Here is a 57,671-nt window from a genome sequence, read left to right on the forward strand (position 1 = left end):
GCAATGGGTTCTAACGTAACTGCGGCCTGGAGAGCACACAAGAAAGGTGCATTTATGGCGAATCCTTGCTTCACGCAAATTCACCCTACTTGTATCCCCGTATCTGGTGACCATCAGTCCAAACTGACTTTGATGTCTGAGTCATTAAGAAATGATGGCAGGGTTTGGGTTCCAAAAACCAAAGAAGACGCAGAAAAAATCAGAAAAGGCCAATTGAAGCCTACTGAATTAGCTGAAGATAAAAGGGATTATTACTTAGAAAGAAAATACCCATCATTTGGAAACCTGGTGCCTCGTGATGTGGCCTCCAGAAATGCCAAAGAAGTTTGCGATGAAGGCAGAGGTGTTAATGCAACAGGTTTAGCTGTTTACCTTGATTTTGCTGATGCAATCGAGCGTGATGGTGAAGATTTGATTAGTGCTAAATATGGAAACCTTTTTGATATGTATCAGCAGATCACTGGGGAAAATCCTTACAAAACACCAATGAAGATATACCCTGCCGTTCACTACACCATGGGAGGACTTTGGGTTGACTATAATTTGATGACCACTATTCCCGGCTGCTATGCTATTGGAGAAGCCAACTTCTCAGATCACGGGGCCAACAGACTTGGAGCAAGTGCTTTAATGCAAGGCCTGGCTGATGGTTACTTTGTATTGCCTTATACAATTGGTGATTATCTGGCCAATGTTCCTTATGATAAAATCCCGACTGATCACGAGGCGTTCAAGAAAGCAGAGGCAGAAGTGAAAGAGCGTATCGATAAACTTTTATCAATAAATGGGTCTAAGACTGTAGATGAATTCCACAAAGATTTAGGACATATCATGTGGGAGTATTGTGGCATGTCAAGAAATGAGGCTGGTCTGAAGAAGGCCAAGGCTGAAATTAAAAAACTAAAAGAAGATTACTGGAGCAATGTGAAGGTTATTGGATCTAATGAAGAATTGAACATGTCGTTAGAAAAAGCCAATCGTGTTGCAGATTTTATAGAGCTTGGAGAACTTATGATTGATGATGCCCTTAACAGGTCTGAATCTTGTGGCGGACACTTTAGGGAAGAGTCTCAAACTGAAGAAGGCGAGGCAAAACGTAAAGATGATGAATTCTCATATGTTGCCGCATGGGAGTACAATGGTGAAGGCAAAGAGGAGACGCTTAATAAGGAAGATCTGGTATTTGAAAATGTGAAACTTACTCAACGAAGCTATAAATAAGTTATGAAGATTAAGCTAAAAGTTTGGAGACAAAAAAACGCTCAGGATAAAGGTGGATTTAAGACCTATAATCTTGATGATGTATCAGAAGACATGTCTTTCCTTGAAATGTTCGATGTACTGAACGAAGATCTTGTCAAGAAAAATGAAGATCCTGTGCACTTTGACCACGATTGTCGTGAAGGTATTTGTGGTATGTGCAGTATGTATATTAATGGGAGACCTCATGGTCCTAAGCAGACTACCACCTGTCAGCTTCATATGAGAAGCTTCAATGATGGGGATACAATCACCGTAGAGCCATGGAGAGCCAAGGCTTTTCCTGTTGTAAAGGATTTGGTAGTAGATAGAATGTCATTTGACAAGATTATCCAGTCAGGCGGCTACGTATCAGTAAATACCGGTGGTGTACCCGATGCCAATGAGATTCCTATTCCTAAGAAAATAGCTGACGAAGCCTTTGATGCTGCAACTTGTATCGGTTGTGGTGCCTGTGTTGCCGCATGTAAAAATGCATCTGCCATGCTATTTGTAAGCGCCAAAGTATCTCAGCTGGCTATGCTACCACAAGGACAGGTAGAGCGTAAAACAAGAGCTGAAAATATGGTGGCTACCATGGATGCAGAAGGTTTTGGTGCTTGTACCAATACTGGAGCATGCTCTGCAGAATGCCCGAAAGGTATCAGCCTTGAAAATATCGCTCGATTAAACAGGGAATTTTTAAGCGCGAAAGCAAGTTCTGACAACGTTTAAACTATCATGAAAATACTCCTTATGCAGCTGCTGTTGATGTTATCAACAGCAGTTTCTTTTGCACAGTATAATGCTTTTAACTGTATCTCCATGGAAATGGAAACCAAGACAGCTAAAGGTGGATTTGTAAGCGCTACAGAGGCAAACATATTTTATGGAAATGATGGCCGAATGACGTCATTCTATACCGCGCCAAAGAAATACATTGTGCTTAACAATGCTAAAGGGGAAATTAAAATTTACGATCAAGACAAAAACACTGTTATCCAGCAGCAAAATTACCTTTATAGCACTGAAACCTCTCAGTTTTATTTTTTTCTAAATAATAAAAAGTCAGACCTTGGACTTCAGCAAATGGGCTTTATACAATCTAATGTTTCCTTTGCTGAAGGGCTTATGGTAACAGAATGGCTCCCTCCTGCTAACATGGCTTCACAGGTAAGTAAGGTTGAGCTTGTGCTGGAAGATGGCAACCCAATCTACATAGCATATTATGATGCTAACAATATGGTTACCACTAAATCCTACTATTACAACTATATAGAGTTAAACCAGTCACTTAATTTTCCCTCGACTATTACTCAAATAAACTACTCAACTCCAGTGGACTCAACTGTTTCTAAAACGGTTTACTCAAATGTTCAACTGGATAAAAAGGAGGGAATGGAGTCATTAAACTTCCAAATTCCAAAAGATGCCAAAAACATACAATAGTATATTAGTTTGTTTATTGATGCTGATTGGCACTCAGGTTAGCTGGGCTCAATCTATTCATGAAGATTTGGAATTGATAACAAGACATACTCCTAAAAGTGAGTTGCCAGATCATTCTTATGCTAAACATGCCAACAAAAAAATAAAGGTAATCAATGCTATTAACCCTGTTTATTGGGTTTATAAAGGAGGGTTAGCTTTTTATCAACGACACATCTCGGCCCAGCTGTCAACATCCTGTATTTATGAAATAAGTTGTTCGCGTTTTGGCAAACAGTTGTTTGATGAATTTGGGCCATTCAAAGGGTTGTTTCTTTCTGTAGACAGGGTTAGTAGATGCAATAGATTAACGCATTCTCAGGTGAGCCCACTGAGGTTAAACAGCCAGGGAAGAATAATTGAAAGTACATCTGACTACTCTAACAATTGATGCGTTTCCTTTTTGTGTTTTTTATGCTTGTGGCTTGTCATGCCAGCTCCTTTTCTCAGCATCTGTATCAAAACCTTCCTTTTTTCAATTACCTTATCAACACACGTAATTATGAAGAAGCTGGCCTGCTGCTCAATACCTTAGAAGATGCAGATCATTTAAGTATTGACAGCATAAATTACTATAAAGGGAAGGTATTTTACCTGAGTCAAAACTTATCTGAAGCCACTGTTTCTTTCAACAAGTTAAGCAACCCAAATCACCCTTTATTTATTCAAGGATCATTTTATAATGCTTTTTGCAAATCACATCTCGGTGAGTACCAAAGTGCTATGCACGACCTCCAACAGCTAACACTTAGTGATAGCCTTATTGTTAATCTAAGGGCTCTGCAGTTGGCTGGGATCTATCTTTTAGATAGAAACCTACATGCTTTTGATGATATCTCGTCAACATTTAATCACAAATACTACCAAACCTCTTCTCAGGAAAAGTCTTTTTTAGGCATCCGTAATGACTTGGGCAATTATAAAAGAAAATCTCCATTTCTGGCTGGAGTCTTATCAGCAGCCATACCAGGTATGGGAAGGATTTATGCCGGTAAGACAGGCTTGGGTATTGGCACACTACTAACATCTGCAGTCTTTGCCTTGCAGACATGGGAGAGTTACAGAAAGGATGGGGTTAAAAGTGCCCGATTTATCATTTTCGGATCTATATTTTCCATATTTTATGTCGGTAATATTTGGGGAAGTGTTTTTACAGTAAAAATTTCTAATGCAGAATTCAATGACGCAGTTAATCACAAAATATTGGTTGATATGCATATTCCTCTTCGCAGCATATTCAACTAACGCTCAGTTTGAAAAAGCTGATAGCCTGAGAGATGCTGGAGAATTGGCGCTTGCAAAACTTGAATATGAGCGGATCATATTTCAAAATACTGATCCTGAAATCGCCAATAAAGCGATTTTTAAAAAGGCACTGATTCAAAAATCTGTTGGTGATTATGAATCAGCATCTCAAACGCTCCTGCGGAGTAATCTTTTTGTTAATCAAAACGAACTCAACTTCAGTATTAGAAGAGAAACAATATTAACCTCCTACCTATCTGGGGACTACAATACAGCTTTGGCCCAACTAAAACAAGCCGAATATTTCTTTAAAGATACTGGCTATAAAGAGTTGTTGTATTTACATGTATTAACACTAAACGAGATGCGTCAATGGGGGGAAGCAAAAATTAAATATGAAGAATATATATCAATGAATGGAAATACCGGACTTACCGCTGAAGAGGCATATTACTTTATAGATAAAACGAGGCTAAAAGACCCCAAAAAAGCTGAAACCCTGTCCTACCTCCTTCCTGGTGTTGGGCAAATGTATGCCGGATATTTTGGTAAAGGATTGCTTTCCTCAGCAATTCAAGGCTCGTTAATGGCTTTTGGTGCCTACAGCCTTTATGAAGGTTATTTTTTCACAGGGGCACTCACAGGTATAGGGCTATTTTATTCCTTTTATTCGGGAGGTGTAAGACATTCACGGTATTTGGCGCTTAAAAAAAATGAAGAGCTGACAAGAAAATACAACGATCCGATTAAAGATGCGCTGATTGAGGCAGAGTTAAACAAAGAAAAAGCCTCTGATTGAAATAACCAGAGGCTTTTATAATCTTAAAGATTATTGTCAATGATGATTACCACATTATAAATGCATCATTATCAACATACTTGCTGATATCACCGTTATTGATCAATAGTGCGATAAAGTCACCAAGCGGAAGTAGACCAAAGATACCACCACAAGTGAATAAATAACCTACGATCAATATAGGACGACCACCTAAGTACACCCTGTGAATCGCAATACCTCCCAGAAGCCAATCTAAAATTAGTGCGATCCACACATTTTTGTCAGCACTGGCAGATTTCACAGAAGTAATGTCCATGATATTGACTTCACTTTCTGTAGAAACTACATTGATAGAGTTTTCAAAAACTTGATCGATTGCAGCATCATCCACCTTGTACTTGTTTGCAGAAGCAAATGAATTTGCTGATGCGATAAACGCCATCAATAAAGTAAGTAAAAGTACTTTTTTCATAATTGAGTTTTTAAGTTTTAAAAGTTTACTCAAATAACTGAATAAGTATGTTATATCCAATATTAACCTTTAATTTGTTTAAAAAAATCTAGTGAGGAATTGCTTAATAATTTTTACGCTTATATTAAATTATAACGTTTGTGCTCAGGACGGCTTCTCTTCTGATTTATCCAAAACATTAGAATTGATCTATAAAGCAGATCATGAGGTTTCTAAAAAGGCGGTTAAGAATTTTTACAATGATTACCCCAATCATACCGCGCGTTTACTGGTAAGAGCCTATCAAATGAGGTGGGAGCATTATCCGATTTTCGAGCGGGATGAAGCAACTTATAAATTGTTTATTCAGGTACTTGACTCCGCTGAGACGTCCGCCAGGAAGGTTTTGAATGAAGACAAAAACAATAATGAAAATGCCTACTATTATATGACTGCGCATATTATGAGAGCAGAGCTTTTCGCCCTTAACGACAATATGGTAAAGGCATCTATTGAAGGAAAAAATGCATTTGAATATATAAAGAAAGGGTTTGAGTGGTGTGAGACCAATCCGGAATTCTATACCACTACCGGACTCTATAATTACTACATTGAATTTTATAGAGAAAAAGGGTTTTTCTACCGGTCATTACTTTGGCCATTTTCAAAAGGTGATAAGAAAAAAGGTCTTGAGTATTTAAAGGAGGCTAGTCAGAAAGCTACATTCACCAAAGTGGAGGCGCTATATTATCTGGCCCACCTTAATTATAAAATGGAAGCTAGCCCTGCTAATGCATTACCCTATGCAAATCAGTTAGTCAGGCAATATCCTTCAAACCCGAAGTTTATTGACTTAAAAATAGAAATGCTCATAGCGGATAAGCAATATTCAAAAGCCGGTGAGATGCTTCTAAATTTTAACGTAGCTGATATACCTTATCTTAATGCAAGGAAATGCTTATATCAAGGCATACTCACCTTAACATCGGAAAACAACTATCGAAAAGCAGAAACGCAAATAAAAGTTGCAATAAAAATGTTTGAGGAATTATTGGGAGATCAAGATCATTACTTAAGCTTGGCGTATATGTATTTGGGAACTTTGGAAAATATAGCCAATAACGCAAGTGAGGCCAATGATTTGTTATCCAAAGCAAAGAATTATGCTAAATATCCATACATACATAGGCAATTGGAGAAATTAGGGGCATAATTATCTAATCTTGTGGACTGCGATCACAACTTCAGCCCCAAAATCAGGACATCATCAACTTGCTCCTTCTCCCCTTTCCAGGAGTTAAATTCTTCAGCCAGTTTCATTTCCTGATAAGCACCTTTAAGACCCGACAATGTTACTAACTTTTGAACCATGTTTTTCGAAAGGTATTTTTTGTCATTTAGACCTCCAAACTGATCTTGAAAGCCATCTGAAAACAGGTATAGACAAGTATTGTCATTATAGTCAATAGTGTGCTTATAAAAGCCTTCTTCTAAATTCTGAAAATACCCTCCGATCGATCTTTTGGAGCCTTTTATCAACTCAGGGTCACTTTCGGGCCTTACCACAAGCAATGGCCGCTGGGCACCGCAGAAATGCACCTGCTTTGTTTTGGTGTCAATCATACAAATGGCCGCTTCCATTCCATCTTTTACAATCTTTTCCTTTTGATTGAGCCTAAGATGAAGGTGATTTTCAACATACTGCAGGATTGCACTAGGGTTGTCTAACTTCTCGACATTTATGGCATCATAAAACAAGTTGTATCCGGCCATGCTCATTAATGCTCCGGGCACCCCATGACCTGTGCAGTCTACCACGGCAACAAAAAGCTTATTGTTTATTTTCTCAAAGAAGAAAAAATCTCCTGATACGGTTTCCTTAGGTTGGTTAAAAAGCATTACATCCTTAAATGATTTTATCAGCTTTTCCTTATCAGGAAACATCGACTGCTGAATCTTTAAGGCATAATCAATGCTTGAATTCATCTCCGAACTTCTGCTCATCAGGTCTTCATGCTGATGCTTTACCATCTCAAGTGTTGAGTTAATCAACTCAGTCCTTTGTCTTACCCTTTCTTCCAGAATTTCATTCTGCTGTTCAACCAATCTGATATTTTCCCTTTGTAATTGGGACTTTTCATTTCTTATCTTTTTGTATTTATATGCAAGGGCAAGGGCTAATAAAAACAAATCCAATGCAGTACCAAATTCAGCTCCGTGATCAGTGAGAAAAGTAGCAGGCAATACGCCTCTGTTTCTAAGTGTCATGGCCAATCCACCAACAAGGTATCCAGACCATGCAATTATGTAGAAGTTAGCAATCTTATTGCCCTTGATTCTTACTATTACTCCAATAACTAAAAGCAATGGTGCCTGAAAGGAAATAATCAATGAAGAGAATCCATAAGTCACTCCAAATAATGTGGATATTGAAATAAAGGCTCCAATACAAAGCATTGCCAAAAGGACATTGTAGGCTGCCTTGCTATATCTTTTCAATTCCAAAAAAGATATGGCAAACAAGGAAGTTGGGATCGTCAAAAAGGCAATTAAAAATTCTTTAATATATAGGTTTATCTCTGGGGCTTCAGGGTGAATGTACTTAAAAGCATAGCCGGTTACTGTGGCAAAAACAGCAGTATTTGCCAACACTAAGAGCACGTAATAGAGATAAGTTACATCCCTGATGATTACAAAGAGAAAGAGATTATACAGAAGCATAATCATTAAAGCCCCAAAAAACAGTCCGTAAGCTAAGTTGACGTTCTCGACATTGTTTAAATAACTGGTCTGTGCGCGAAGGTTTAGCCCAACTATAACTGGTGCTTTTGACCTGATATTTATCATTAATTTTACACTATCCCCTTTTTGAGAGGATATTGGCCACGCATAGTCAAGGGGTTTTAGAGAACCTCGGGAGTCAAATGGTAACAATGTACCAGTCTCAATTTTATTCCAGTTGCCACTTTCATTAATATATAAATCAAGGTATTGATGATAAGGATAAGGCAACTCAAGTATCTTAATTACATTGTTATGATCTATATATTCAGTATAAAACCAGAAATCGCTGGAATCATACCCGAAGTTTAGCGGCAGGGACAATGAATTAGAGTTAAACTGCCCATTTTTCAATTTGTTCAATGCCTCATGAAAAGTCAGCCTCTTTCCTTCAGATTTCAAGTACTTGATTGTACTGTTAAGATTGAGGTTAAAGTTAGCCGAATCGCTATTTTGATTAGCCAAAGCCAGCCCGGGAGCCATAATACAAAGGACAAGGACAATGTTTTTGATGTTCATTTTTGGTGAATCAACTCACAATTTAATCTATTTTCAAACATCATGAAAGACATAGTTTAATAGCAATAACAGCCATAAATTGTTATTACATTTGATAAATCAATAAGACTTTTCAATTTTGCCCACTAATAGGCAATTTTAATTAGACCAAATCAATAACCCAGACGCATGGTAAACCCGAACGCAAACAATAACAAAATAGTAATAACGTGCGGGCCACGCATCATTGACATACTTACAGAAGAAGTAAAAAGCCTTGGTTATAAAGTAAGAAACACCGACCATCTGAGCCTCGAAACAGAAGGTAGTTTTGAAGACACTATGAAGCTAAACCTTCATCTCAGAACAGCCAATAAAGTTCTCTTTCATCTAAAATCATTTCGCTGTCCACACCCCGATGTACTCTATAAAGAGCTCTTTGCTCTTGATTGGGACAGGTTTATAAGATCAGATGGTTATATCTGCATTAACGGATATGTGAAGAATGACTTTATAAAAGACACCAGGTTTGCCAACCTAAAAGTGAAAGATGCCATTGTAGATAAAATACAAAAAGCCAAAGGCAGAAGACCAGACTCTGGCCCTGACCAAACCCAAACAATGATTTACCTTCATTGGAAGGGCGATTGGGCAAGCATTTATATTGATACTTCCGGAGAAACAATTTCAAAACATGGTTATCGAAAATTACCGTTCAAGGCACCTATGGCTGAGTCTTTAGCGGCAGCCACCATAATGGCATCCAAGTGGGATAAGAAGAGCAGCTTTGTAAACCCAATGTGTGGTAGCGGAACCTTAGCCATTGAAGCAGCTTTATTAGCCATTAATAAGGTTCCTGGTTTATTGAGAAACAACTTTGGGTTTATGCATGTATCTATGTTCGACCCAATTGCATGGGAAAAGCTAAAAAAAGAAGCGGAAGCACTAGTAAAACCTAACATTAACTTTGAGATTATAGCAAGCGACATAAGTAACCTGGCACTAAATGCCGCTCAAGAAAATGCTAAAACTGCTGGTGTTGATCATCTGATCAAGTTTGAAAAGACCGACTATAAAGACTGTACACTACCAGAAGATGAGGGAGTAATTTTTATGAATCCTGAATATGGGCTAAGGCTCGGTGAAGTAACTGAATTGGAGAAAGTTTACTCAGAAATTGGCGATTTCTTTAAACAGCGGGCCAAGGGATACATGGGCTATATCTTTACTGGAAACCTGGACCTTGCCAAGCGGGTAGGACTAAAAACAAAAAGAAGAATAGAATTCTATAATGCTAAAATAGATGCCCGACTCTTAGAGTACGAACTATATGGTGGGAGCAAAAAAAATGCTAAATTACCTATATGACGCGTCAGCTGAGAAAGATAGGGCAAGGCTTCTACTATTCATTTCCAATTCAACTATTAATTAATCACTTAAGAAGAAACCACATTCTTCTTCTTTGTTGGGTAGTACTCTTTGCTATGATATCGGGGAATCTGGGGCAATACCTGGGCATACCCTATCTCTTTTTAGACCCGGTCTATCTCAATAAAGTTAGTTTTCTGTCATTCTTTATTGTCGGAATAACAATAGCTGGATTTAGTATAGCCTTTCATATAGCAACTTATATTATTGACGGTCATCGTTTTTCCTTTATTGGAACGCTACCCAAGCCTTTCACGGTTTTCAGCATCAATAATAGCATTATACCATTTTTATTTCTGATCGCCTATGTTGGGTACATTATGAACTATCAGGTTAAAAATGAATACCTGATTTTTGAAGAGTTGTCCATTTTAGTAAGTGGACTGCTGGCTGGATATATCAGTATGGTAGCTTTACTTTTTACTTACTTTTGGTTTACCAATAAAGACATATTTAAATATGTGGTGTGCAAGCTGGACGAAAAGCTTAAACAAAACATAAAAGCCACCAGGGCCAATGCGATGAAGAAACTAGACATCGCAAAGAAAAAGCAAATAAGGGTAGATAGCTTCCTAAATCTAAAATTCACCAAGGAAAGCGTAGATGATTACAAAGGTTTTTACGATAAAGAAACTGTTTTGCAGGTTTTTGACCAGAACCATCTCAACCTGGTATTAATTCAAGCCTTCATATTCATCATTATTTTGGCAATGGGAATTTTTAAAGATTATGAAGCTTTTCAACTTCCGGCAGCAGCCAGTGCCACACTTTTTTTTACTGTATTTGTAATGTTTGCCGGAGCCTTTGAATATTGGTTTGGCAAATGGTCTACTACAGCGGGCATTGGACTTCTGATAGTTTTAAATATGATTGTCAAACAGGATTTTTCCCATAAAACTTACAAGGCTTTTGGGTTGGATTACACTGTAGAAGCGACACCTTACAATCTAGATCAGATCATTGCTTCTAACACGCCTGACATCAGGGAAAAAGATAAGCAGCAGACCCTAAAAATCCTTGAAAATTGGCGTGCGAAATTTCCGGCTGGCGAAAAACCAAAAATGGTATTTGTGTGCGTCAGCGGTGGTGGTCAACGGGCAGCACTTTGGACGCTGAATACACTTCAGAATGCTGACAGTGCCACTAATGGTGAATTATTTAAACATACAATGCTTATAACGGGTGCATCAGGTGGGTTGATAGGTGCCAGCTATTTTAGGGAGATGGCACTAAGAAAATATAGAAACCAGATTGACAATTTATACTCTCAGGAATATCTGGACAGAATGGGTAGCGACAACTTAAATGCTATCATTTTCAGTCTGTTAATGAATGATCTTTTTGTTGAGTTTCAACAATTTGACTATGCCGGCCTCCAGTACACAAAAGACAGAGGTTACTCTTTTGAGCGCCAGTTGAGCAAAAACACCAATGGATTCTTAGACAAAAAATTAAAGGACTATCATGACCCGGAATTTAATAGCGAAATACCTATGATGATACTCGCTCCTACCATTATTAACGATGGCAGAAAGTTATACATCTCCCCTCAAAACATGTCTTACATGATGAACGCCCTTGACTCTGGCTATATGAGAGACAAGATCAATGGTGTTGAGTTTTTGAGGTTCTTTAAGGATCATGGAAGTGAGAATCTCCGTTTTTTAAGCGGGCTAAGAATGAGCGCTGCATTCCCCTACATCACTCCAAACATTTCACTTCCCAGTGATCCCCCGTTAGACATTATGGATGCTGGAGTAACAGACAATTTTGGGATTTCAGATGCTGTTCAATTCCTTTTTGCCTTCAAAGACTGGATTGCCCAAAACACATCAGGTGTGGTACTGGTGTCCATTCGGGATTCTGAAAAAGATGGCCCCATTGAGAGGAAGTCCAATTTATCATTGTTAGACAAAACCACCATGCCTATCAGCAGCATCTATCAAAACTTTGAAAGCCTACAGGACATCACCAATGATAATAAAATCGAATTTGCCCACAGTTGGTTTGAAGGTACTATTGACAGGGTGGATATTCAATATGTACCCAGGGAGTATTTAATTGAAAACAGTTCTAAAACCGATAGTTTAAAGCTTGACAATGTAAAAAGAGCCTCTTTAAGCTGGAGGCTGACGAGCAAGGAGAAACAGAGCCTTATTGAAAACATAAGGACTAAAAAGAATCAAGCAGCAATTCAGAAGATTAAAAAACTAATTCAATAATTTTAATGAAAGCTTTTATCCAACTTTTCCTTCTTTCAATCGCCAGCTTCAATTTAACAAAAGCTCAAAATTTTATAAAGTTCAGTAATGGTGACAGTGAGCAGATAAGGGGTTATGATTTTAAAGACGACAGCTTATCATATTATAGTTATGGTGAATTTGTTGGAATGGATAATATTAAAACTTCACAATTAGAGAAAAAAAAAGTACATATTGATGATATCGATTACTTATACAACCCCTCAGAAGAGTGGTTTAGGTATATTGTTAAATTGCCAGGAAATAAGGGCTATGAATCCTTAGAGCCTTTGCTAATAGGTTCAATAAAAGTGTACCATGATCAGCCTACTAATATAACTGGTCCACCTCGACAGCATGGAACACTATATATACAAAACCCAACTGAAAGAGAAGTACATGTTGCAACTAATAATAAATATGGAAAAGGGTTATCACAACTACTTAAAAGTAATAATCGATTAAGTAAGCAAGTACTTGAAGATGAATTAATATTCACTTTCAATAAGTTGATGAAGGTTTTTGAGACGTTCATTAAAGAAGATGATTCAATACCATCAATATCAGATAACCCAGGTAAAATTACATTTTATTCTAGCTCTAGAAATAAAGTGCCTTGTACTATAAATATAGGTTCAAATCAATACATTATTAAACCTTCACAAGTAATTGAAGTCAAAGTCCCAGCGGAGTTTACTAACTATATTACGGTAGAACCTGAAAGCAAGTATAGAGATGGATATTTAGTCAATGCAATACCAGAATTTAATCAATACTATCTTCTAACTCAGAAAAAAGGATCTAAAGGTGCCCCATATTTCTTACTAACAAAAAAAACAAAGGTGCAATTTGAGAAACTTGGTGACTAACTTGAATAATGCTAACTAATGATTGTTAGCAAAATAATGCTTTTCTAGCTACCTTTGCATTCCATTTTTGCACACCTAAAAAAGGGAATACATATGAAGGAAGTTGCTCCTTATAAACCAAAAAATAAAATCAGAATTGTAACTGCTGCCAGCCTTTTTGATGGCCATGATGCTGCCATCAATATTATGCGTAGAATTATTCAGGCTACTGGTTGCGAAGTTATTCATTTGGGCCATGACCGTAGTGTTGAAGAAGTAGTTAATACTGCCATTCAGGAAGATGCTCAGGCTATTGCTATGACCTCTTATCAAGGGGGACATAATGAGTACTTCAAGTACATGAAAGATTTATTGAGGGAAAAAGGAGCTGACCACATCAAAATATTTGGTGGCGGTGGTGGTGTTATTCTGCCAGAAGAGATCAAAGATCTTCATGAATATGGAATAACAAGAATATATTCCCCTGATGATGGCCGTTCCATGGGCCTTCAGGGAATGATCAATGATATGATCGAAAGGTGTGATTTCCCTACCGGAACAAATTTGAACGGTGAAGTAACTCACCTAAAAAATAAAGATGTAAAGTCTATCGCAAGATTGATTTCAGCTGCTGAAAACTTCCCTGAGGATGCCAAAGGTGAATTTGATAAAGTTCATGACATTGCTAGTAAAGTAAAAACTCCGGTTTTAGGCATTACTGGAACAGGTGGTGCCGGTAAATCCTCTTTGGTAGATGAACTGGTACGAAGATTCTTGCTTGATTTTGAAGATAAAAACATCGCCATAGTTTCCGTTGATCCTTCTAAAAGAAAAACAGGTGGCGCATTATTAGGTGATAGAATCAGAATGAACGCCATCAAGAATGATCGCGTTTACATGCGCTCTTTAGCAACTCGTCAATCAAACCTTGCGCTTTCAAAACATGTGAATGAGGCGGTGCAAGTACTTAAGGCAGCCAATTATGATTTGATCATACTCGAAACATCAGGTATTGGCCAGTCAGATACAGAAATAACTGAACATTCTGATGTGAGCCTTTATGTAATGACACCAGAGTATGGTGCAGCCACTCAGTTGGAGAAAATTGATATGTTAGACTTTGCTGATGTAATTGCCATCAACAAGTTTGACAAAAGAGGTGCTCTGGATGCTCTAAGAGATGTTAAAAAGCAATTTAAGCGGAATCATAACCTGTGGGATGCTAAAGATGATGAGATACCTGTTTTTGGCACAATAGCTTCTCAATTCAATGATCCCGGCATGAACAGGCTTTATGTTGAGGTAATCAGAGAAATAGTTGAAAAAACAGGCGCTGAGCTGAAATCAAACTTTGAGATCACTGATGAAATGTCAGAGAAGATTTTTGTGATACCTCCAAGCCGCACAAGATACTTATCAGAGATTGCTGAAAATAACAGGGCCTATGACAAATGGAGTAAAGACCAGTCGGCAGTGGCACAGAAGTTATTTAGTATCAGAACTTCAATTGACACACTCAAAGAATCTACTATTGAAGACAAAGACAGGCTTATAAAAGGACTCGAAGAGACCTATGAGAAAATAGCCTTGGATTTCGATCCAAGAAACCAAAAAGCCTTGGATGAGTGGGTCGAGAAAAAGAAGAAATATACCGATCCGATTTATTCGTTTAAGGTCAGAGATAAAGAAATTAAGATAAAGACCCATACAGAGTCACTATCGCATACTCAAATTCCGAAAATCGCCTTACCAAAATTTGAGGCCTGGGGAGATGTGTTGCAATGGACATTGCAGGAAAATGTACCTGGCGAGTTTCCATATACTGCAGGTATTTACCCTTTCAAGAGAGAAGGCGAAGACCCTACAAGGATGTTTGCTGGTGAAGGCGGGCCAGAGCGGACTAACAGAAGATTTCATTATGTAAGTCTGGATATGGACGCGAAGCGTTTATCAACGGCCTTTGATTCTGTTACGCTTTATGGTAATGACCCTGACTACCGACCAGATATCTATGGTAAAATAGGAAATGCCGGTGTATCCATTTGCTGCCTTGACGATGCCAAGAAGCTTTATTCCGGGTTTAATTTAGCTGACCCTATGACATCGGTATCTATGACCATTAATGGACCAGCACCGATGTTGCTAGGCTTCTTCATGAATGCTGCCATTGACCAGCAATGTGAGATTTATATTAAGGAAAATGGGCTTGAGGCTGAGGTTGAAAATAAAATAAAGGCCATCTATAAAGGTAAAGAAGATAAAAGACCTCAATATCAGGGTAAATTACCTGAGGGCAATGACGGCCTTGGTCTGATGCTGCTGGGTGTAACCGGAGATCAGGTTTTGCCTGCAGAAGTCTACAACAATATTAAAGCTGAGACTCTTTCAGCAGTTAGAGGCACAGTTCAGGCTGATATTTTAAAGGAAGACCAGGCGCAGAACACTTGTATTTTCTCTACCGAATTTGCGTTGCGCTTAATGGGTGATGTTCAGGAATACTTCATTCAAAATAATGTAAGAAACTTCTACTCAGTATCCATTTCAGGATACCACATAGCGGAAGCCGGTGCCAATCCTATCAGTCAGTTGGCCTTTACTTTAGCTAATGGCTTTACTTATGTAGAGTATTATTTGAGCAGGGGAATGGACATTAACAAATTTGCTCCTAACCTCTCATTCTTCTTCTCCAACGGTATCGATCCTGAGTATGCGGTTATAGGCAGGGTGGCAAGAAGAATTTGGGCGAAAGCTATGCGTGATAAGTATGGCGCTGATGCAAGATCTCAAATGCTCAAATATCATATTCAAACTTCTGGTCGTTCACTGCATGCCCAGGAAATTGACTTCAACGATATTAGAACAACATTACAGGCACTTTATGCCATTTATGATAACTGCAACTCTCTTCACACCAACGCTTACGATGAGGCCATTACAACGCCTACAGAGGAGTCTGTTAGAAGAGCCATGGCTATCCAGTTGATTATCAACAAAGAGTTGGGATTGGCTAAAAATGAAAATCCATTGCAGGGTTCATTTATCATAGAAGAATTGACTGACCTGGTTGAAGAAGCAGTCTTGATTGAATTTGATAGAATCACCGAGCGTGGTGGCGTATTGGGAGCTATGGAGACCATGTATCAAAGAAGTAAAATACAAGAAGAAAGCCTTTACTATGAGACTTTGAAGCATACTGGAGAATTCCCAATCATTGGTGTTAACACATTCTTAAGCTCTAAGGGCTCGCCTACCATTTTGCCTAAAGAAGTGATCAGGGCAACGGAAGAAGAAAAGAAATATCAGATTTCTATGCTTGGTAATTTACAAGCGAAGAATGAAGATGTTGCTCAGGAGAAACTTCGAGAAATACAGCAAGTCGCAATCCAGAATAAAAACATTTTTGAGCACCTTATGGAGGCATGTAAGCATTGCTCTTTAGGACAAATCACCGAGTCGCTCTTTCATGTAGGGGGACAATACAGACGAAATATGTAGTTCAGTAACTGTAAAAAAAGTGGTCGGGAATTGCTCCCCGACCACCTAAACACATGAAGAAATTATAATCTAGAATCTGGCCGTAACTCCAAGGTTCAACCAGCCAAAGGTTCCTCGGCCCCCTTCAAGATAAACCCCTACATTCTTACTTAACAGGTACCTAACACCCAAATTAGCCCCGAGTCTGAAGGCGGTATCATTGTCATAATAGTCAAACCCACTATCATCTTTATAAGACCTAAACTCCAGACCCATTAAGAGGCTTACGTACAAATCCACCTTCTCCTCATTAATATCCCCATCTGTCAATTCATTTAAAATTTCTGTATAATGGAATGAGCCTCTTGCTCCTGCCGCCAGAAATGACCATGAATATTTAGTATTTCCTGCACCAACATTATACTCATAAGCCCAGCGGGCATAACCTACATATGGACCAACACTTATCTGCTCAGTTATGCCATATTCAAAGGCCGCATTTAGAGGCAATGTAAATCCTGTTCGGTTGCCAAAATAACCATACCCATAATACCCTAGCGATATTCCTACATTGAGTACCTTTTCACCCTTCTCATATGCTTTATCCTGAGCATGAGCAAATAATGGAGCTATCAAAAATAGAATTAATAATATCTTGAGTTTTCTCATTAGTCTATCACTATATCAGTTCCCAAATTTCCACTAAAAGTAAGTCCCGACTGGGTCAGGTTACCCCCTGATTGCACCCTTACGCCATTTCCTCCACTCTTGGTTATTTCACTATCAGTGAAGTTCAGCCTTCCACTGGTACCTACTTCAACATTTGCCTTTCTGTTAGCACCATCAAAACCTTCTTCTCCACCATTTGAGACCAAAACATTGCTTAATACATTATCAGCATTGTTAGATAAGAAACGAAGCCCTTTCCAATAGCCAGTCACATCCTGCTCGCCAGTAAAAGTTATCTTATCAGATGCTGTGCCTACAGCATTTAGTGAGCCGTTGGCAAGAACCTCAATACCGCCATTTGGCTGTCCTATAAACTGAGCTCCGGCCATAATAGTCACGTCAGCATCAATCTCGTCAATATTAGGAGACATACGATAGGGTACGGTCAGGGCATTCCATGTTACATTTTGAGTAATATCTGTTCCGTTAGACCAGTAGGTATCGATATAGTCATCGTCATTTCCAGTAAAGTCAGAATCAGAATCCAAATAATGATAATGATTAAACCTCATCATTACAGGAGCTACATTATCTGTAAATGTGTTGGTAGAAAAGTCCGGTAAGGCTGATTCCAATTGCCTTGTATATAATCCATATCCGCCACTTTTGGAAGATGTGGTATTGGTGATTTTCACTCTGCCTGATTCATCAACCATAATGTTACTTTTCAAATTTGCACCATCAAAACCTTCTTCACCGCCATTTGATACCACAACAAAAGTGAGCTCGTTATTGGTGTTATTCGATTCAAAGGTCAGCCCTTTCCAATATCCTCTTACATCTTGCTCACCTACAAAGGTGATATTGTCAGCTGCCGTACCTACTGCATTTAATGAACCACCAACAATCACTTGAAGACCACCATTTGGTTGGCCAATGAAATTTGCACCTGGTGCAATGGTTACATCCGCAGCTATTTGATCCACATTAGGAGCCATTCTATATGGTACATTTAATGCATTCCATGTTACATCTTCCTCTACATCATCCCCATTAGACCAGTAAGTATCTATATAGTCATTGTTGTTTCCACTATAGTCTGAATTACTATCAAAATAATGATAATGGTTTATCCTGGCCATAACAGGGGCTTCATTAGCAGTGATTGTGTTATTGGCAAATGAAGGTAAGTCAGATTCCAAATTTCTGGTATAAATGCCATAGCCTGCGCCATTACGAAATGTTGAATTGGTAACTTTTACCCTTCCTGAGCCTTCTACCATCAAATTTGACTTTAAATCAGCCCCATCAAACCCACTGCTTCCTCCAAATTCGATTATTGTAAATGTGATCTCATTGCTACCGTCATTTGATTCCAACATAAGACCTTTCCAAAAACCATCTGTCTTTTCTACTCCTGTCATCACTATGTTTTCCGAAGCGGTACCTACCGAAACCAAAGCACCGCTTGTGCTAACAGAAATTCCTACATTGTCTTCAAAAACAATAACAACCCCCGGTTCAATGGTAAGCTTTGCGTTAACAAATACATTAGTAGAAGCAATATAATCTGGCAACAACGGATCTTCCACCCTATTTACAAGTGTCAGATCAGAATCAATAGAGCCTCCAATTTCCTCAGGACCTTCACCTGGCTCTACGGTAATTATTACTTCATCTGCTCCTTCAGTTCCTAAATCGTTGGTTGCAGTAAGCGTTATTACATACTCACCTACCACATCCGGAACAAATGTAGTAGAAGCCACTACCGGGTTTGAAATAAAAGCCACACTTCCAGAAGGTCTGCTGGTGATTTCCCAGATATAAATTAAAGTACCTCCTGTTGCCGAACCATCCAAACTCACAGTTTCACCAAGAGTAATTGTCTGATCTATCCCGGCATCAACTACCACCGCTTCAGGAGCAGGATCGTCAGAAGAATCGTCACAACTTGAAAGAAATAAAACACCACCCAAAACAAAAAGGCTGAATAAAGCCCTGGAGAATTTTGATAACTTCATAATTTAATTTTTAAAGGTTTTTTTTGATTTAATCCGGCTTTATACAATGAGATTTAAAGTTGTAAACATGAATCAAGAAAATAATTGATATTATATTTGACCTATATCAGAGTAATGTTTACAATTTAATTTTAAAGTGTATTAACCACGATTGAGCATTGAAGGAGAGCGAATTAGAGTTGTTTCAGCTACTCAGTACGGATAGTGAAAAAGGACTTATCAGGATTTATGATATTTATCGCAGTGAATTTATCAACTGGTGTGTAAAGGCATATTCCACTAATGAAGATGATGCCGCAGATATATTTCAAGATAGTGTGATAGCCCTTTATTATAACATACGCAGCGGCCAGCTTACTGAGCTAACCAGCAGCTTGAAGTCATATTTGTTCGCCATTGGAAAAAACACAGCATTGAAAAAAATAAACAAACAGTCAAAGCTCCTGATCAATGATGATGTAGTAAGACTGAGTGGGCAATTTGAACAAATTGATCATTTTGAAGATGAAGATAAAAAAAAGGTGGTTGCCGCTTTGTTAGACAAGCTCGGTGAGCCCTGTAAATCTATACTTACTTTATTTTACTTTGATAAGTATTCGATGGAGTCAATTGCCAACAAGCTTGACTATAAAAATGAACATGTTGTTAAGGCTCAGAAGCTCAGGTGTTTTAACAGCTTGAAAAAAATGACCCTGGAAAGGTTTAATCAAGACCAACTATGACCCCAAAAGAACAAATAGAGCTTTTTGATAATTTCATTAATGGAAATCTTTCAGGTGATGAAAAGTTAGCGTTTGAACATAGGCTGAACAATGATTTGAAGCTAAAAGAAGAATTTGACGAATACCGACTGATTGTTGCAGGAATAGTTGAACATGGTGCCAAAGGACTTAAAGAAAAACTGAAAGAGCGAGAAGAGTATCATAGAAGATCGCACACCAATACTAAAATGTACTATAAAATTGCTGCGGCTATATTATTGGTGATGGTCTCTACATTCTTAATATTGAAATACGCTTATTCCCCTAACCTAGAATCACTGTACCTTAAGTATTATGAGCCCTATCCAAATATCGTTGACCCGTTAGATAGAACCGGCAACAGCGAAGCGTTTAGTGCTTACCAATTATATGAATTAGGAGAATACGATGAAACCATTGAGAAACTATCAGCAATACCTGACAACATTATAAAACCCTCCTCCCTTTTTTATTTAGGCCAGGCATACATGGCAACCAGCGAGTTGGAAAAAGCACTTGATTGTTTTCAAAAAGTAGATGATAACAGTAACTATTATCAAATAGCCCAATGGCACATTGCCCTAACTTTTTTAAAACTTAATGATGTTGAACAAGTCGAAATACAACTTGAAACAATTATCGAACAAAAAGGAGACTACCAAAAGCAGGCCATAGCGCTTAAAGAGGAATTATAATTTAAATAACCCTATTTTCTAAAGCCATTCTGTTTTAGCTTTAGTCATGCGGAAGTTTCTTTTAGGTTTATTGCTAATAATACCTGCTACGGAGCTAGCTGCGAGTGATTCTACGCGCCTACTACACGACAAAGCCATTCACTTTTCAGAGATTTTAAATTGGGATAGTGCCTCATTTTATTATTCAAAATCTGCAGCTGCATTTTTAAAAAAAAATGACACGTCTGGTTTTGTTAATGAAAAATATAATGAAGGGCTTTGCCTATTAAGTGCAAGGAGATATTCTGAGTCAGAAAAAGCATTTAAAAGGATATTAGAAGGATTTTATTATAAATTGACCAGTCATGAAAAAGAAGTTAATTTATACCATAAACTTTCTTTTGCGCAGGGCTTTCAAGGCCATTTTTTTGATGCCTATCAAACACAGGCTAAAGCATATCAGTTGTCATTGTTTTATGATGATGTAAGTCGTGACCTGAAATCACAAATAGTTGATGCTCAGGCAAGTATAACAAGAACCCTTGGTTTTTATGATGAAGCCTTGAAATTCGCCAATGAGTCACTTGAGCTTAGTACTGACTCATTAGCCAAATCACATGCTTATAATAAAATAGGATTGATTCAAAAACGTTTGGCTAACTATGGCTCTTCTTTTGCCTATTTTTTGAAGTGTTATGAACTTAGAAAGAAATATAATCCTGAATGGGTTCCTTATGTGATTAATAATATAGGTGAATTATTAATTGACTCGCATAGCTATGATTCTGCTACACTTTGGCTCGATAAAGGCCTATCAATTAGTAATTCTCTTTTTGGCCCCGCTTCTCAACTCAACCTTATTATTTTATTAAATAAGGCCAGGGCATTTCAGCTTTCAAATCAAAAGCAAAAGGCCAATAAGACTTTAAATGAAGCTTTTGATCTGCTTCCCCAATTAGACCTAAAGAATCAGGCACCTAGCGTATACCCTAAAATTATTGCAACTGCCTTAGACTTTGAAAGATATGATCTTGTGAAAAAGTTACTTAATGATTTGCAGAAGCACGTAAATAAGAACTCCTCGAATGACTTTATTGCTAAATTTCACAATAGCTATGGTAAATATTATGCTATACAAGGCCTATATGACTCTGCTTTATGGAATTACAATCTGAGCATAAATGCATTTAAACCAGATTCTACAAGTAATCAGTTTATCGATAATGCCCCAATCACTCAGATATTGCCCTATCAAGAAGCTCTATTAAGAAGATTGGAAGTTTTGAATAAACTATATATTCAAACAAAAAATAGTCAGTACTTAAAAATGGCCACGGTGGATCAAGACTATCTTTTAAAACATATTGTATCCAATAAATATGAGCACATTAGCCTTACAGGTGCATCTGCATTTTTTGAAGAAAAAAATGAATTTCTTGATCTACTACTAGCAGCTTCAACAGAGCTTCATAATATTAATCCTGACCAAAATTATTTGAATAAAATATCTCAAATAATGGAGGCCAAACGGATGAATACTTTTAAAAAAGAATTTGCCTATAATCAGCATAACAGCATTTCAGGTGTGCCGGATTCAATAATGATAAGAAGAAGAAATCTGCAAGTACGTATTAATGAGCTCCAAGCAAATTACAATGTTTCATCAAGTGATGAAAAAGACAAAATACTCACTCTACAACGGGAGTTAGAGGAGATTCACCTTTTAATTAAAGAAAAAAACAAGAACTTCTATCAAAGCATTCATAGCCAAAATATCACCCTATCAGATATAGAAAGCAAACTGGATAGTAATGAGGCACTTATACAATTCTCCTTCTCTAATAATCAACTCTTTATACTTGTTTCAAAAAATAAAGACTCTAAACTGACGGTAGTTTACTGGGATGATGAAAAAGAAAAAAACATCAATAATCTAATAGAGTCATTAAGGAATAGTAATTCAGAAATGCAAACAATTTCAAATTCTGTGTTGCAAGATTTAAACTGGAATAAACTCAATCTTGATTCAGTCAAGAAAATCCAAATATTGGCGGAAGACAAATTATCATTAATACCTTTCGAAGTTTTAGTGTTCAATGGCGAATACTTAATCAATAAACACGAATTTGTTTACAGAACAAGTCTTATAGATTTTGAGAATAATATTACTGGCCCTGACAATCATAACTTTATTGGCTTTGCCCCATTCAACCATCAATCCATTATTAATGCTTCTTTCAATAATAACCCATCAAGAAAAAGTCTTGGGGCATTGCCCGCCTCAGCCTTAGAGGTTGAAAAAATTCAAGAGATCTGGTCTGGGAATATTTTTCTTGGTAGTTCCGCCACCGAGTCAGCGTTCAAAAAATATGCAGCTAGTGCAGATATGATTCACTTTGCAACTCATGCTGTACTAGACAACAACAACCCACTTAACAGCACCATTATGTTTAGTAAGGATGAGGAAGGAGAAGATGGCCTTCTACACACTTATGAAATACTACAAATGAAACTTAATGCGCGGCTGGTAACTCTGAGTGCATGCAATACTGGCGTTGGTAAATTCTATAAAGGAGAAGGAATGGTCAGTCTAGCAACAGGTTTTAATATCGCTGGTGTGGACTATATAATCATGAGTCTATGGCCAGTACCCGACAAAACAACTTCGGATATAATGCGTGATTTTTATCAATTAATTAAAGAAGATCTGCCTATTACTGAAGCTTTACGCAAGGCCAAGCTTAACTACCTACAAACACATGACTCAAATTTAAGCCATCCTTATTATTGGGCTGGATTTGTAGTGACTACCGACAATTGGAGTGACCATAAAGAGACGAGCAAGCTAACTTTATATGTTATCATACTCATTTCGTTAACCATCCTATTTTCAGGATTCTTTATTTATCGAAAGAATCCTGAAATCCTGAATTAAACAAAATCAATTCAGATGGAAGTTGTTCTTATGATTCAGTTCCTGTTCATAGATAAATTTACGGTATTGCAGCCTTTGCTTTAGGAATTGCTGTTTCTTATCCAAAGAAATCAATTTTGTATACTTTAACCGGTCGCTGTTGTCAAGATCAAGGACATTGGCAATATCATGGATATCACAATCCTCTATCACAAGTTTACTATTGGTTATTTCCAGATAATCAGCAAAATCAGTTTTTAATTCTTCTCCAACAGCACTGTCTTTATAAGTGTCAAAAAGATAAGTGTCTCCACCGGAGTAAAGCTTTGAACCCAGCCGCTTCAAATATTTGGTGAGCAGGAAAACATCAACACATTTAACCACAATGTCCGACTCTCCGGTATCATAACGCTTAAGAATACTCTCCAGCCTCACCAATGAACCTACCCTTTCTTTATTGTGCTGGCTGGCAAAGTAAATTCCAAACTCAATATCATTGGTTTCTACATCCTGAAGCAGCTGCCTGTACCTGGGCTCAAAAATATGAAGTGGCACCAGTTCACCTGGTAAGGGCAGTATATTAAGCGGAAAAATAGGGATTGCGTTTTTCTCAGTCATCTACTGTTTAACACCAACCTTTTACATAATGTTGCAGAATATTGTATTGTAGTTGTTCTGGAAAATAAGTATTTTCAACACTTGTTTATTTAAAATTGAAGCTTAGGCCGATTACAATTAAAGTTTATACCCATTGACACTAGATGTGATTGATAAAAAGGCATTGAAAATAATGTTGGTCGATGATGATGATATATCCAGTTTCATATATCGAAAGATCATTGAAAAAGCAGGATTGACTCAAGATCATATATCTACTTTCCTTAAAGGTAAGGATGCCCTTTCCCACCTTGAAAGTACTATCGATAACGTTACGGAATTCCCCGATTTGATATTATTGGATATCAATATGCCTATAATGGACGGATGGGGATTTTTAGATGAATATGCTGAGAGAGTATGGCCAAACCTGAATAAAAGAGTAGTGGTATGCATGCTTTCTTCCTCTGTTTATCAGGAAGATATCAACCGTGCTTTTGGTTATGCGCAGGTAAGTGATTATGTATCCAAACCTTTAACATCTGTTGTACTTGAGGATTTAATCAACAAGCATTTCGCTGAAAACTAATAACTAATTAGTGCATCAATATTCGGTGAGTATTTTGTGAGCATTTCCTTACCCTTTAAAAAGGTAAGATCAATAAGGAAAGAGAAACCCTTTACATTTCCGCCTAAGGCATTGACAAGCTGAGCCGCAGCTTCAGCCGTGCCGCCTGTTGCCAGCAAATCATCATGGATAATAACATTCCAGCCCTTTTGGATCGCATCTTCATGTATTTCCATGGTAGCACTACCATATTCCAACTCATAAGAGTGTTTTACAGTTCTAAAAGGTAGTTTTCCAGCCTTTCTGATGGGCACGAAAGGAATATTAAGTTCATAAGCCAGCAGCATTCCAAAAAGAAACCCACGCGACTCGATACCCACCACGGCATCTATATTTTGAGACTTATACCTTTCCACCATCAACTGAGTGATCTCTTTGCAAAGCTCAGAGTCACTTAATATTGGGGTTATGTCTTTAAAAACTATGCCCGGCTTAGGGAAGTCCTTAACATCTCTTATTTTTGCACTGAGTTTCTTAATCGTATCCACAAAATCAAAAATACCAAAATCAGGATGAAAATCACCACCCAATATAATAGCGACTACGAATATACGTCTACCACCACAGAAGGTCAGTCAGTTAAGATTGACATGAAAGATGAGGGTAAAACCGACATGTCTCCTATGCAATTGGTATTAAGTGCACTTTCGGGCTGTGTGGCTGTAGAAGTAGCACTGATGGTTCAAAAGAGAAGAAAAAAGCTAGTGGATTTGAGAATTGAAGCTGACGGAACGCGCCAGGAAACCCACCCGAAATATTTCACTGATATTCATATGGTTTTCACGCTTGTTTCACCAGATGCCAATAAAGAGGAACTTGAAAAAGCTATTAAACTGGCCATTGATGGCTATTGCTCCGTGGGCAGCTCATTAAAAGCAAACATCACTTATGAAGGTGTGGTTGAGAGGCCCTAATGTGGTCTGATTTTTTTTGGTAAACAACTAGTCACAGTTATACTCAAAGGTAAAAGTACGTCCAGTACTTTCAAGGACATGTTCTTTTATTAAAACTTTGCTGAAGAATTTGAATGTGTGATTAATTTCATAACCAGCAGGATATTTTTCACTAATCATGTTGTTTTTTAAGTATCCCCAGTTAAGAGGCCCTATAATATCTTGAAATATTACATCCTGCAGAACGTTCGGGTTGTTGTCATATTCATATTCTACAAAAATTAGCCAAGATTTATCTAGTGCCTGGTAATTACCAGTAGATGACTCTGTACCTAATCTAACCAAATTCCCATCTTCAAAAACAACTAGAATATCCTCGCCTAAGCCATTTTTAGTGATATAGCTATTATTACCTGGATTTTCAAACAAATCAAATTCCAATGTTCTTTCATCAGTTTGTTGACCATCCCTAAAAGTACTTTCATGAACAGTGACTCTGGTAATTTCTCCTAAATCATAAGTATAGTCAAAAGTCCTATAAAAATTAGCAGCATAGTAAACCTCTATAATTTGAGAAATTCTATCATTATTATAACTGAATTTGGTAGAGCTTTCTGGGTCAGATCTAAAACCCTCGCCTTCATTCTTTTTATGATAATATCTCATTTCAGTGTAATGAGAACCATCATGATCAAACTCATATCTTCCAACAAGCTCATTATGATTATCATAACTAAGTATTGCCTCTGAAATCACACAATTTGATAACTCTTCTTTATCTGAACAGGAAAAGAAAAATAGGAGCCCTGTAATTATGTACCAAACACAAGTTCTTTTTTTGTATGCCAATGAATTCATTCTACAATATAATTAAATAAAGTATTATATTCATTTAAAATGAAACTAGTTTGCTTGATTAAGTCTTGATGTAATAATTTCTATGAGTGCTTCAGGGTTTTTTGTGCCTATTCTAAAAACCCGGCTTGAGTTCTTATAGCTTATTTCAATAGCCTTGGTGCCTGTGACATTAAACATCATTCCATTAGGTATAATCCGTACTCCCCAGCCATAATACCACGGGTTGGTCACGGCTGTTACAGATTCAATTTTTTCAAATTTTATCTTTTTGCTGATCAGGCCAAAGCCGAAGTATGCCTTAATGGTATCACCAGATATTTCTACGGTAAGCCCATAAAAATTTAACACAACAAGCACCGAAAGAACCGCATAAATAATGAATCCGGTTTTTTCTGTTTGATCAAAATCATTTTTAACAAAATACACATAACCAACCACTACCCCCGCCAATGCAATAGCTCCCAAAATAACCCAGGCTACGGTGAATTCTTTGTGCTTATTCATGTTACTTATTTATTAGTTATATAACTTCATATTATAAAGATTAAGATAGCCACGCAAACAATTTGGCTGATTTAATCCTTATAAACTTTCGAGAAACATATCGAATCAATTCAAAACAAATTACTAAATAATGAGTCATGTAAAAGCATATGGGGCAGTGGATAGCAAAGCACCCTTAACCCCACTTAATATAGAAAGAAGAGATGTTAATGAAACAGATGTAAAAATTGATATTCTTTACTGTGGTATCTGCCATAGTGATATTCATACCGTGCATAACGACTGGGGAGGCACTAAATACCCTTCCGTACCAGGACATGAAATTATTGGTAGGGTGATAGAAGCGGGAACTGGTGTAAGCAAATTTAAAGTAGGCGATTTGGTGGGTGTTGGTTGTTTGGTAGACTCTTGCCGCACTTGCGATTCTTGCAAGGACAATCTTGAGCAATACTGCGAGAATGGTGCTGTTGGCACTTACAATGGCAAAGACAAAGATTTAGGTGGACATACCTTTGGTGGCTATTCAGAAACCATTGTTGTGGAAGAGGCCTTTGTGTTAAGAATACCGGAAAATATTGATATTAAAGCCACTGCGCCATTGCTTTGCGCAGGCATCACTACCTGGTCGCCATTGAGGCATTGGAATATCAAAAAGGGCGACAAAGTGGGTGTTATTGGTCTTGGTGGGCTGGGTCACATGGGTGTAAAGTTTGCCAATGCGCTTGGAGCTCATGTTGTTATGATTACCACTTCTGAATCCAAAAGTGCTGATGCCAAAAAACTTGGTGCCCATGAAGTGCTGATTTCGAAGGACACAGCTGCCATGAAACAGCACAGCAGATCATTTGATTTCCTGTTAAACACTGTGCCTGTCAAACATGATTTAAACCCTTATATCAGGTTATTAAAGCGCGATGCTACCATGTGCCTGGTAGGTGCTATTGAGCCTCTGGAAGACATGCATGGCGGATTGCTAATAACAGGCCGGAAAAATATAGCAGGCTCACTAATAGGTGGTATTAAAGAGACCCAGGAGATGTTGGATTTTTGTGGTGAGCACAATATCGTTTGTGATATTGAGACCATTAATATTCAAAATGTGAACAAGGCTTATGAAAGGGTAATGAATGCTGATATTAAATACCGTTTTGTAATAGATATGAAAAGCCTGAAAGAGAGTTGACCCTCAACTTCAATTACTTATCCATTATTAAAGTGCTGAATCAAAATTGATTTTTTTGGTTCAGCTTTTTTATGGCCAATAGTATTGTTGTAAACGTTTTTTATGCCGAAATTAAGGTATCATTCAAGATGTAGCCTCATGAAAAAAATTATAGATTTTATAAAATACTACGCCATTCGCATCAGCATCATTGTAGTGTTTTTTCTCATCATCATAGCTGTGGGGCTATCCTACTGGAGCAGACAGGTGCTGGATGATAGAAATGAATTTATAAAAGACCATGCGGCTATGACCAGCTATATTGAAGGGCTCGCCAATAATGTAACCCTCATGGACCTTGGCCTCAGAGGGTATTACATGTCTGAGCAGGAAGGTTTTTTATCACCATACAATACTGCTTTAGCATCTTATACCAATAACCTGAACAACCTTAAGTCAATGGCCATAAAATATGGGTATCCTGCTATTGATAGTATAGATTACATCATTGATGAAATAGTTCTCTATGAAGAATTGGTTACGAAAGGAGTGGAAGATATTAGCTCGGGAAATCGTGAAGCTGCCGCTGATGTGTTTAACAAAGACCCGGGACTGTACCTCTATCAAAAGTATGTAGTAGTAACTACTTCACTAAACCAATACTTCAGCAGGATGGAGCAGGAGTCTAAAAGTGCCTATGAAAACTCCACCACACTAAGTTTTATCTCGCTGATCGCCCTCCTCTTTGTAGGTGGCCCCGTTTTGATATTTGCCCTAAGGCGGATGCGCAGAAATGATTATGCCCTCAGAAACCTCTTCTCCTCCCTGGAAGAAAGCAATAAAAAATATGTGTTTAATAGTGGTGAGGCAGCATCTGATGCGAAAACCGATCAGGTCAATATCATCAATAACCTTATTGTAAACCTCAGAAAGGCTTCTGGTTTCATACAAAGCATAACAAAGGCTGACCTTAATGTAAAGTGGGAAGGTATGACTGAAGATAACAAGCCACTGAACAAAGAGACAATAAGCGGTGAGCTCATTACCATGCGTGAGCAAATGCGCAAGGTTAAGGAAGAAGAATCAAGAAGATTTTGGTTGACGGAAGGTATTTCAAAATTTGGTGAAATGGTGCGCCTGAATCAGGATAACCTTGAAAAGATGAGCCAGATACTGATAGCTGAAGTGGTGAAATACACCGAAAGTAATCAGGGTGGATTGTTCTTGTTAAAAACCGGTAATGACGAAGAATACCTGGAGCTGAGTGCCTGCTATGCCTTTGAGCGCAGAAAGTTTATAGAAAAGAGGATTGAGATTGGTCAGGGGCTAGTTGGGAGGGCATACCTTGAAGGTGATACTATCAGGCTCAGTGACATACCTACAGATTATCTAAACATCACTTCCGGACTTGGAAAGGCACTACCCAAAAACATCATTATTATTCCGCTTAAGACTAATGACAAAATTGAGGGTGTGATGGAGCTGGCCTCCTTTGAAACCTTCAAAGACTACCAAATTGAGTTTCTGGAGAAACTAGGTGAGATACTGGCATCTGCTATTATTAATGCAAACAACACTATAAGAACTAAAGAACTGCTGGAAATGGCGCAGCAGAACGAAGAAGAGATGCGCTCCCAGGAAGAGGAAATGCGCCAGAACATGGAAGAGCTACAAGCCACACAAGAAGAAATGCACCGTAAGGAGCAGGAGTATTTAGAAAGAATTGAAAGCTTGGAAAGTGAGCTTTCGACTAAGGAGGTTTAAAGCCAATTATAGAAAAATTATCTCTATTATGCTGAGTTTTCTACTAAACTAAAGGCTTATCTCTTGCTCTATATTTATTGCTTCCAAAAAGCTTTCATCGTGTGATACAACGATCAAAGTGCCATCATATTCGTTAATCGCTTTCGTCAGAATATCTATATTCTGAATGTCCAGATTGTTTGTAGGTTCATCTAATATGATAATATCCGGTGATTGACTATTAAAAGTCAGACCACAGAGCATCAACCGCATCCGCTCTCCTCCGCTCAATGCAGTGCAAGGTTTATCCCAATCTTCCTTTGTAAACAAAAATCGGTTGAGCCGAATCTTAATTTCATGTTCTTGGAGCCCAGAAGTATTGAATTGTTGTGCCTGTTCATAAACATCTAGTCTATCACTAATCAAAGAATAGTCCTGATCAATATACACTGAATGGTTTTCAAAGCTGTCTATCGATCCAACCAAAGGTTCAATATCTCCCAAAAAAATTTTGATCAGTGTGGTTTTACCAGAGCCATTTGTTCCCTTTAATGCAATCCGTTCTCCACTTTTAATCTTAAAATTCAGACCTTCTTTCCACAGCAGTTGAGCACTGAAGCCAAAGTTGATATTCCTGGCCTCAAACAAAATTTTACCTTTGTGAAGGTTTGATTTATTCAGCCCAAACTTCATCTCATCAATATCCGGCAACGCAGCGCGCAATGATTTTAATTCTTCTGAAATACCTCCTATTTTTTCGGTATGGACGCCCTTGATTTTAGAAGAACTATTTTGAGCATCATTTTTCATTTTGTCCATCATCGCCTTTCCCATTCCAGCCTTCTTTTGCTTACTCTTTCCCCGCGCTTCCCGTTTTTGTTGCCGCTCTCTGGTTTCGCGCTCCTTTTCCTTTGAGTTGCGCAGAGCTCTTTCTTTGCTTTGAATATCTTGATACAAAGCATTTCTTTCTATTTGCTTTTGTTCAGCATAGAAGTCATAATTACCTCCGTATAAAAAAATCCCATTTTTAGTAAGTTCGCAGGTTGTGTCTAAGATATTCAATAGTTTGCGATCATGACTTACCACAAGTAATCCACAAGAAGTTGATTGAATGAAGTCATATAATTGCTGTCTGCCAGAAACGTCCAAATGATTGGTTGGCTCATCTAACAAAATCAGGTCTGGTTGATGAATAGAAATACCTGCAAGGAACACCTTTGTTTTCTGTCCACCACTGAGATTCTCCAGTTTCATGTTAAGGTCTAAGTCTTGAAGTTGCCAATAACTAAGTGCATCTGAGCACCTCCCCTCAATGCCCCAATCATCATCAAGCTGATCCATATTAGCATCGGTAACAATTCCAGCCAAGATTTCCTTTAAGGCGTATAGCTTATTACTAACTCCAAGGGCTTCAGCAATAGTCAAATGATTGTATTGTCCAAAAATCTGAGGTACATAATAGAGTTTAGCGTTTACACTGATTGACCCTTCAGAGGGATGGAGTTTACCAGTAATGATTTTTAATATTGTGGACTTTCCTACGCCATTATTGCCTATTAGGCCTATTTTATCATGTTTGTTAATTGTTAGATTGATGTTTTGAAACAACAGATCTTTATTCGGATGTATGTAAGAGGTATTCTGTAAAATAAGCATTATTTCTTTCGTTAAAGATGAATAGATGGTGCAAATCCTGTAAATGGGACTGCGTTCTTTAAGTGAGGGAAAGAAATTATATTTTACATAGTCAGCTTTTGATTACTCTTTGCAAAAATACATCTGTGCTTGATAATGGCAATATTAAGAAATAGATTTTATCGAATTTGAGAAGGTGTCTCATAAGCTGAGGTGATATAGGTAAACATTTATGTACAATGATTGGCCCGTGAGGACACTAGCCAATGCAAAGGAGAGAGGGTAAAGTTAATCCACCCGAACATACTGCTCGATATTAAATTGCTCTACTCCAAGATCTTCTATTTTCTCAATACCCTTGGTGGTTAAAGTATCACCCACAATTTCAAAATCAAAGCTAAAAGTGTGGCCTTCCCATTCTCTATAATTACAGAAATCAAGGTGTTCAATATATTTATTATCCTTAACCTCACATCTGCCACCTCCTGATACATAAACTGCCACGCTGTCCATACCAAGGTCATGCCTCATAAAAGCAAAATGGGTATCGGTGATTATTTTTATAAAGTCTGCATTTATGGTATAGTCGGTGATGGTAGTGTCATTTCCCTGGATGATGGTGCCTTTTAATAGCTTCCAAGTCCCTGTGATTGGAGAGACTTCCTGCACCTCAACCTGAGACTTGGACTCATTCAGACATGAACTGATTATAAAGCAGATAAATAGTAAAGCATATAAACTTTTAATGCGCATAATGAATTTGTTGTGTTTTAAAATTGATGGCGAAAGATAAGGCATTTTTATTTGAATTTAGATAGCCGATGTGCCCTCTCTGAAGCCATGTTTCGTGTCTTCACGAAACATAAGCTGATGTGATAAAGATTAACTGAAGTGTGTAAAATAATTGGCCCGTGAGGACACGAGTTAAAGCAAAGACACGCTCTGCATAGTGACATTCTTAGATGACTTTCCACCATGCGGAGCATGGCGGGAACGGAGGACATTAATACATAGATTTCCACCATGCAAAGCTTGGCGGGAACAAAGGATTAACGGTCGTATGTAAATGAGCTGATGTGATAAAGAATAACCGTTGTATGTAAAATGATTGGCCCGTGAGGACACGAGTTAAAGCAAAGACACGCTCTGCATAGTGACATTCTTAGATGACTTTCCACCATTCGGAGCATGGCGGGAACGAAGGGTTTGGTAGTGAGATCTCGTAGCAGAATGCAAATAGCCCATTAGTTGTCGCCATGCTTTGCATGGTGACATTAATACATAGATTTCCACCATGCGCAGCATGGCGGGAACGGAGGCTAGATTAATCTTCCAGATGATGCAGAAATCGCCATTAATAAAAGTATAAGTACAGATAACATCAGAGTAAGTCCAGAAGGTATTTTTACAAGAAGTTTATTCTTGGTGGTTTTTAATGTCTTTGCTGATGTAATTAGCATTCCAACAGTCGACCATGTAATTAATAATCCAATAAAGTTTAAGAAGGGTTTTATTATTTGCATCTCCCTTAGAGAAGCAGATTTAATTTCTATGGAATAAAAATATAAAACCAATGAGTCCAGCCAAATAAAACTTAGGGTAGACAATGAGCAAAAAAGTACAATTGAAAATAAATACAATTGAATAGTATTAAATCGCTTAATGGGTATTAAATAAATCAAGAATACCGATATAAAACTTGTGAGAAAACTAATTATAAAATTCATCTTGCATTTTTCATTATTAGTAAATCAATAATTAGTCAGTTACATTTTCAAATACTCATTCTTCCATTGTTGCTGCCACGCTCTGCATGGTGACATAATCAAAGCACTTGAACATAAGCGCTTCTTACTGACATATTAGGTTTAAATTTTCTTCTGAGTCCATATATTAACATGAACAAGAATGAAAGCACTTAATACTGCAATTGGTACAGCAGTACATAAATAATCTATCCATTCAAAGGCTCCATAATCTAGTTCGAAAAAATAGAAAGTAATAACTATTAGGGATAACAAGAAAACAAAAACACCTTCTTTCCAAATATTGGTATTACTGACAAAGGATAAAAACAATGTATACAATAGACTGATTATCAGAGACAAAAACAAAATCAACCAACTTCCAAAAAACAGAACATAAAGCGCATCACCTTTAGATTCTGATATCCATGTGTAAAAAAAGGTAAGTCCAGTCAACGGAATACCAAGCCCAAATGTATTAGCAATTGTTTTCATTAATTCAATTTAACCTGTACACAGAACAGACAAACAGCGATCCTGTCTTTTTTCTATTATACTACTGTTCTTTTCTAATTTACAACTTCCCCCTTCAATATCACCTGATCAATAACATCACTACCAAAAGCGTATGGTATAAAGGCATAGGATGGTATTTCTTTAGTGATAAAGACACTTGCTGTTTTACCTTTGGTTATCGAGCCATAAGTGTCTGATAAGTCTATAGCATAGGCTGTATTAATGGTTGCTGCATTAATGGCCTCTTCAGGGGTCATTTTCATTCTTATACAAGCAAGTGATAACATAAAGGCCATTTTACCACAAGGTGCGCTGCCCGGGTTATAATCTGTAGCCAGTGCCAACGGCAGTCCGGCATTAATCATATCTCTTGCAGGTGGATAACTTGTACCTAAATAGAAGGCAGCACCCGGCAGCATCGTGGGCATCACTTCAGTTCCAACCAAAGCATCTATAGCCTCCTGATCCATAACCTCCAAATGATCAACACTCAAAGCACCCGTTTTTACGCCTACCTGCACCCCTCCACTGATACTCAGCTGGTTGGCATGAATTTTTGGTTTCATCCCATATTTCTTACCTGCCTCCATTATAAACTCAGTCTCATCAGGAGTGAAAAACCCTTTCTCACAGAATGCATCAATGTAATCAGCTAAACCTTCCTCTGCCACTGCCGGTATCATCTCATTTACCACCACATCAATATAGTCTTGCTTGTTGGTATAATGTTTAGGAACTGCATGGGCACCCAAAAAAGTGGTTTTTACAGCAAGTGGCGTTTCCCTGCCAATGCGCTTGGCAACACGGAGCATTTTCATTTCATCCTCCACGGTTAATCCATAACCACTTTTGATTTCAACCGCTCCAGTACCAAAACCAATAATTTCATTAGCGCGTACCAATGCCCTTTCAAAAAGCTCATCTTCAGAGGTTGCCTGTAGTTTCTTCGCAGAGTTCAATATACCTCCACCTTTGGCCGCTATCTCTTCATAGGACATTCCCCTGATCTTGTAAACAAACTCCTCTTCCCTACTGGCAGCAAACACCAAATGCGTATGTGAGTCCACAAAAGATGGAAAAACAAAACGGCCTGTTGCGTCAATTTCTTCATCAGCATTTATGGATGGAATTGTGTCCATAGCGCCATAATCAGCGATTTTATCATCTTTGATATGGAGATAAGCGTTTTCAATGACAGGCAGATTAGCCATATCAGCTCCAGCTACCCATTTCAAACTTTGCTCACGAACCTGTACCAGTCCTTTGATATTTTTAATAAGAATGTCCATAGCCCAAAAATATAAAAAAGGGAGCGTCTAAATTCAAAATCGAATTTATAATCAGAAAGTAAGCGTATCGTATGCTCAACTCCTCTGTGGTTTTCTCAGCGGTCTCTGTAGTTGATCAAAACCGCTGAGATAACAGAGAAACGCAGAGTTAACCATTAAAGCATCAGATTCATGAATAATTGATATCCACTTAAAATAGAAAGGGAACTTCAAAGTTAGGATACTTCAAAGCCATGCACGACTCGTTTTTTAGACAAGCCCTTTTAACCCCAAAATAGAATTGGTTTATTTTCCGAATGCCTCAACTGAGTAATTCAAGTTGGTGCTGTAAATAGGGAAGCTAATTTTTACCAATGCATAAAAACCTCTGCCTTTAACACCAGGTCTCACGCCAACTTCACCACCATAACCCCAGCTTAAGGTCCTGTTGAACTTTCCATCCATACCCAACCTAAAACCTAGAATGCTGGTTTCAATGTCTTCTGAGGAATAAGTAATGCCGTTATAAATGATGTCATCTACTGAGGTAGGGGCTATTAAAATATCCAAAAATGCAGTAAATATCAGATCGTCAACTCCTTCCACATATTTATTGTCAAAATCAACGGCCACATTTTTGATCCAGGTCATAGAACCACCAACATAAGCCCCTGCTACAGACATATTCCCAAATATGGTAAGGTCATTAGTCTCGCCATTGCTATCTACAAAAGTAGTAGGTATTGGTGCTCCGCTTTCCTTATCTACTAAAACCTCCGTGGTTTTATCCTGCTTTTCCAGCGATCTGTTAACATCAAAGGCCGTATCAAAGTAAAGTCCGCCCAAACGTGCTCCGTATATTTTTCTAACCTTACAGGGGATTTCTACATTTAAGGGCACTCTGGCCGCCCATTTATCTCCTTTATAGCTTTTTTTGTACAAGTACATTTTTGTCTTGGAGCTTATATCAAAGTCCTTAATATGATATGTAGCGCCCAGTTCATAATAGTTATATACATTTGGAATGTTGGCCACATTGCTGTTCTTATCTGCAATATCACGGGCCAGGTCAAACTTCTGCGTGTAGGCCTTGCGGGCATGAACCCTGAAGTCCATCTTATCGGCCATGTAGTATGCAACCTCCAATCCGAAGCCAGCATTAACATTGGTTACAAACATTTCACCATAAATAGGCTGGAACTGCACGAACAGCTTATTGATTTCATAAGGCTCGTCATATAGTTCTTCATATGTAACAGGATTCTGATCCGCCCGGTTCTGAGCAGTGGCTGACAGTGCAGCAAAAAATAATAAAGCGATTAAAAAATAGTGTTGTCTTTTCACAGCTTCAAGTTAAAAAAGTAAATCTACGCACTCCATAGACCATTTCTAAAATATAAAAATAACAAAAAATGGATTACATCAACACGCAATGTACTAAAGATCATCATTTTTACTCAATTTACAGTCAGTAAAACACTGCCTCAGGACTTTATATATGGTTAGATATATTTGGTAACTGCAAAAAGGATTGTATTTTTCGTAAAATATTCAAAACCAATACTTTTCGAATCTGTGGCTAAATGAAAATAAGGAGAAAGTCTAATAATTGCCTCAACTGTAGTGCCAGTCTGGATAGTGTTTACAACTATTGCCCTATTTGCGGGCAAGAAAATACTACCAGTAATGTATCTGTAAAAACTTTACTGGGAGATTTTTTCAATACCTACTTAGCAGTTGACTCCAAATTTGCCAAGTCAGTAAAACCCTTTTTTATCAAGCCAGGATTTTTAACAAATCAGTACGTTGAAGGAAAAAGAGCTTCTTATGCGCATCCTATCAGGCTGTATCTGATCATTTCAATTTTCTACTTCTTTATTATCTCTATTGTTGGTGGCAGCATGGCCAAAGAGGAGGAGGAAAAAGACAATGCAGGGGTTATCAACATTCACCGGGGGTTCAGTGGTGTTGAAGGTGTCACCTCCAAAGAGAACAAAAATTTCAAAAGGAATATTTCAGAAAAGACTGAAGAGCAGATTTATATTGATTTAGACACTATCAGAACCTTTGAGAAATTTCGGGAAGCTTTGCTCAAGAATATTAATAAAGAGGAAAAAGAAGAAATTATTGATGATCTTGATAGCGCTGGATTGTATAAATATGGATTTATTGAGTCTTCTCAGAATGTTAGGGACTCAATTTTAGCCGCTGACATTAAGCGCATAGCAGAAAGGGAGGCAAGGCAAGATAGTATTATAGCCTATAATAAAAATGCGGCTCCTATTAGTATCAATTCCGATGAAGAGACCATATTCGATGTTTTTGAAAATCTGGATTACAATAAGTTTAATAAGTACAAATATGACAAGTCCATATCAGACGAAAGTTTGTATGATTCAATGAGTGTTCCTGAAAATATAACCGATTTTCAGGTACTGATGGTCAAACAACTGATTCGGGTGCAAAGAGCAGATGATGAACAGATAGTACAGTTTATCTTAAAAAACCTTCCTTTAATGATGCTGTTGCTTATTCCACTCTTTGCCTTAGTACTTAAGGTTTTATACGTTAGAAGGAAGCAGGAATTATACATCAAGCACTTGATACATGCACTGCATCTACATTCCTTTGCTTATTTTATTTATGGCGTAAGTTTGATTATTGTGCATTATTGGATTGCCAATGAAGAACTCCAAGGCACCTTTGCTTTTATCACTTTTGTTGGTGTATCTACATACGCGTACATTTCTTTTATGAAAGTATATAAGCAGAAGTGGCTTAAGACATTTATCAAATTCAACCTTGTAGGAATGGTTTACTTCTCATTGATCATGACCTTTTTTATCGCAGAGATGTTGATTTCTTTACTGTTATTTTAAGATATCAGCTAGCACCTCTTTGTTGGCCTTAATTATTTGATCTGCAATGCCTTCTGTAATGGAAGTAGACAAGAATAAGGACTCATACTGTGAAGGTGCGAGATAAACGCCTTTGTCAAGCATACCTTTAAAATATTTACCAAACATGGTAGTATCACTGGTCTTTGCCTCCTCAAAGTTGGTCACCTTTACATCGGTAAAGAAAAGGCTGAACATAGAACCTATCTGATTAATGGTATAGTTCAAGCCCATCGCATCTAAATTTGACTGAATACCGGAAGTGATTCTTTTAGCCGTTGCCTCTAATTGTGTATAAACTTCGGGATGATTGTTTAAATGATTTAGCATGGCTAAACCAGCCGTCATTGCCATTGGGTTACCTGACAAGGTCCCAGCCTGATAAACCGGCCCTGATGGAGAAACATAATCCATAATGTCTGCTCTTCCTCCATAAGCACCAACAGGCATTCCGCCACCTATGATTTTACCAAGTGTAGTCAGATCCGGTTTTACACCAAAATGCTCCTGAGCACCACCTATAGCTAACCTAAAGCCTGTCATTACCTCATCGAAGATCAGAATGATACCATGCTCGTCACACAGCTTTCTAAGCCCTTCAAGAAATCCTTCTTTGGGCAAGACGCAGCCCATATTGCCTACAACAGGTTCTAAAATTATAGCCGCTATTTCATCTTTATTGTTATCAATCAGCTCTTTAGTAGCTTGCAGGTCATTAAAGGGTGCTGTTAAAGTGTCATTGGCCACACCTTGGGTTACCCCAGGACTATCAGGTGAGCCCATTGTTACAACACCACTGCCGGCAGCTATCAAAAATGAGTCACCATGTCCATGGTAGCAACCTTCGTATTTTATAATCTTATTTCTGTTGGTAAATCCTCTTGCTAAACGCACAGCAGACATAGTAGCTTCAGTACCACTATTTACCATTCTCACCTTTTCTATGGAAGGAACCATGCTGGCTATCAATTCGGCCATCTCCACCTCTTTACGAGTTGGAGCACCAAATGAGAATGATGATGATAATGCACCTCGTAACGCCTCTTCTATTTCTTCGTTTGCATGACCTAAAATCATAGGCCCCCATGAGTTGATAAGCTCGATATATTTATTACCATCTTCATCAAATAAATAAGCGCCTTTGGCTGATTTAATGAATATTGGATCACCACCAACGGCTTTAAAGGCACGAACCGGTGAGTTTACACCTCCGGGAATAAATTCATTGGCCTTTTTAAAAAGGCTTCTGCTCTTATCAATCGTCATGTTAGTTTTTTAATTTTAAATAAACTTCCTCATCATCAAAGGTCAGCATTGGTACCTGAAGGTTGTCATTGGAAAGGGTAAAATCGAAGCCTGCAGATAAATATCCTGGCACTTTGCCATTTTCCTTCCAGCCCAGCTGAAAATACTTTCCGTATTTATACAGCGCACGACCGGTAAGCTGAACTATCTCATAACCCACCTCCGCATACTTATTCGGGACTTCCTTATGTTTTTTAATATAGCTATCTCTAAACGCCTGATAAGCCGTTGTGCTATTTACAATATAATTAGGAGCATAAAGAACCGTGCCCAACTTGCTGTACATATCGTACTTAATAACTGGCATCTCCAGCCAGCCAACAGAACCAATAACCGTAATTGAATCTCCTCGGGTTTCTACAGCACTTAGGACTTTTGAAGAGATAAGATTGTCATTGGTAGCAACAAAAATATGGCCTATACTGTCAAGGGGAATCTCGTATTTCTCTTTGGCTTCTTCAGTAGAAGCGTCTCTAATCCTTGCATCTTCAATTAACAGCATATCCAATATCTCCCTGGAGGCACCTTTTTCTATCTTTTTAACAATAATGATATTGAGACTGTCTTGTGCTGCTCTTTTTGCATAGGCCGCTGCTATGGCAGTCTGTGTTGGATCATCTTCAAAAATAATAATGCCCGGTTTCTTATTCAGGTTATCAACAACATATTCTGCTGACTTTCTACCAACAGTTTCATTACTAGGCGAGAATAAAAAAGCAAATGGGTTTTGACCGATAACATCAGAGTTTGAAGAAAGCGGATTGATAACATTGATCTTATTCTTGTAAGAAAAGTCATTCACCACTTCAATGCACTGCGAGTATAAAGGCCCGATGATCAGGTCCATACCCAGCATCTCTTCTTTAGCTAAAATCTCCTCTGTTGTTTTTTTGCTCCTTTTGGAATCGTATGCAAACAGCTTCAAATTAATGCCTTCTTCTTTCAGCGTGTCAGCGGCCAGTTGTATGCCCTGATATAGGTCAAGCACAAACTGATTAACCTTTTTACGTTCATTGGGCTCCAGATCTTCGGCCATAAACGGCATGATAACGGCTATCTTGTATTGATTCTTTTTTTCAGACTTTTCAATCTCAAGCATATCAAAAAGTGCAGGATCAAAATCAAATTTCTCAATGATGTCATTGAGAAGCTTTCTATCCTGATCCACCAAAGGTAGATCGGCTATTTTATGGGCAAGAAGCTTGGCTGCTATTTTCTCTTCCGGATGCAATTCATAGAATGCCTGCAGTGCAACTATATCCTCAATCCTACTGATATATTGATATTTTAAAGCTTCTACATCTTCTTTGATCTTTTTGTCCTTGATCTCCTTTAAGACGTTAAGTCCCTGGTTCATCTGTTTCTCTTCAAAGTAGAACAGGCCCAACCAGTAGTTTACCTCATCCATCTTTGTCCAGGTTGGATACTTACTCTTTATCTGCAACATCATATTCTTGGCCATTGGCACATAACCACTTTTATAAGCACTTATAGCATAGAAAAATGATGAATAGGTAGTGAAATAATTACCTTCAGCCTCTTCAATTAAAGGCTTAAAAGCTTCCATAGCCAATGCATATTTACCCTCAGTGTAAAATGATTTTGCATTGATATATTGCTGCTGCCAATTGGTTTGAGCTTGCGCTCCTGTGAATAATAAAAGCCCGACAAAAAGAAGTATAAGTTTATTCATTTGTTTTTAGATCAATTATTCCCACTCGATGGTTGCCGGTGGTTTTGAGCTAATGTCATAAACAACCCTGTTTACACCTTTAACTCCATTGATTATTTCATTTGAGACATCTGCTAAGAACTCATACGGTAAATGGCACCAGTCGGCTGTCATTCCATCCACACTGGTCACCGCCCTAAGGCTTACTACCTGCTCATAGGTTCTTTCATCACCCATAACCCCTACAGAGTTGATAGGTAAAAGAATAGCCCCTGCCTGCCATACTTCATCATAAAGGCCTGCCTTCTTTAAACCATTGATAAATAAGTAATCTACCTCCTGTAAGATACGCACTTTTTCTGCGGTAATATCCCCCAGTATCCTAATACCAAGCCCTGGACCTGGAAAAGGATGGCGGCCTAAAATTTTATTATCGATTTCAAGTGTCTTGCCTACCAACCGCACTTCATCCTTAAACAAAGTGTTCAATGGCTCCACTACTTTTAGTTTCATGAAGTCTGGAAGCCCACCTACATTGTGGTGCGATTTGATTGTTGCAGATGGACCCTTAACGGAAATAGATTCTATCACATCAGGGTAAATAGTGCCCTGTCCTAACCATTTTACATTTTCTATCTTATGAGACTCTTCATCAAAGACTTCAATAAAAACCCGGCCTATTGCCTTTCTCTTAGCTTCCGGATCCGTAAGTCCTTTTAAAGCTTCATAGAATTTATCTTTAGCATCTACTCCCTTAACGTTAAGCCCCATGTGCTTGTATGAATCCAAAACATCTTCAAATTCATTTTTACGCAGCAGCCCGTTGTCAACGAAGATACAATACAGGTTTTTGCCTATAGCATGATGAATCAAGGTAGCTGCCACAGAAGAGTCAACCCCACCTGAAAGCCCCATAACTACTTTATCATCTCCCAATTTCTCTTTTAGCTCAGCTACGGTAGCCTCCACAAATATATCTGGTGTCCAGTCTTGTGAGCACCCTGAAATGTGAACTACAAAGTTTCTTAGTAGCTCTTTACCCTGTGTAGAGTGAGTAACCTCAGGGTGAAACTGAATACCATAGGTATCCTCGCCTTTTATATGATAAGCAGCTACGGCCACTGAAGGTGTACTGGCTATGATCTCGTAATTTTCTGGTAATTCAGAAATGGTATCACTATGTGACATCCACACCTGCGAGTCGAGATTGATCTCTTTCATCAAATCATTATGCTGATCTGACTTTGACAATTTAGCCCTGCCATACTCCCTGATTTTGGAAGGAAGCACCTTACCACCACCCTTTTGGGCCATCAGCTGGGCACCATAACAAACACCTAGTAATGGTACTTTTTTTCTAAATAAATCAAGGTCAACATCGGGGGCGTCTTCCTGCCTAACAGAACACGGACTACCAGAAAGGATAACTCCTTTTACATCATCTGTAATCTCGGGAATATTGTTGTAAGGGTGGATTTCGCAGTAAACATTCAGTTCTCGAACTCTCCGGGCAATTAGTTGCGTGTATTGAGAGCCGAAGTCAAGGATCAAAATCTGTTCTGCCATGGTGCAAAAATAGTATGTCAACCATGAAATACTATTAATTTGATAAATAAACTCTTTCAAATAATGATGATTAAATAAATGGCATCGTTTTGGTTAAATCAAAATCAACTAAATTTGAATTATGATGACAAATAGTAAAATAAAAGTTCTATTGGCTTTAATTGTTTTAGGAGGACTACTGACTTTTAGTGCGTGTGATGAAAACAATAAGTTCATTCCTCTTTTTAGCATTCAGGATGACAAGGATCTGGGCAAGCAGGTGAGTGATGAAATAGCCGCTGACCCTGCGACTTATCCCATACTTGATAGGGCTGGGTATGTTGATGCCTATGCCTACTTGGATGGGATGGTAAATGAAATATTGAACAATGGGGATGTGACCTACAGAGATGAGTTTGTCTGGGATGTACATATAATTCATGATGACGAAGTATTAAATGCCTTTGCCACTCCTGGAGGATATATTTATGTATACACTGGATTAATCAAATATTTGGATGAAGCTGATGATTTGGCGGGTGTTTTAGGTCATGAAATTGCTCATGCTGATCTAAGACATACCAGCAGCAATCTACAAAAGCAATATGGTATTCAGGTTTTATTAAGTATTCTTCTTGGTCAGGATGCTGGACAATTAACCAAAATTGCAGGGCAGGTAGCAGGTACTGTTGCGGGATTGAGCTTTAGCCGTGAATTCGAAGCTGAAGCGGATGACAGAGCAGTGGAATACAATGCAAAGACAAAATATGCATGTGATGGTGTTAAAAACTTCTTTCAAAAGCTAGAAGATGAAGGTGCCGCTGGTGGAACTCCTGAATTTTTAAGTACTCACCCAAGTCCTGAAACCAGGGTAGCAGATATTACAGCCAAAGCAACTGAATTGGGATGTGACACTTCCTTAAGTGGAGATACGGGTTATGAGACCTTCAAAGCTAATCTACCTGAGTAGATTTTGTTAAACATTATTTAGAGGCCGTCCGCTAGTTAGCGGATGGCCTTATTTATTTCCTACAATTCAATACATCAATCCTGCAGTTCAGTACATCTTATTATAGGTGTACGAAACTATCATGCATAATTGTACCGTAATCAACAGTGAACTCAAATTATATAGTTATGAACATCCAAGGTCAAAAACCTGTCTGCCGAACAGGCAGGCTCAAAATAGCAACATGGTTACTCGCACTGATGTTAATGGTCAATTTCTCAGCATCAGGTCAAAGCTTAACCATCCATGACGAAAACAGCTACAACTCAAAATTATCCAGTGGCAAGCATCGCACCACTAAAATCACCTTTGGTGGGTTAAAAAGCTTCGATGTTGAATACCGTGGCGAAATAGAAGTCAATGCCACGGACACTGACATTACTTCTATCGCACCAGGAGGATATTTTGAAGTAAGCAAAACAACATTCGGTAGCAAACGGTCAATTGTTATCGAGCCCTCTGCCGGCAAGCTGGTAAAAGAGTATTATGAAGGTAGATCAAAAGTAGCCTGGGAGCCAGAAGGTAGAAAATGGTTGGAAGAGATACTGCCTGATTTGGTAAGGTCAACAGGTATTGCAGCCAAAAGCAGAATTAACAGATACTTTAAAGAAGGTGGTGTAAATGCTGTAATGAATGAAATCTCAAGACTTGAAAGCAGCTATGTGCAGTCTATTTATGGCAAACTGTTATTCCAAAAACCTGGCTTGACTGATAATGATCTGATTTCGGCAATTTCTCAGTTGTCAAGGGATATTTCTTCAAGTTACTATCTGTCTCAACTGCTTGAGGACACAAGCGATAAGTTTCTAAGCAAGGAAAACACCCGCGAAGCCTATTTTGATGCTGTGGCTAAAATTGATAGTGACTATTACAAATCTCAAGTGTTGAGAAAAGCCTTTACAGGCACTTCACCTTCTGACGCTGTGATGTCAAAAATCATGTATGCCACATCAGAAATTGGCTCAGACTACTATCAGTCAGAAGTACTAAGTGAACTGCTGAGCATGAGAAACTTAAGCCCAAATGCGCTTGATCAAATTATTAAAGCAACCGGAAGTATTGGCTCTGACTATTACCAGTCCCAGGTATTGAGCAAAGCCATGAAGAAGGACGGATTATCCGCAGAAGCTTTTAACTCACTTATGGAAAATGTCTCTGAAATAGGTTCAGATTACTACATGTCTCAAGTGTTCAGCGATATGCTTGATAGCCGAATGGAGGAAAAAACTTTAACAAATATGGTCAAGCTGCTAAACCGAAACATGGACTCCGATTACTACCTGTCAAGTGTACTTTCAAAGATGATGCGTGAACAAAAAATTGAAGCTAATACAATGGCGGCACTTTCTGAAGCCATAGCAGATATGAGTTCCTCCACTTATGCGGCAGAAATAATAAAAGATGCCTCTAGAGCAGACAGAATAGAAAAGAATACACTTATAGCCTTATTGCAAGCTGCTGGTGAAATAGACAGTGACTACTACTTATCAGAAGCGCTTACCTCTCTAGCCGACCACGTAAGGGCCAGTGATGATGAAGTTAAAAAGGCTTATCGGGAAGCTGCCAGAAAAATAGGATCTGACACATATTACGGTCGTGCGGTCAAGGCGATCGATTAAAGTCTTTCTTCTCAAAAGATTTCAATAACAACAGGTCATGATAAGCTTTCTAATCAACGCTGAAATTGCTAGATTGGGCTTATCATGGCCATTTACCACTCATTAGTTTACGGAAGAATGCGAAAGCTCTGGCTGGGAATCGGCATAAGTTCATTCATCGGCATTACCTATTTTATTTATCTATACTATAGCGAAAAGGGACTCTTCCCTTCCCTGGAAGGTCATCTGGGATACTTCGCTTTATGTGCGCTGACTACCAACATCATTGGTCTGGCACTCTATTACTCAGATAGGATTTTAAATAAGCTCGTGTCGTGGAGCCAAAATCTATCAGGAAGGTTTTTTCTTGGTTTTATTATCAATACGCTAATTGCCTTTTTGATACTGGGTGCTATTGGTGTCATATTCTTAAAAATTGATTCCCCACAGCTGGCCTTTAATGAATATACAACTGTTCATTATGATGTTACAGCCAAGCTTCTGATCTTAACTATCATCGGTATTTTAATTTACACGGTCATCAATTTTGCGCTTTATTCTTATCATCAATACAATGTAGTACATATTGAAAGTGCCAAAAACCAAAGAAAGCAACTTGAGCTTCAGTTTGAAGCCTTAAAATCCCAACTGAGTCCGCACTATCTGTTCAACTGCTTGAATACGATTTCATCTTTAATTTTTAAAGACCCGCATCTGGCAGAAGACTTCATAAGACGGCTGGCCTCTACTTATCAGTATATTTTAAACAACAATGCGAAGCGGTTTGTCACGCTACAGCAGGAGATAGAATTTGTTAAGTCCTACAACTACTTACTACAAGTCAGGTTTGAGAACAATCTGAAGCTGGATATTAACCTACCTCCCAATATCATGGACAGTAAAATACCACCGCTGACTTTGCAAATGCTAGTTGAAAACGCAGTGAAACATAATGTTATTTCAAAAGATAAGCCGCTGAGCATATATATCAGCGCAATTGACAATACTGATATAAGCATTACGAACACCAAGACTGAAAAGCCTTTGCATGTACACTCGATGCACGTTGGGTTAGAAAATATCATCAAGCGATATCAATTCTTTACTACAAGGAACATCCGCATTGATGATGCCCATAAATACACGGTTATGCTTCCGGTGATCCAAAACAAACCTGCTAAGTCGGCATGAAAAAGATGATCATAAATAACGCCTTTTTCAGATTACTGATACCTCCAGTTTATGGCATTTTGGTTTACCTGATGATTTTGCTTATCAATAATGACATCAGACAGCTTTCATCTATATTCAGCAGCCAGGAGGTATATGTTTGTATTGGCTTAAGCTATTTGGTAACAGAAGTGCTTAGGTTAAATGCCATTTTACTCAATAAGTTTGATACTGAATATCTTGGCAACAAGATACTGCTTCAATTGCTTATTGGGCTGCTTGTCACCGTAGTTACTGTGTCCATAAGCATCTCCGCATACTTCGAGTACATCGTTCAATTTGGGATAACAGATACACAGCTGATTATCTTTAATGCCATTTTCGGAATCTCAAGTTTACTATACAACCTTCTATTCTTCAGTCATTTATATCTTCAAAAACAGAACATATCGCAGCTCAATGAAGAAAGGATACTTACTGATATGGTTGAAAATGAGCTCAGGAATTTCAAACATGAAGTAAACCCTACACTCCTGTATGATGGACTTGAAATATTAATTTCTCTTGTTCATAGAGATGCTGATGAAAGTGAAGAATATATAGATCACCTTTCATCGGTATACCGCTACATTTTGAGTAACAAGAAAACGGAATTTGCCACTTTGGCTTCCGAACTAAAAGCGGCCAATCATATTGTTCATTTGCTTAATTATAAGTTTGATAACAAGATCATCTTAAAATCAAATTTGCCTGAAAGCATATTGGAGTCTCCCGCTGTGCCTGGTTCATTCCCAATTTTAATAGAACGGGCAATTAGAATGACAATCATCAATAAATATAACCCATTGCAGATATCAATAGAGCATGAAAAAGAAGATGGTTACATTGTAATTGAATACGCTCTTAATGAAAGGCTAAGCCCAATGGAAGAAGATATATTGGATAAGATTCAGAATTCTTATGGCTATTATAGCGAAAAACCGGTAGTCCATGTAAGGGCATATGACCAGAACTATGTAAAAATACCGATGTTGGCAGTTGTGGAAGAACCCTTAACTTCGGAAGAAGCTAGTATAAATTCTTGATTTTCAATGATGGTAAAAATTTATGAATATTGCTTGTTGCCTGTAAAATCTAATATCAATAAATGAATGTACTTATAGTTGAGGACGAGGTGCCTGCTGCTGAAAAACTTGAGCGCTATTTATCTAAATATGATGCCAGTATCAAGGTGCTGGAAAAGTTGACTTCCGTTGCCGATAGCGTACGGTGGCTGAAAGAGCACCAGGATGAGCTCGATCTTATCTTTATGGATATCCAGCTGATAGATGGTAAGAGCTTCGAAATCTTTGAGCAAGTGAACATTCAAAAGCCTATAATTTTTATTACCGCCTTTGACGAGTATGCCATTGATGCCTTCAAAGTCAACAGCATCGACTATCTGCTAAAGCCTATCACTTTTGACGATCTCAGCCAGGCACTCAACAAACTAGAAGGGCTAAAAAAGAATTTCGGCAGTGGTGCAAAGCCCACCATTGATCTATCTCATGCATTGGCACAGCTCCAGCAGAAGACTTATAAAACCAGGTTTATGGTGAAGCTTGGTGAGCATATCCGGTCAATTGTTGCTGATGATATTGCTTTGTTCTATGCCGAAGGACGGGATGTTTACTTGGTGACTAACGAAAAGCGCAAATTCATTATTGACTACAAGTTGGAAGAATTAGATGAAATTTTAGATCCTGCCCTCTTCTATCGTGCCAACAGGTCATTTATCACCAATATAAATGCCATAAAAGATGTTGTAGTTTACTCTAACAGCAGGTTGAAAATCTCCCCCGTGATTGATTTGGATAAAGAAATTATAGTGGCTCGCGAAAAAGTAAATGCTTTTAAAGAGTGGTTTAATGGGCTGTGATTGATTGATCCATCAACCAATCATACTTCGTCATGCCGGAAAAATCAGCTTTAACTTTTTAAAAAGCTGATTTTATCCGGTATCTCACATCATTTTAATAGATCCCGGATAATTTTATTCCTTTCAAAAATATAGGAATAAAATTTCCGGGATGACAGTTCGTGGGTATACAAGAAAAAACACCACGCCCGTGGCGTGGTGCTACTCCTATCATTTTTTACTGCTTAGTTAATTAAATGATATCTCTTCGATGTCTTTCCACATGATGTAGATAGGCCTGTTTTTGTCTTTGAAGACCAACACTCCGGTATTCATATCTGAAACATCCTGCCCTTCGCCCAACATGATCTTCTCTCCATTTTTTAAAGTCACATCACTGTTATCATAGTTTCTTGGCACTATTTTACTGATGTATTTGAAAGGTATAATGTATTCAATGTCATCATCTTTACCCTGCAATACTTCATAGTCATATTCCTCATCCAAATCGAATATGATCTTTCCTGAAAGTGTTTCGCCACTGGTAGTTTTTACAGAAGCATTTAATTCCTTTTGACTCTTAAAGCTTGAGTAGGCTTTAGGCTTTTCAGCAACTTTTGAAAAAGACACCTTTTTGAATTCCCTCCATGGAATATCCACTCTGCCTATTTTATCATTAGTAACAATAATCCCTCTGTTTTCAGAATTTACATCATTGCTACCTCTTAAGTCCATCGCTCTACCAGAGTTTAAAACCACTCTGCTTCTAAAACCATCTCTTTCAATAGACTTCAGGTTGCCGAACTCAATGGATACATCACCATCTTCAGAATCGCCATCCAGCTTATCAGTACTTACCCTTTCATCATGATCCCACTGAATAAAACCAGTAAACGTGCCGCCATAAGTTTCTAAAGTGCCATATAATGGCTCACCAAACTTATTAGCAATTTTTGCCGGGGCATCAGAAAACTCTACTGTTTCAATTCTTGACCAGTCCAATTTGATTTCACCAATCTCAGCATCAATAACCTTGACATCCGAGGCGACATCATTATAACCTTCACCATCAACATCAAACTTTTGACCGTTTTGAAGCATGATTTCAGCTCTCTGTCTGCCTGTAGGGCGAATGACCTTGATCTCTCCGAACTGACATACAAACTGATGCTGATGTTTGTTATCATAATCATCATTTGACCATCTGATGTTTAAGAATTCGCCCCAGTGATAGCTGTTGCCATTTCTTCTGCGATAGTGCTCTTCAAGATCATCCATCTCTTCACGAGACAGATAATTGAGGTTGTTGTTTCTTTCCTTGGAAGCGTTGAACATGTCTGTCCAGTAGGCTTCCTCTTTTCCCCATCGCAATGCTCCCGTAAATGATTTTCCATCTATAGTGGTGACCTTTCCATATAGAAATCCTTCATCCTGGGCTTGAGTATTGCCTGCGCATAGGAAAAAGAGAATGGCTACTGCAAGTGTTGTAATCTGTTGTTTCATTTTGTAGTTGTTTTAAGCCTGCCTGTTCGGCAGACAGGTTTTTGACCTTGAAAGTTTTTGTTTTGACCGCGTCAACTAAATGACAATTCAAATATGAAAACTGTAGGGCTATATATATAGTGTATTAGGATGAGTCGGACTATAAACAGACCGAATCGGGAAAAGGGTTGACTGAAATATTTGAGCTTGTACGAGTATAAAGGTCAACTGTAGAGCCATATAGTAAAAACCTCCTCAGAAAAGAAAAAATCATTTAGATTAGCTTAAAAGATACAGTGCGGATATGCACCATTGTTCATATCCGGTTGTTGGCGGTAATTGAAAATAGAGATAATGGTATACTTTTCTGACTACTTTGACGTAGATGAACAAGTCTTGGAAGACTATAACGCATTTAACATCTCACTAATCAATGACCTGCCATTGTTTATTGATCCATTTTTACTTTTTGGAAGCAATAGAACAGAGTATCAAGAATTGCATTCGAGCATAATTGAATACTTGACTTTTTTGAAATCTAAATCTGAAGAAGGAAACATTACAGATGCTAATATTAAAAGTTGGTATAAATTTTCCGAAGTAAGGCAAAATTGGCTTGGCTATAGCTTGGTTGGGAATGGTGGAAGTGGACTAGGGAAGCAGTTTGGTGAGGCTATGTCCGCAAGTATGCATATCGTATATGACGATTTAAATAACGAAAGAGTAACGGTTTCATCTCATCTAGAAAAAGCTGGCTTATTTCAAATTGGAGTTGGAAAGGATAACATAAGTGACTTTACCTGCAATCTTATAAAAGGATACTTAGCAGAGTTCACAGAAAAGTTTGCAAGTGACCACTTGGAATCAGAACAAGTAAAGACAATTATGGTTGACAAAGTTTATTTCAACTATGAGCTTGAAAGATGGATGCCCAAACAATTTACTTTGCCATTCATAAATGGTGATTTCGTATTACTAACACCAAAAGATCTGCTTACAAAAGATGATAATTGGATAAATAGTAATGACTTGAAGGGTAGTTTTGAAAGCATCTGCAATGCAATTCCAAACGATCAACTCCGTTCAGAAATTCACAATTATTTCCGTTCAAAAATCCCTCCGAAACCAAAAAAGAAACGTCCAACCCAAAAAGAGCTTTCTTTTGCGATTAACGAAACGATCAAGCAATTTCCTGATATTCTCAAGTATTATATAAAGTCCAAAGAAGAAAATAAGGTTGGAGCAAAAAATGTATCTCAAGAAAAAGTCGAAGAAGTCGAAGAAGTATTCATCAAGAATGTTTCAACCCTGATTGGCGAACTAATTGAACAAACAAAATTTTATGAAATTAACCCTAAAGGCTCATTTGAAGAAGCTCTTGAGCGTGTAGAATTTTTGAAAGATGTGATTGAGAATAAGGATGGCTACAGACTATTCTATTCCAAGGGAAATCCGATTAAAAGAGAGGCCGATTTACAGGTGATATATCGATTAACTTGGCATGCAACACCATTTGATGTAAACCGAGAAGTTAATAATGGAAGAGGACCTGTTGATTACACAGTCTCAAGTGGTTCAAAGGATAAGACTCTGGTGGAATTCAAATTAGCCTCTAACTCTAAATTAAGGATGAATTTAGAAAATCAAGTTGGTGTATACGAGGCTGCCAATAACACCAGTAAAAGCATCAAGGTAATAATGTATTTTGATGGTGCTGAATTAGTAAAAGTGAGTAAGATTTTAAAAGAGTTGAAGCTTGAAAATGACCCAAGCGTTGTTTTGATTGACGCTGGAAATAACAAACCTTCTGCTTCGAATGTAAAATAAAAAACCGCCAACAAATGCTAAAAATGAATATGCAAACTGAGCCATTTGAAAGGATCCGACAAAATAGAAGCCTCAGTACTTCTAGCAACTTTGGTGCATACTCATTTTAGCTGGACGTTGTAGCACATTGTTAGTTGGATGAAGAAACTCCTTATAATAGTCATTTGTAGTATTCTTGTAGGTTGTGGACATGATGTAACCTACGAGTACTACAATTCTCAAATAAATATATTTGGGTATCTCGCAGAATTAAAATTAGGAAGTGACGGTAGTGTAACATCAACTGAAATTGATAGCCATGCTCAAATGGGGTCAATTGCACGAGGCAAATACAAATGGCATGAAAATGTTTTAGTACTCGATTTTAAAAAAGACCCAAATAGACGTTATTTAATATTACAGAACGACACTCTTTATAGGATTGAACCAACAGACTCACTGGGGAATATGAACTTCCAACAAGATGAAAAACAGGAATTCATCAAATTGGTAAACAAGAATTTCATATCAGAAATATCTAAAAGTGAAAGACTAAATCGAGTTGACTGGGTAAAAGGACACATCAAAGACTTTGATAAAATGGTTATTGAATTCAAAGCAAATGATGACAACTACTTTCAAGACTAAACGTGCTACAACATGCTATAAGAGCGCATGTGGACTTCACCTTGCGAAGTCCTAAAATGCTTTGGTGCGGCTCAGCCGCACGTTTTGGGTTGGCTTTTCACATCCACTTTCATCTCTTAACTTGTGGACGACCAACAGAAACGAAGTGTCTTAAGCTGCTTGTTGCGGAACTAGGTTCTAAACCCAAATCGTGCTAGTTTTATGCCCTGAACTAAAGTAAAAACACGCGCCTTACAGGGGCGTTGGCACACATTAAAATGAATTCTGCGATAAATGTTAAAAAAAGGTTTTTTAAAGCCAGAGATATCTATAAATAAATTAGGTGGACGCAGGTTTTGGACAGGTATAGTTGTTGGAATTGCCTCATCATTTATATTCAGCTTATTTTTCAATTATTCACGGGAGGCATTAAGAATGGTTACTTCCATGAATGACCTCTACATTCTTCCTGAAAGAGATTTCAGAATCTATGATTTATTCACAGCTACATTTTCAACCAGCATAGGATTAGGCTTAACAATTGTCTATTGGTTAAATGGCAGAAACAGCTATATCAAAAAACTGTATTATCAGAGGTTTGCAGTTGCCAATTCTTGGTTTATCGTATTTGTGGCTATAATGATAGTCGGGAGATTGGGTTCAGTAATACCTATTATAGTATATGGGCAACAGGGATTTGACAATCAATTAAATTTCATCCGTGACTTTAGCTTACTGTTGTTTTGTATTCCTATTTACATATTCATTGCACATTGGCTTTCAATAAGACTAATATTCAAAATTCATAATTGGGCAATTTATTCTTTATTGATATTTTCTCTTACCTCTTTCTTAATATTCCAAGTCACCAATGTGGACAGGAGTATTATAAACGATTCCTACTACAACCAAAATAAGGGGAGATATGAATATGTCAATTCAGAAATTAAAAAGGCTCTTAAATATGACGTAAATATCAGTGATTCCATCAAAAACATTTTACAGAAAAAATATGCAGATAGAACGAATCAATTAGTATTTAACCTTAAACAACAATTTCAAAATGATAATGTAGTCCCACTAAAATCTTTGATTCTTGAGAAAATAGTAATTCACAATATGAATCAACACACTTCGTATTATAGTAGGCGTAAACCGGATTTAGATAGAAATTGGTCATATGCCCAACCAGAGCAAATATATTGTCAAATTCAAAAATACGAATCCAATTCAGCTGAAGTAAAAGTGCTCTTTGAAATTCTAAATGAACAATCGCAATTATTTATTATTCCCGAAATTAATTGGGATGATTGGGATTCATACTCACAATATGAAAAAGAAAAGTCATTTCGAAGAAGGAATCTAATGTATATAACCGAAACCATTCAAAGTAAATTAATTCAGGTAATTGAACAATTGAGAACCGAAAAGAAATATGAAATCTATCATTATTTATTGCCTGAAATAGAATTTATTGATATCGGCAATCAAAAACAGTGTGAAATAGAACTAACGTGTGCCAACATGGTGTAGAAAAACATATGCTAAGCACTTTGTAGTTTCAGGTAGTGCAACTTGCACCGCATTTTCTGCTTGCATTACATAGCGGGACGACCAACTAGAACGCAGTAGGAACTTGAAAGGATTAAGCTGTTTTTGACTTGTGAACGTTGAGAAAGTTAGCAGAAAATGCTACGTTTAGTTTTTTATAGCCTCGTGTGGTATACGTTTTCTACACAGGCGTTAGGCGCAACAATGATGAAACTTAATCCAACGTAAGATATGCATTAGAAATAGCTTCCATTATTCTCACATTATACTTTCTGCTTATCTATCTAAATTTCTTGTCACTAAATCTGGCAGGGTTTCGGGATAAAATATTCATTACTCATATTATCATGATGATATGGAATGTCCTTCTTACTCTTTTCTTTGTAGCACATCTTTCATCAAGGAACCTTAGATCTGACCAAAAAATGATATGGATATTAAATTTATTCATGATCAGTTTTATATCAAATCCAATATACTGGTTTTTACACGTACACAGTTCTTCAAAACCGTATGTCAAAATCAGATATACAGACCAAAAAAATAAAACTGATTGATTTCCCTAACAATGACTAACATTTGAATCTAAAGTACAATTACATTAACTTGTAGTAATATAAAATCCTTAAGCCAAAAGCCTATATAGTCAATGTGATATACAATCTGGAAGCCTAATTATGTCTGAAGTTGCTGATTCAAATGTAATCGTTCATTTTTTAGATGCTAATGCAACTATTCTATCTGTTGATGGGCTAGATAACATACTGACAAACCAAACTTCAGAACAACTTATAGGCCAATCGGCTCTGGATATTTATAAAGAAGAAGCCCATATAATTTCTGACATCAATTTAGCGCTTAATGGCCAAACTGCTAAAAGCACCATCACCTACAATAATCGGCAGTTTCACACCAAGTGCATACCTACCAACTCTGGGCTGCTTATGGTCTGGATTGATATTACAGAACAGCTAAGGAAACAAACTAAAATCATTGAAAGTGAAGAGCGTTTTAAAACCCTCTTTAACTACGCCAATGATGCCATCTTCATGATGGATAGTAAAACTTTTGTGGACTGTAATGAATCCACCCTTCGGATTTTTAAATGTAAAAGAGATCAGATTATAGGTGAAACGCCTTACCGCTTCTCACCAGCCTATCAACCTGATGGAAGGTCCTCAGAGGAGTCTGCTATGGAAAAAATAATAGCGGCAATGGAAGGAAACCCTCAATTCTTCGAGTGGCAGCACATCCAATATGACGGCACTCCTTTCGATGCTGAGGTATCTTTAAACCGATTAGATATTGGGGGCAATGTCTATATTCAAGCTATTGTTAGGGATATTACCGAACGAAAAATTGCTGAAAATAAAATTCAGCAAAACAATGAAGAGCTACACCAAATCAACCAGGAGCTGGACCGATTTGTTTATAGTGCCTCTCATGACCTTAGAGCGCCCATTGCTTCACTATTGGGGCTCGTCAACTTATTGAAGAAGACAGAGCATGATGAAGTGCTACAGCTTGCAAAGCTTCAGGAGAAAAGTCTACACCGACTAGACTACTTTATTCAGGACATTGTAGACTACTCACGAAACAAACGTCTTGAAATTGAGATTTGTAAAATTGATTTTAAGAAAGAGTTTGATGCTGCTTTCGAGCTGCTTAACTACATGGACAATGTGAGTAAAATCAAAAAGAATTTCAGCATTGAAGGTGGTATGGACTTTTATTCCGATCCTTTTAGGATTAAAATCATATTTAATAATCTGATATCAAACGCCATCAAATACGCTGATATGTCAAAGTCTGAGCCTTATATCAGCTTAAATATCAAAGTTGAAAATGACCACGCCAGAATATCAGTGAAAGACAATGGTGAAGGCGTTGATGAAGATGTAAAGAATAGAATTTTTGAGATGTTCTTTAGAGCGTCAGACAAAGGTTCAGGATCTGGCCTTGGGCTATACATTGTTAAAGAGTCCATTGACAAACTGCATGGTAAGATTGAAGTGAACTCCACTAGATTTGAAGGGACCGAGTTTATTATTACACTACCCAATGTGAATGAAAAACAAAGTTAGGCCTATCCATACCAGGCCTAACCTTGTTAAAGCACTTCTAATCCTCCTTTAATAAATTAGTGGGGTTTACCGAAGCTGAACGATAAGCATAATAAACCACCGTTACCATTGAAATAATGGTGGCAATAGCACCAGATAACATTAATATCCAAAAAGAATTTTCTACTCTGTAGGCAAAACCTTCTAACCACTGATCAAGTCCATACCAGGCAATTGGAATGGCGATAATTGAAGAGATCAGCACAAGACGCATAAAGTCTGTTGACAGCAGCATAATTATTTGGCTCATTCTGGCACCCATTACCTTTCGTACGCCCACTTCTTTGGCCCTACGCTCTGCCATAAAAGCCATTAATCCGAAAAGCCCAAGGCAGCAAATCAAAATTGCTAATCCTGAAAAGGCAATAAACAGCTTGCCCGTTAAGCGCTCATCATCATAGTCTTCAGCCATTACCTCATCAAGATATTCAAAAGCGAAAATTTTATCCTTAGCATAATCATTCCATAAATTCTCGAGCCCGGCAAGTGCTTCTGGTGTTCTATTGGCAGATATCCGAATGTTGGCTGCACGCACTGGCCGCTCATAATAGGTGCATCTAAGCTCTAAAGGAGCCACTTCATTATGTAGCGGCTCATAATTAAAATCTTCCACCACACCAATGATAGTCTTTTTGGCGCCCTCTTGAACAATGGTTTGTCCAACAGCTTCATTTGGGTACCAACCCAAGGCCTTAACTGTGGTCGCATTCAAAATTACATTTTCGGGGCCTTCGTTCTTCTGATTCACTTCAGTGGCCAGGAAATTTCTTCCAGCTATTAATTGCATACCCATGGTGGGAATATATTGTTCATCTACATGCAGCATAGTCGCATTGATCCAACCTTCAGGCTGATCTGGATGACGCAAAACATTGCCTTCATGAATGGCATCTATTGGGTAACTCGAAATAGCCACTCCCTCTACCCCAGGGAGTTCGCGAGCCTGTTGCGCAAAACTCTCAATTTTCTCTTCGGGCAAAGAAATCCGATCAATACTAATGAGCTGATTTTTATCAAAACCCAAAGAGGTGTTTGATAAAAAGTGAACCTGACGATAAACTGTTGCTGTGCCTGCTATCAATAATACTGCTATCACAAATTGACCTATAACCAATAGCCTTCTGAAACTGTATCTACCTCTACGCACAGCATTTTTCTGGAATACAACTGCTGGTCGAAAATGAGATAAGTAGAGTGCTGGATAAAACCCTGACAAAAGACCCAGGATAATGGGCAAACCTATTACCACTAAAATGCCCAAAGGTGAAACCATGATGGATAATGAAAGCGCTTTCCCTGTCATAGCCTGAACAAAAGGCAAGGTTATCTGAGTAACAGGAAGGGCAACAGCCATAGCTATGAAGCTTATCAACGTTGATTCCATTAGAAATTGAATCACAAGTTCCTGTCTATAAGCTCCGACCGCTTTACGAATACCCACCTCCAATGTGCGATGAGAAGCCTTGGCTGTAGCAAGATTCACAAAATTTACGATTGCTATAACTAATATGAGCACAGCAATGAGCGCAAAGAAATAGACCAAATCCTTGCTGGAATTTATTTGATACTCAGCCATCAGATTGGATTCGAGGTGAATAGAAGGAACGGGCTGTAAAAAATAATTGTAACGATTACCTGCGTCTAACCAGTCGTTGTAATCGTTATCTCCTTCTGATTGATGTTCTTCGGAGATTTTCGTAATCTTTTCTTCTAAAGTAGAGATGTCAACATCTGGGTAAACTTTTATATAACTTAAAAATCCCCAATAGCCCCAGTTTTCTGCAATGAAGGGAGGTATTGAAAGTGACTCAACACTTGTAATAACTTCATAACTAAAATGCATGGACGGTAATGGATCTTCAATAACAGCTTCCACAATCAACTCTTTTGTTCCCTCTTCTATTTTAAAACTCATCGATTGTCCAATTGGATTTTCGCTATCAAAGTAT

At 37.9% G+C, this 57,671-nt stretch carries 46 protein-coding genes (2 of these 46 only partly in view); 28 read left to right on the forward strand and 18 right to left on the reverse strand.

What is annotated here, in order from left to right; genetic code table 11:
• The 6 genes in view from RIB54_RS10815 to RIB54_RS10840 are tightly spaced (at most 6 nt apart) and all read left to right on the forward strand, a layout consistent with a single transcriptional unit that may run on beyond the window.
• Window positions 1–1,221 carry the 3' portion of a fumarate reductase/succinate dehydrogenase flavoprotein subunit gene (locus RIB54_RS10815; protein WP_350100921.1) on the forward strand. 714 nt of this gene lie to the left of the window's left edge, so only the last 1,221 of its 1,935 coding nucleotides appear in the window; its start codon lies off the left edge, out of view; it ends in the stop codon at window positions 1,219–1,221.
• A 3-nt stretch (window positions 1,222–1,224) separates the two neighbouring features.
• On the forward strand, window positions 1,225–1,974 hold the full coding sequence (locus RIB54_RS10820) for a succinate dehydrogenase/fumarate reductase iron-sulfur subunit (RefSeq protein ID WP_350071384.1): 750 nt from the start codon (window positions 1,225–1,227) through the stop codon (window positions 1,972–1,974).
• 6 nt (window positions 1,975–1,980) lie between these two features.
• Window positions 1,981–2,688, forward strand: coding sequence for a hypothetical protein (locus tag RIB54_RS10825; RefSeq protein WP_350100922.1), 708 nt, complete (start codon window positions 1,981–1,983; stop codon window positions 2,686–2,688).
• Window positions 2,669–3,118 (forward strand): membrane protein insertion efficiency factor YidD, encoded by a 450-nt coding sequence (gene yidD / locus RIB54_RS10830; RefSeq protein WP_350100923.1) that lies wholly within the window; start codon window positions 2,669–2,671, stop codon window positions 3,116–3,118. The genes RIB54_RS10825 and yidD overlap by 20 nt, the downstream gene beginning before the upstream one ends.
• Window positions 3,118–3,972 carry a tetratricopeptide repeat protein gene (locus RIB54_RS10835; RefSeq protein WP_350100924.1) on the forward strand — a complete coding sequence of 285 codons (855 nt, stop codon included), beginning with the start codon at window positions 3,118–3,120 and terminating at the stop codon, window positions 3,970–3,972. Before yidD ends, RIB54_RS10835 begins: the two co-directional genes overlap by 1 nt.
• Entirely contained in the window at window positions 3,908–4,771 is an 864-nt protein-coding gene (locus RIB54_RS10840; RefSeq protein WP_350100925.1) for a tetratricopeptide repeat protein, read from the forward strand. The genes RIB54_RS10835 and RIB54_RS10840 overlap by 65 nt, the downstream gene beginning before the upstream one ends.
• Before the next feature lie 46 nt (window positions 4,772–4,817).
• Here RIB54_RS10840 and RIB54_RS10845 read toward each other — a convergent pair whose 3' ends face one another.
• Window positions 4,818–5,225, reverse strand: a complete 408-nt coding sequence (locus RIB54_RS10845; protein ID WP_350100926.1) for a TM2 domain-containing protein — start codon at window positions 5,223–5,225, stop codon at window positions 4,818–4,820.
• Window positions 5,226–5,316: 91 nt separating this feature from the next.
• Here RIB54_RS10845 and RIB54_RS10850 point away from each other — a divergent pair, with 91 nt between their 5' ends.
• Window positions 5,317–6,417 carry a hypothetical protein gene (locus RIB54_RS10850; protein ID WP_350100927.1) on the forward strand — a complete coding sequence of 367 codons (1,101 nt, stop codon included), beginning with the start codon at window positions 5,317–5,319 and terminating at the stop codon, window positions 6,415–6,417.
• 23 nt (window positions 6,418–6,440) lie between these two features.
• Here the strand turns inward: RIB54_RS10850 and RIB54_RS10855 are convergent, their stop codons facing one another.
• The gene (locus RIB54_RS10855) at window positions 6,441–8,504 is read right to left on the reverse strand and encodes a 7TM diverse intracellular signaling domain-containing protein (protein WP_350100928.1); all 2,064 of its coding nucleotides are present in this window, start codon (window positions 8,502–8,504) and stop codon (window positions 6,441–6,443) included.
• 168 nt (window positions 8,505–8,672) lie between these two features.
• Between RIB54_RS10855 and RIB54_RS10860 the strand changes: the two genes are divergently transcribed.
• The 4 genes from RIB54_RS10860 (at window position 8,673) to RIB54_RS10875 (ending at window position 16,494) form a co-directional block, all read left to right on the forward strand.
• Window positions 8,673–9,851 (forward strand): THUMP domain-containing class I SAM-dependent RNA methyltransferase, encoded by a 1,179-nt coding sequence (locus tag RIB54_RS10860; RefSeq protein WP_350100929.1) that lies wholly within the window; start codon window positions 8,673–8,675, stop codon window positions 9,849–9,851.
• A complete protein-coding gene (locus tag RIB54_RS10865) occupies window positions 9,848–12,133 on the forward strand; it encodes a patatin-like phospholipase family protein (protein WP_350100930.1) in 2,286 nt (761 codons plus the stop codon). Before RIB54_RS10860 ends, RIB54_RS10865 begins: the two co-directional genes overlap by 4 nt.
• 5 nt (window positions 12,134–12,138) lie before the next feature.
• Window positions 12,139–13,020 (forward strand): hypothetical protein, encoded by an 882-nt coding sequence (locus RIB54_RS10870; RefSeq protein ID WP_350100931.1) that lies wholly within the window; start codon window positions 12,139–12,141, stop codon window positions 13,018–13,020.
• Window positions 13,021–13,113: 93 nt separating this feature from the next.
• Window positions 13,114–16,494 carry a methylmalonyl-CoA mutase family protein gene (locus RIB54_RS10875; RefSeq protein ID WP_350100932.1) on the forward strand — a complete coding sequence of 1,127 codons (3,381 nt, stop codon included), beginning with the start codon at window positions 13,114–13,116 and terminating at the stop codon, window positions 16,492–16,494.
• Between the two features lie 69 nt (window positions 16,495–16,563).
• On the opposite strand, the gene RIB54_RS10880 is transcribed toward RIB54_RS10875, so the two are convergent.
• Together RIB54_RS10880 and RIB54_RS10885 are read right to left on the reverse strand one after the other, a co-directional pair.
• Window positions 16,564–17,142, reverse strand: a complete 579-nt coding sequence (locus RIB54_RS10880; RefSeq protein ID WP_350100933.1) for a hypothetical protein — start codon at window positions 17,140–17,142, stop codon at window positions 16,564–16,566.
• Window positions 17,142–19,163, reverse strand: a complete 2,022-nt coding sequence (locus RIB54_RS10885) for a PKD domain-containing protein (RefSeq protein ID WP_350100934.1) — start codon at window positions 19,161–19,163, stop codon at window positions 17,142–17,144. The genes RIB54_RS10880 and RIB54_RS10885 overlap by 1 nt, the downstream gene beginning before the upstream one ends.
• 158 nt (window positions 19,164–19,321) lie before the next feature.
• Here RIB54_RS10885 and RIB54_RS10890 point away from each other — a divergent pair, with 158 nt between their 5' ends.
• The 3 genes from RIB54_RS10890 to RIB54_RS10900 are packed head-to-tail and all read left to right on the forward strand — an operon-like array spanning window position 19,322 to window position 23,512.
• A complete protein-coding gene (locus RIB54_RS10890) occupies window positions 19,322–19,885 on the forward strand; it encodes an RNA polymerase sigma factor (RefSeq protein WP_350067339.1) in 564 nt (187 codons plus the stop codon).
• Window positions 19,882–20,598 (forward strand): tetratricopeptide repeat protein, encoded by a 717-nt coding sequence (locus RIB54_RS10895; protein WP_350100935.1) that lies wholly within the window; start codon window positions 19,882–19,884, stop codon window positions 20,596–20,598. Before RIB54_RS10890 ends, RIB54_RS10895 begins: the two co-directional genes overlap by 4 nt.
• A 46-nt stretch (window positions 20,599–20,644) precedes the next feature.
• Window positions 20,645–23,512, forward strand: a complete 2,868-nt coding sequence (locus tag RIB54_RS10900) for a CHAT domain-containing protein (RefSeq protein ID WP_350100936.1) — start codon at window positions 20,645–20,647, stop codon at window positions 23,510–23,512.
• Between the two features lie 6 nt (window positions 23,513–23,518).
• Here RIB54_RS10900 and RIB54_RS10905 read toward each other — a convergent pair whose 3' ends face one another.
• Complete coding sequence (locus RIB54_RS10905; RefSeq protein WP_350100937.1) at window positions 23,519–24,109, reverse strand: LON peptidase substrate-binding domain-containing protein; 591 nt, start codon at window positions 24,107–24,109, stop codon at window positions 23,519–23,521.
• 133 nt (window positions 24,110–24,242) lie between these two features.
• Between RIB54_RS10905 and RIB54_RS10910 the strand changes: the two genes are divergently transcribed.
• Window positions 24,243–24,677 carry a response regulator gene (locus tag RIB54_RS10910; RefSeq protein ID WP_350067347.1) on the forward strand — a complete coding sequence of 145 codons (435 nt, stop codon included), beginning with the start codon at window positions 24,243–24,245 and terminating at the stop codon, window positions 24,675–24,677.
• On the opposite strand, the gene RIB54_RS10915 is transcribed toward RIB54_RS10910, so the two are convergent.
• On the reverse strand, window positions 24,674–25,216 hold the full coding sequence (locus RIB54_RS10915; RefSeq protein WP_350101027.1) for an adenine phosphoribosyltransferase: 543 nt from the start codon (window positions 25,214–25,216) through the stop codon (window positions 24,674–24,676). The genes RIB54_RS10910 and RIB54_RS10915 overlap by 4 nt on opposite strands.
• Window positions 25,217–25,228: 12 nt before the next feature.
• Here RIB54_RS10915 and RIB54_RS10920 point away from each other — a divergent pair, with 12 nt between their 5' ends.
• On the forward strand, window positions 25,229–25,630 hold the full coding sequence (locus RIB54_RS10920) for an OsmC family protein (protein ID WP_350067349.1): 402 nt from the start codon (window positions 25,229–25,231) through the stop codon (window positions 25,628–25,630).
• A gap of 27 nt (window positions 25,631–25,657) precedes the next feature.
• Here the strand turns inward: RIB54_RS10920 and RIB54_RS10925 are convergent, their stop codons facing one another.
• A complete protein-coding gene (locus RIB54_RS10925; protein WP_350100938.1) occupies window positions 25,658–26,467 on the reverse strand; it encodes a hypothetical protein in 810 nt (269 codons plus the stop codon).
• A gap of 45 nt (window positions 26,468–26,512) precedes the next feature.
• Window positions 26,513–26,971, reverse strand: a complete 459-nt coding sequence (locus RIB54_RS10930) for a hypothetical protein (RefSeq protein ID WP_350100939.1) — start codon at window positions 26,969–26,971, stop codon at window positions 26,513–26,515.
• A gap of 130 nt (window positions 26,972–27,101) precedes the next feature.
• On the opposite strand from RIB54_RS10930, the gene RIB54_RS10935 reads away from it, so the two are divergent.
• Window positions 27,102–28,154, forward strand: a complete 1,053-nt coding sequence (locus RIB54_RS10935) for an NAD(P)-dependent alcohol dehydrogenase (RefSeq protein ID WP_350100940.1) — start codon at window positions 27,102–27,104, stop codon at window positions 28,152–28,154.
• 138 nt (window positions 28,155–28,292) lie between these two features.
• Window positions 28,293–29,897: a GAF domain-containing protein gene (locus RIB54_RS10940; protein ID WP_350100941.1), complete on the forward strand. Its 1,605-nt coding sequence runs from the start codon at window positions 28,293–28,295 to the stop codon at window positions 29,895–29,897.
• Window positions 29,898–29,945: 48 nt separating this feature from the next.
• On the opposite strand, the gene abc-f is transcribed toward RIB54_RS10940, so the two are convergent.
• From abc-f to RIB54_RS10965, 5 genes are all read right to left on the reverse strand, one after another.
• Entirely contained in the window at window positions 29,946–31,532 is a 1,587-nt protein-coding gene (gene abc-f, locus RIB54_RS10945; RefSeq protein WP_350100942.1) for a ribosomal protection-like ABC-F family protein, read from the reverse strand.
• A gap of 267 nt (window positions 31,533–31,799) precedes the next feature.
• Window positions 31,800–32,264 (reverse strand): hypothetical protein, encoded by a 465-nt coding sequence (locus tag RIB54_RS10950; protein ID WP_350100943.1) that lies wholly within the window; start codon window positions 32,262–32,264, stop codon window positions 31,800–31,802.
• Between the two features lie 1,115 nt (window positions 32,265–33,379).
• Complete coding sequence (locus RIB54_RS10955; protein WP_350100944.1) at window positions 33,380–33,751, reverse strand: hypothetical protein; 372 nt, start codon at window positions 33,749–33,751, stop codon at window positions 33,380–33,382.
• 74 nt (window positions 33,752–33,825) lie between these two features.
• On the reverse strand, window positions 33,826–35,061 hold the full coding sequence (gene hutI / locus RIB54_RS10960; protein WP_350100945.1) for an imidazolonepropionase: 1,236 nt from the start codon (window positions 35,059–35,061) through the stop codon (window positions 33,826–33,828).
• A gap of 285 nt (window positions 35,062–35,346) precedes the next feature.
• Complete coding sequence (locus RIB54_RS10965) at window positions 35,347–36,384, reverse strand: hypothetical protein (protein WP_350100946.1); 1,038 nt, start codon at window positions 36,382–36,384, stop codon at window positions 35,347–35,349.
• Between the two features lie 239 nt (window positions 36,385–36,623).
• Between RIB54_RS10965 and RIB54_RS10970 the strand changes: the two genes are divergently transcribed.
• Entirely contained in the window at window positions 36,624–37,919 is a 1,296-nt protein-coding gene (locus tag RIB54_RS10970) for a DUF3667 domain-containing protein (RefSeq protein ID WP_350100948.1), read from the forward strand.
• Here the strand turns inward: RIB54_RS10970 and hemL are convergent.
• The 3 genes from hemL to guaA are packed head-to-tail and all read right to left on the reverse strand — an operon-like array spanning window position 37,911 to window position 42,480.
• Entirely contained in the window at window positions 37,911–39,203 is a 1,293-nt protein-coding gene (gene hemL / locus RIB54_RS10975) for a glutamate-1-semialdehyde 2,1-aminomutase (protein ID WP_350100949.1), read from the reverse strand. The genes RIB54_RS10970 and hemL overlap by 9 nt on opposite strands.
• A gap of 1 nt (window position 39,204) precedes the next feature.
• Complete coding sequence (locus tag RIB54_RS10980; protein ID WP_350100950.1) at window positions 39,205–40,935, reverse strand: ABC transporter substrate-binding protein; 1,731 nt, start codon at window positions 40,933–40,935, stop codon at window positions 39,205–39,207.
• Between the two features lie 15 nt (window positions 40,936–40,950).
• Window positions 40,951–42,480: a glutamine-hydrolyzing GMP synthase gene (guaA, locus tag RIB54_RS10985; RefSeq protein WP_350100951.1), complete on the reverse strand. Its 1,530-nt coding sequence runs from the start codon at window positions 42,478–42,480 to the stop codon at window positions 40,951–40,953.
• Window positions 42,481–42,601: 121 nt separating this feature from the next.
• Here guaA and RIB54_RS10990 point away from each other — a divergent pair, with 121 nt between their 5' ends.
• The 5 genes from RIB54_RS10990 to RIB54_RS11010 all read left to right on the forward strand — a co-directional run bounded on the left by RIB54_RS10990 (window position 42,602) and on the right by RIB54_RS11010 (window position 48,154).
• Window positions 42,602–43,429, forward strand: a complete 828-nt coding sequence (locus RIB54_RS10990) for a M48 family metalloprotease (protein ID WP_350100952.1) — start codon at window positions 42,602–42,604, stop codon at window positions 43,427–43,429.
• Between the two features lie 167 nt (window positions 43,430–43,596).
• The gene (locus RIB54_RS10995) at window positions 43,597–45,087 is read left to right on the forward strand and encodes a hypothetical protein (protein ID WP_350100953.1); all 1,491 of its coding nucleotides are present in this window, start codon (window positions 43,597–43,599) and stop codon (window positions 45,085–45,087) included.
• An 84-nt stretch (window positions 45,088–45,171) separates the two neighbouring features.
• The gene (locus RIB54_RS11000) at window positions 45,172–46,257 is read left to right on the forward strand and encodes a sensor histidine kinase (protein WP_350100954.1); all 1,086 of its coding nucleotides are present in this window, start codon (window positions 45,172–45,174) and stop codon (window positions 46,255–46,257) included.
• The gene (locus tag RIB54_RS11005) at window positions 46,254–47,321 is read left to right on the forward strand and encodes a histidine kinase (protein WP_350100956.1); all 1,068 of its coding nucleotides are present in this window, start codon (window positions 46,254–46,256) and stop codon (window positions 47,319–47,321) included. The genes RIB54_RS11000 and RIB54_RS11005 overlap by 4 nt, the downstream gene beginning before the upstream one ends.
• A gap of 62 nt (window positions 47,322–47,383) precedes the next feature.
• Window positions 47,384–48,154 carry a LytR/AlgR family response regulator transcription factor gene (locus RIB54_RS11010; protein WP_350100957.1) on the forward strand — a complete coding sequence of 257 codons (771 nt, stop codon included), beginning with the start codon at window positions 47,384–47,386 and terminating at the stop codon, window positions 48,152–48,154.
• A gap of 228 nt (window positions 48,155–48,382) precedes the next feature.
• Here the strand turns inward: RIB54_RS11010 and RIB54_RS11015 are convergent, their stop codons facing one another.
• Complete coding sequence (locus tag RIB54_RS11015) at window positions 48,383–49,636, reverse strand: hypothetical protein (protein ID WP_350100958.1); 1,254 nt, start codon at window positions 49,634–49,636, stop codon at window positions 48,383–48,385.
• Window positions 49,637–49,969: 333 nt separating this feature from the next.
• Here RIB54_RS11015 and RIB54_RS11020 point away from each other — a divergent pair, with 333 nt between their 5' ends.
• The 4 genes from RIB54_RS11020 (at window position 49,970) to RIB54_RS11035 (ending at window position 55,683) form a co-directional block, all read left to right on the forward strand.
• On the forward strand, window positions 49,970–51,442 hold the full coding sequence (locus RIB54_RS11020; RefSeq protein WP_350100959.1) for a DUF8370 family protein: 1,473 nt from the start codon (window positions 49,970–49,972) through the stop codon (window positions 51,440–51,442).
• A 138-nt stretch (window positions 51,443–51,580) separates the two neighbouring features.
• A complete protein-coding gene (locus tag RIB54_RS11025; RefSeq protein ID WP_350100960.1) occupies window positions 51,581–52,069 on the forward strand; it encodes a hypothetical protein in 489 nt (162 codons plus the stop codon).
• Window positions 52,070–52,342: 273 nt separating this feature from the next.
• Window positions 52,343–53,581, forward strand: coding sequence for a hypothetical protein (locus RIB54_RS11030; protein ID WP_350100961.1), 1,239 nt, complete (start codon window positions 52,343–52,345; stop codon window positions 53,579–53,581).
• Window positions 53,582–54,276: 695 nt separating this feature from the next.
• Complete coding sequence (locus tag RIB54_RS11035; protein ID WP_350100962.1) at window positions 54,277–55,683, forward strand: PAS domain-containing sensor histidine kinase; 1,407 nt, start codon at window positions 54,277–54,279, stop codon at window positions 55,681–55,683.
• Between the two features lie 37 nt (window positions 55,684–55,720).
• On the opposite strand, the gene RIB54_RS11040 is transcribed toward RIB54_RS11035, so the two are convergent.
• Window positions 55,721–57,671 carry the 3' portion of an ABC transporter permease gene (locus RIB54_RS11040; protein ID WP_350100963.1) on the reverse strand. 467 nt of this gene lie beyond the right edge of the window, so the window shows 1,951 of its 2,418 coding nt (coding positions 468–2,418); its start codon lies beyond the right edge, outside the window; the stop codon is at window positions 55,721–55,723.

The sequence above is a fragment of the Fulvivirga sp. genome (assembly GCF_040218215.1).
In the GTDB taxonomy this organism is placed as follows: domain Bacteria; phylum Bacteroidota; class Bacteroidia; order Cytophagales; family Cyclobacteriaceae; genus Fulvivirga.

Coding starts and splice junctions, on each gene's coding strand:
- RIB54_RS10820 (WP_350071384.1), top strand. CDS start 1,225: ATGAAGATTAAGCTAAAAGTTTGGAGACAAAAAAACGCTCAGGATAAA.
- RIB54_RS10825 (WP_350100922.1), top strand. CDS start 1,981: ATGAAAATACTCCTTATGCAGCTGCTGTTGATGTTATCAACAGCAGTT.
- yidD (WP_350100923.1), top strand. CDS start 2,669: ATGCCAAAAACATACAATAGTATATTAGTTTGTTTATTGATGCTGATT.
- RIB54_RS10835 (WP_350100924.1), top strand. CDS start 3,118: ATGCGTTTCCTTTTTGTGTTTTTTATGCTTGTGGCTTGTCATGCCAGC.
- RIB54_RS10840 (WP_350100925.1), top strand. CDS start 3,908: ATGACGCAGTTAATCACAAAATATTGGTTGATATGCATATTCCTCTTC.
- RIB54_RS10845 (WP_350100926.1), bottom strand. CDS start 5,225: ATGAAAAAAGTACTTTTACTTACTTTATTGATGGCGTTTATCGCATCA.
- RIB54_RS10855 (WP_350100928.1), bottom strand. CDS start 8,504: ATGAACATCAAAAACATTGTCCTTGTCCTTTGTATTATGGCTCCCGGG.
- RIB54_RS10860 (WP_350100929.1), top strand. CDS start 8,673: ATGGTAAACCCGAACGCAAACAATAACAAAATAGTAATAACGTGCGGG.
- RIB54_RS10865 (WP_350100930.1), top strand. CDS start 9,848: ATGACGCGTCAGCTGAGAAAGATAGGGCAAGGCTTCTACTATTCATTT.
- RIB54_RS10870 (WP_350100931.1), top strand. CDS start 12,139: ATGAAAGCTTTTATCCAACTTTTCCTTCTTTCAATCGCCAGCTTCAAT.
- RIB54_RS10875 (WP_350100932.1), top strand. CDS start 13,114: ATGAAGGAAGTTGCTCCTTATAAACCAAAAAATAAAATCAGAATTGTA.
- RIB54_RS10880 (WP_350100933.1), bottom strand. CDS start 17,142: ATGAGAAAACTCAAGATATTATTAATTCTATTTTTGATAGCTCCATTA.
- RIB54_RS10885 (WP_350100934.1), bottom strand. CDS start 19,163: ATGAAGTTATCAAAATTCTCCAGGGCTTTATTCAGCCTTTTTGTTTTG.
- RIB54_RS10895 (WP_350100935.1), top strand. CDS start 19,882: ATGACCCCAAAAGAACAAATAGAGCTTTTTGATAATTTCATTAATGGA.
- RIB54_RS10900 (WP_350100936.1), top strand. CDS start 20,645: ATGCGGAAGTTTCTTTTAGGTTTATTGCTAATAATACCTGCTACGGAG.
- RIB54_RS10905 (WP_350100937.1), bottom strand. CDS start 24,109: ATGACTGAGAAAAACGCAATCCCTATTTTTCCGCTTAATATACTGCCC.
- RIB54_RS10920 (WP_350067349.1), top strand. CDS start 25,229: ATGAAAATCACCACCCAATATAATAGCGACTACGAATATACGTCTACC.
- RIB54_RS10925 (WP_350100938.1), bottom strand. CDS start 26,467: ATGAATTCATTGGCATACAAAAAAAGAACTTGTGTTTGGTACATAATT.
- RIB54_RS10930 (WP_350100939.1), bottom strand. CDS start 26,971: ATGAATAAGCACAAAGAATTCACCGTAGCCTGGGTTATTTTGGGAGCT.
- RIB54_RS10935 (WP_350100940.1), top strand. CDS start 27,102: ATGAGTCATGTAAAAGCATATGGGGCAGTGGATAGCAAAGCACCCTTA.
- RIB54_RS10940 (WP_350100941.1), top strand. CDS start 28,293: ATGAAAAAAATTATAGATTTTATAAAATACTACGCCATTCGCATCAGC.
- abc-f (WP_350100942.1), bottom strand. CDS start 31,532: ATGCTTATTTTACAGAATACCTCTTACATACATCCGAATAAAGATCTG.
- RIB54_RS10950 (WP_350100943.1), bottom strand. CDS start 32,264: ATGCGCATTAAAAGTTTATATGCTTTACTATTTATCTGCTTTATAATC.
- RIB54_RS10955 (WP_350100944.1), bottom strand. CDS start 33,751: ATGAAAACAATTGCTAATACATTTGGGCTTGGTATTCCGTTGACTGGA.
- hutI (WP_350100945.1), bottom strand. CDS start 35,061: ATGGACATTCTTATTAAAAATATCAAAGGACTGGTACAGGTTCGTGAG.
- RIB54_RS10970 (WP_350100948.1), top strand. CDS start 36,624: ATGAAAATAAGGAGAAAGTCTAATAATTGCCTCAACTGTAGTGCCAGT.
- hemL (WP_350100949.1), bottom strand. CDS start 39,203: ATGACGATTGATAAGAGCAGAAGCCTTTTTAAAAAGGCCAATGAATTT.
- RIB54_RS10980 (WP_350100950.1), bottom strand. CDS start 40,935: ATGAATAAACTTATACTTCTTTTTGTCGGGCTTTTATTATTCACAGGA.
- guaA (WP_350100951.1), bottom strand. CDS start 42,480: ATGGCAGAACAGATTTTGATCCTTGACTTCGGCTCTCAATACACGCAA.
- RIB54_RS10990 (WP_350100952.1), top strand. CDS start 42,602: ATGATGACAAATAGTAAAATAAAAGTTCTATTGGCTTTAATTGTTTTA.
- RIB54_RS10995 (WP_350100953.1), top strand. CDS start 43,597: ATGAACATCCAAGGTCAAAAACCTGTCTGCCGAACAGGCAGGCTCAAA.
- RIB54_RS11000 (WP_350100954.1), top strand. CDS start 45,172: ATGGCCATTTACCACTCATTAGTTTACGGAAGAATGCGAAAGCTCTGG.
- RIB54_RS11005 (WP_350100956.1), top strand. CDS start 46,254: ATGAAAAAGATGATCATAAATAACGCCTTTTTCAGATTACTGATACCT.
- RIB54_RS11010 (WP_350100957.1), top strand. CDS start 47,384: ATGAATGTACTTATAGTTGAGGACGAGGTGCCTGCTGCTGAAAAACTT.
- RIB54_RS11015 (WP_350100958.1), bottom strand. CDS start 49,636: ATGAAACAACAGATTACAACACTTGCAGTAGCCATTCTCTTTTTCCTA.
- RIB54_RS11020 (WP_350100959.1), top strand. CDS start 49,970: ATGGTATACTTTTCTGACTACTTTGACGTAGATGAACAAGTCTTGGAA.
- RIB54_RS11025 (WP_350100960.1), top strand. CDS start 51,581: ATGAAGAAACTCCTTATAATAGTCATTTGTAGTATTCTTGTAGGTTGT.
- RIB54_RS11030 (WP_350100961.1), top strand. CDS start 52,343: ATGTTAAAAAAAGGTTTTTTAAAGCCAGAGATATCTATAAATAAATTA.
- RIB54_RS11035 (WP_350100962.1), top strand. CDS start 54,277: ATGTCTGAAGTTGCTGATTCAAATGTAATCGTTCATTTTTTAGATGCT.